The sequence below is a fragment of the Bradyrhizobium sp. IC4059 genome, assembly GCF_020193615.1.
GTDB lineage: Bacteria > Pseudomonadota > Alphaproteobacteria > Rhizobiales > Xanthobacteraceae > Bradyrhizobium > Bradyrhizobium yuanmingense.
Genome location: NZ_JADYVH010000006.1, coordinates 1 through 54,954 on the forward strand (window position 1 = coordinate 1; position 54,954 = coordinate 54,954).

A 54,954-nucleotide genomic window follows, 5' to 3' on the forward strand; every position below is an offset into this window, starting at 1 on the left:
CCGGCGCGAGCGGTGCGGTCGTCACCGACGGCGACGGCAATTCGACCGTCTATCTGCAGGCCGGCACGGTTGCCGACGTGCTGAACGCGATCGACCTTGCCACCGGCGTGCAGACCGCGACCATCGCAGCCAACGGCACCGCGACGTTTGCGGCCGCCTCGGGCCAGTCGAAATCGTCGATCAACTCGTCAGGCCAGCTCAAGATCGCCACCGGCATCAACGCCGACCTGTCGATCACCGGCACAGGCAACGCGCTGAACGTGTTCGGCCTCGCCGGCAACACCGGCAGCGCCACCGCATTCACCGCGGCCCGCACCTCCGGCATCGGCGGCATCGCCGGCAAGACCTTGACCTTCACCTCCTTCAACGGCGGCACGGCGGTCAACGTCACCTTCGGCGACGGCACCAACGGCACGGTCAAGACGCTCGATCAGCTCAACACCAAGCTGCAGGCCAACAACCTGTCCGCAACGATCGACGCCAACGGCCTGCTGACCATCACCGCCTCCAACGACTATGCGTCCTCCACGCTCGGTTCGACGGCGGCGGGCGGTGCGATCGGTGGCACGCTGACCTCGGCGCTGACCTTCTCGACGGCTTCCACGCCCGTCCAGGATGGCGTTGCCCAGACGGCGCGTGCCAATCTGGTGACTCAGTTCAACAATATCCTGAACCAGATCGACACCACCGCGCAGGACTCCTCGTTCAACGGCGTCAACCTCTTGAACGGCGACCAGCTCAAGCTGGTGTTCGACGAGACCGCCAAGTCGAGCCTGAACATCACGGGCGTGACCTACAATTCCAAGGGTCTCGGCCTCGCCTCGCTGACGGTCGGCGTCGACTTCATCGACAACGCCGCCGCCAACCGGGTGCTGACCAACCTCAACGCCGCATCGAGCACGCTGCGCTCGCAGGCCTCGAGCCTCGGCTCGAACCTCTCGGTGGTGCAGATCCGTCAGGACTTCAACAAGAACCTGATCAACGTGCTGCAGACCGGCTCGTCCAACCTGACGCTGGCCGACACCAATGTCGAGGCGGCCAACAGCCAGGCGCTGTCGACCCGCCAGTCGATCGCGGTCTCGGCGCTGTCGCTGGCCAACACGTCGCAGCAGAGCGTGCTGCAGCTGCTCCGCTAACAAGCGGCTGAAATCACTGACTAAAATCGAGCGGCGGGGCCTTGGTCCCGCCGCTTTTTCTTTGCGTCCGGGGGCGGGCAGGGGCGTTCATCGGCGGTTAACCCTATCCCTTAAACCGCCGTTAACCATACTTTAAAGGACACCTCGTAAAACTGGACAAAAGGCCGGCTTTCCAGCCCGCGCGGCCGATTCGTATCCGGTTCAAGAGGAAGACTCGCCAATGTCCAACATCGTTCTCTCGGCGTCAGTTCGCCAGAACCTGTTGTCGCTGCAGTCGACGGCCGACTTGCTGGCCACGACGCAGGAGCGGCTGTCGACCGGCAAGAAGGTCAACACGGCGCTCGACAATCCCACCAACTTCTTCACGGCGCAGGGGCTGGACAACCGGGCGAGCGACATCAGCAACCTGCTCGACGGCATCAATAACGGCGTCCAGGTGTTGCAGGCCGCCAACACAGGCATCACCTCGCTGCAGAAACTGATCGACAGCGCCAAGTCGATCGCCAACCAGGCGCTGCAGACCACGGTCGGCTATTCCACCAAGTCGAACGTCTCCACCACGATTCCCGGCGCGACCCCGGCCGACCTGCGCGGCACGACCTCCTATGCGAGTGCGACCGCGAAGAGCAACGTGCTCTATACCGGCGCGGCCGGCGGCGTGACCCCGGTCACGGGAACTGCCGCACTCGGCGCCTCGCTCGGTTCGAGCGCCGGCACCTTCACAGGTACGGCCGCGCTCGCGGCCGACGGCACCACCGCGCTGTCCGGCACGGCGACGCTGGTCGGCACCACGGCATCGACCACCTTCGGCACGCCGCCCGCGGACGGCGACACCATCACGGTGAACGGCAAGACCATCACCTTCCGCACCGGCGTTGCTCCGAGCGCCCAGCCGACCGGCTGGGGCCTCGACGCCAGCGGGCACATCGCCACCGATGGCAACGGCAATTCGATCATTTATCAGGGAACGGCGGCGGCGCCCCTAGCGACCGTCAACGACGTCCTCACCGCCATCGACCTCGCCAGCGGCGTCAAGACCGCAACCATCAGCGCAGGCGCGGCGACATTCGCGGTCAGCGGCTCGGCCGGCCCTGTCGGCACGCTTCAGGTAGCATCGTCCATCTCGGGTGGTGGCGCGGTGACGCTGAAGAGTTCGACCGGCGCCGATCTGAGCGTGACGGGCAAGGCCGACTTCCTCAAAGCACTCGGCCTGACGTCCGCGACCGGCGCGGGCAACGCGAACGTGACCGCGAACCGCTCGACGACCGCGGGTTCGCTCGGCACCCTGGTCCAGGACGGCTCGACGCTGAACATCGGCGGCAAGACCATCACCTTCAAGAACGCGCAGACGCCGCAATCGACAGCGAGCGTGGCCACCGGCTATGGCGTCAGCGGCAACGTCGTCACAGACGGCAACGGTAACTCGACGGTCTACATCCAGAGCGCGACGCTGACCGATCTGCTTAACGCGGTCGACCTCGCCACCGGCGTCAAGACCGCCAGCATCTTCAACGGCGCGGCAACCATCTCGACCACCGCGGGCCAGATCCCGTCGTCGGTCAACAGCAGCGGTCAGCTTGCGCTCTCGACCGGCATCAATGCCGACCTGTCGATCACCGGCACCGGCAATGCGCTCAGCGCCTTCGGCCTCAGCGGCAACACGGGAACGGCGACGGCCTTCACCGCGGCGCGCACTTCGGGCGTCGGCGGCATCAGCGGCAAGACCCTGACCTTCACCTCCTTCAACGGCGGCACGCCTGTCAACGTCACCTTCGGCGACGGCACCAACGGCACCGTCAAGACGCTTGACCAACTCAACGCGCAGCTTCAGGCCAATCACCTGACGGCCACGATCGATGCCAACGGCGTGCTCACGGTGACCACCGTCAATGAATACGCCTCTTCGACGCTCGGCTCGACGATCGCGGGCGGCGCGGTCGGCGGCACGATCACCGGCGTTCTCGCCTTCACCACCGCGCAGCCGCCGGTCCAGGATCCCGTGGCGCAGACCGCGCGCTCCAACCTGGTCAACCAGTTCAACAACATTCTGGCCCAGATCGACACGACCTCGCAGGACTCCTCCTTCAACGGCGTCAACCTGCTCAATGGCGACACGCTGAAGCTGGTCTTCAACGAGACCGGCAGCTCCACGCTGAGCATCAACGGCGTGGTGTTCAATGCGGCGGGCCTCGGTCTCAGCAATCTCGTCAACGGCGTCGATTTCATCGACAACGGTGCCACCAACAGGGTGCTGGCCAGCCTGAACGCGGCCTCGAGCACGTTGCGTTCGCAAGGCTCCACGCTCGGTTCGAACCTGTCGATCGTGCAGGTGCGTCAGGACTTCTCCAAGAACCTGATCAACGTGCTGCAGACCGGCTCAGCCAACCTGACGCTCGCCGACACCAACGAGGAAGCGGCGAACAGCCAGGCGCTGTCGACGCGCCAGTCGATCGCGGTCTCCGCGCTGTCGCTGGCCAACCAGTCGCAACAGAGCGTGCTGCAGCTGCTCCGCTAATTCCGCAGCGCAACTTCGCTATTCGAGATTACGCGGCGGAGCTGATGCTCCGCCGTTCTTTTGAGGAAGATCGCTAAGACGAGATTAGCCGAGATCGACGCGCATCACGCCAGGCGAGTTTACATCGTGCGTGCGTAGATCTAGCGTTGCGCTGACGAAGGACTCCGTGCCCCGTAATTCTGCGGAGTACTTCCAAGCACGATACGTAAGCAAATCTTAAGCGGTGCTGCCTAGGGTTGGGAAAGAAATCCTTAAGCGCGTACAACGCGCTAGGTAACCTCCAGGGTGTGATTGATGTCGAATTCCGCTGCCTCGGCTTATGCGCGTGTTGCAACCACCACCGCATCTCCTCGCGACATCGAGGCGCAGACTCTGCTCAAGGCCGCCAACAAGCTCCAGGACGCGGTGAACAACGCCGATCCGCTCAGCGAGCAGACCATGCAGGCCCTGATGTTCAACCGCAAGCTCTGGACCATCTTCCTGAGCGAGGCGATGCGCGACAGCAATCCGCAGCCGATCGACGTCCGGCAGAAGATCGCCAACATCAGCGTGTTCGTGTTGAGCCAGACCGCCGCGCTGCAGATGAGCCCGCAGTTCGATCACTTCCGTCCGCTGATCGAGATCAACCGCAATATCGCGGCAGGGCTGTCCGGACGGCCGTGACGGAATTCGTGATGGTCGCATCACGAGCACATCGGCGAAACTCGCAATTTAGGCAGGAGCTGATCGCGGCCAGTGGTCTTGCCTCGGCACGCGAACTCCGCGCTGACCGATGACGGCCAGACGCAGAGTAGAAACATCGGCATCGATCGCGTGATCGTTAGGCGCTGAGATCCGTGCTGAGCGGACGCGAGGGCTCGGACTTCATGTCCAGTGCGTGGAAATAGGCACGCCGGCGGAGCATCGCCTCGTCAGGGAACTGGTTCACCACCGTGTCGGTCTTGTCGTTGACGACCTGAAAGACGAAGGACGCGGCCGCCTGGTCGAAGACGACCTGGCGCGAGATGTTCTCGTGGTTCGGCAAATCATTGCGCACCGGCGCGCTCGTATCGCTCGCGGCGACCGTTTGCCTCACCGGAAGATCAGTTTGCACAGCCTCGTTCGCCGCCGAATTCGACGTCGGTACGATCTGCACGGGGGCCGGGATCCCCACCGGCCTGATGCTGAAATCTGTACTCATGGCAGCCTCCTGGTTGCCTTACGTGAGTCAAATCCCAACCCCTCTAATCACGCAAGCATGGAACACCAGGACTGAACACCCGGTAAGGAAACATGCCTAACCGCGCGACGCCATCGCCGCGCGGTTTTTCCTAAAATTGTCGGTTGTTCTCGTGCTGCTCAGAGCGAGCGGCTGACCGCAAGCGGCGTGATATGGCGCGGACCTGGCGCTGCGCTGCGCCCGGCGGCGGTATAGGTGTTCGGCACGTTGCGCTTCTGGATCTCGGCGTTGACGCCGCGCACGACGCTTTCGGAAACCGCGTGCGCGGTCGCGAGCACGGTGAGATTGACCTGGAGCATCGCGCGGAACGCATCGTGGTGGCGATGCAGCGTCGAGAGGAGCTCCGGCGCGGACTTCGCGAGCTGGTCCTGGTTTGCCTTCAGCTGGCCGACTGCGCTGACGTAGCTGCGCGACAATTCCTGCTTCTTGCCCTCGAGCGTCATCGCCTCGCGGACCTTGCCGGCGCGGACGAGCTCTGTCTCGCGGTCGATCAATCCGAGCAGGGCGCTCATCGCGTCCATTAGGCCTTCGGCGAGCTTGCGCGCCTCGCTGCTGACGGGCGCGCTGCCCGGGCGCTGGGCCTGCATCGGCTGACGTGAGGCGTTGAAATGGTTCATCTCGTTTGACCTTATGCCGTGCGGATCGTTTTCGCCTGCTGCAGGATGAGGGTACGGTAGACGTCGCTGGCGATGCCGACGCCGCCGGCCTGGGCGAAGTTCTTGGAATATTGCTCGGTCAGCATCGAGCGCCATACGCCGGTGCCGGGCGTGTCGCCGAACGGGCCTTCGCCTTTCAGGCCCGAGGTCATCTGCGCGAACATGCTGTTGAGGAACATTGCCTCGAAGTCGGTGGCGGTCTTCTGGGCCTTGGCCTGTTGCTGCGGCGAGACCTTTTGCAGCGCGGCGGCGAGCTCGAAGTCCGGCCGGCCGTTCCGGCTCTCGACCGAGAAGGCCGAACTGGTGGCGAGGCGCGGGGTGTTGATCGCGCTGGTCTGCATCACATCACCTCGATGTCGGCTTCGATGGCGCCGGCGGCCTTGATCGCCTGGAGGATGCTGATCATGTCGCGGGGGCCGATGCCGAGGCCGTTGAGGCCGTCGACGAGCTGCTGGAGCGAGACGCCGTCCTTGACGAGCGCCAGCTTCTTGCCGTCCTCGGTGACGGTGACGCTGCTGCGCGGCGCGACCACGGTGCGGCCGCGTGACAGCGGATTGGGCTGGCTCACTTGCGGGCTCTCGGAGATGGTGACCGTGAGGTTGCCCTGCGCCACCGCGACGGTGGCGACGCGGACGTCGCGGCCCATCACGATGATGCCGCTGCGTTCGTCGATGACGATCTTGGCGGCGAGATCAGGGTCGACCTGGAGCTGCTCGATCTCGGTGAGGAAAGCGACGACGTTGCCCTTGAACTCGGGCGGGATCGACAGCTGCACCGTCGAGGGATCGATCGGCTCGGCGGTCTTGACGCCGAGATAGTCGTTGATTGCGGCCGCGATGCGCTTGGCGGTGGTGAAGTCGGGGTTGCGCAGCGCCAGGCGGACGTTCGGCAGCCGGTTGAGCGCGAACTCGATCTCGCGCTCGATGATGGCGCCGTTGGCGATGCGTCCCACCGTCGGCACGCCGCGCACGATCTTGGCGGCCTCGCCCTCGGCCTGGAAGCCGGAGATCGCGAGCGAGCCCTGCGCCACCGCATAGACGTTGCCGTCGGCGCCGAGCAGGGGGGTGACCAGCAGGGTGCCGCCCTGGAGGTTCTTGGCGTCGCCGAGCGCGGACACCGTGACGTCCATGCGCGTGCCCTGAGTGGCGAAGGCCGGCAGGTTGCCCGTGACCATGACGGCGGCGACGTTGCCGGTGCGGATGGTGGCGCCGCGGATATTGACGCCCATGCGCTCGAGCATCGCCTGCAGCGACTGCTTGGTGAAGGGGATGTTGTTGAGCGTGTCGCCGGTGCCGTTGAGGCCGACGACGAGGCCATAACCGATGAGCTGGTTCTGCCGCACGCCCTCGATATTGGCGAGGTCCTTGATGCGCGAGGTCGCCGCCGCCGAGGTGACCGACAGCGCCAGCGCCGACAGCGCGGCGCAGGCCAACCCAACAATCCTCACCCAACGAACGCCTGGCATCTCTGCTCCCCAAGGCCCCTAGAAAAGGCTCCGCAAATCGGACAGGACTTGCACGACACTCCCATGACGAGCTGGTCCGGCGCTTTCCTTGCGAGCGCTGTGCCAACGCCTGGTGGCGAGCTAGGTGGCTGAATAGCTTGAATAAATCTGTTGCGTCCGCTATCAGCACTGGTTCGCCCTGAGGAGCGAAACTGCCGCCTGTCGGCAGATTTTGCCGGGCCGTTTACGCACCGTTAACCATAAGACAGCGAAGGTGAGGCATCGATCACCCGGATTCTTTCCGATGCGCATCTACGGACCCAACGGTACGACGCTTGGCACGCCGGCCAGCCAGGCCAAGCGGACGGGCTCCGGCAGTTTCGTGCTGCCCGACACCTCATCTGCGCAGGAGACGCGGAGCGCTGCCGCACCGAAGGCGGCCGCCAACATCGATGCGCTGCTAGCGTTGCAGGGTGTCGAGGAGGATCCGGTCGAGCGCCGCAAGCGCTCGGTCGCCCGCGGCAGGACTGCGCTCGACGTGCTCGACGATCTCAAGATGGGCCTGTTGTCCGGCAATCTCGACGCCTCGACCGTGATGCGGCTGCGTGATGCGGCGGCCCACCTGAAATCGTCCTCAGGCGATGCCGGTCTCGATGCGGTGCTCTCCGAGATCGAGCTGCGGGTCGAGGTCGAACTGGCGAAGGCCGGGCAGGCGTAGTCACGGAGGCTCTTACGCCGCTTCCTCCTTCAACTGCGCATCATAGCGGCGCTGGGCGGCGAGCACGTCTTTCAGATTTTGCTCGGCCCAATCGCGTAAGGGATCCACAGCCGCCGCCAGTGTCAGGCCGAGCTGGGTGATCGAATATTCCACCGTCACTGGCACGGTCGCGATGGCGCGGCGCCTGATCAGGCCGTCGCGTTCGAGCGACTTGAGCACCTGGCTCAGCATCTTCTGCGAGATGCCTTCAATCGTGCGGCGCAATTGATTGAAGCGCATCGGCTCCTCGCGCAGGAGCAAGAGGATCAGCACCGCCCATTTGTCGCCGACGCGATCGAGGATTTGGCGGGTGGGGCAGTTCGCTGCGTAGACGTCGGGTTTCATCGTCGGTTCTCGGAAATCCATACCGTTGCTTGGCATCCGCGTGCCGGTTGTACGCGATCAGTTACCTCAGCGTAATCAGGTAAGCACAAAGTGCTCTCTTAACACCAGCATTCTTTGCGATATCTAGTCTCTGTCAGTTACCATAGAAGCAAAGGAGCCTTCCATGAAAATCGCAGTCGCCGGCGCCTCGGGCCGGGCGGGGTCGGAGATCACCAGGGAACTGTCCCGCCGCGGCCACACGGTCACGGCCATCGCCCGGAACCCGGAAAAGATTGCGGCCCTGCCGAACGTCACGCCAACCAAGGGGGATGTGCTCGACCAGGCGGGCCTCGCCAAGCTGTGGGCCGGTCACGACGTCGCCGTGAGTTCCGTGCACTTCCTGGCCAGTGATCCGCTCAAGCTGATCGGTGCGGCGAAGGACTCCAAGGTCGGTCGCTACCTCGTGGTGGGCGGCGCCGGGAGCCTCGAGGTTGCCCCAGGCGTGAAGCTGGTCACGACTCCCAATTTTCCGGCCCACTACAAGGCCGAAGCGGAGGCGGGCTCGGCCTTCCTGGACCTGCTGCGGCAGGAAAAGGACCTGAACTGGACCTTCATCTCGCCCTCGGCGCTGTTCGAGGAGGGGGAGCGCACCGGCAAGTTCCGGCTCGGGACCGACCAGCTTCTCGCAGATGCGAACGGCAAGAGCTGGATCACCTTCGCCGACTACGCCATTGCGCTCGCCGACGAGATCGAAAAGCCGGCCCACCTGAAGCAGCGCTTCACGGTCGGCTATTAAGGGCGGCCAGCTGCCTCCAAGCCCTCAAGGATAAACCTTCCTGTGCAAGGGCTTGGGGGCGCGGATCGGGCGGTGAGGGAAATATTGTCTGTCACGGGAGGCCACTATATAAGGCCCGGCTCAACGGACCCCGGTCCGTCCGCGAGTCGTTGCTTAAGAAGATAGGCCTCCCTTGGAAAAGTTGAAAAACTACCGACCGACCGACAAAGAGCCTTTCATGAACGACCGGCAGAAGGAGTACTTCCGTTTGAAGCTCCTCGCCTGGAAGGATGAGATCCTCAAAGAATCCAAGCTCACCCTGCAGGCTCTGCAGGAGGAGAACGTGAACCACCCCGATCTCGCCGATCGGGCCTCGTCCGAAACCGACCGTGCCATCGAACTCCGCGCCCGCGACCGCCAGCGCAAATTGATCGCCAAGATCGATGCCGCGCTCCAGCGTATCGAGGACAACACCTACGGCTATTGCGAGGAAACCGGCGAGCCGATCTCGTTGAAGCGGCTCGAGGCCCGGCCCATCGCGACGCTCTCGGTGGAAGCGCAGGAGCGCCACGAGAAACGCGAGAAGGTCTATCGCGACGAATAAGGTCCGAGCCGCAGAGATGCGGCTCTTTGTTTTTGGACGCAGGGCGCCATTTCGCGCCATGCTCCGCATATTGCCCACAGCTTGCCGTCGCGCCCACCATGGCGACAGCGCGATCGCGAAAAGTGAATCGCGATCAACGGGCTAGACCGGATTGCTCCGAGCTCACGTGAGTTCGGATGAGAAACAGCCTTCACTTCAGGTGCGGGAGATTTTGCGAGTCGCATCAACGAGATCGACTCTGAAGTTGAGACGCTGATCCAGCTGCATCAAGCATCGCTGCAATCAGGCCTGCTGCGACGTCTCGAGACGGGCATTCCCATAAAGCCTGGACCAGCTCAATATTTCCTTAAACGCCAACAACAGGCCGTGGGCCGCATCGGTCAGCTCGTACTCCACCCTCAACGGCTTTTCCGCGAAGACAGTGCGCGACACGAGGCCGTCCTGCTCGAGCTCGCGCAGCTGCGTGGTCAGCATGTGCTGGGTGATGCCGCCGATCGACGCAAGGCGCCGAAACGACCGCGCCGTTCATCAGCGCAAACAGGATCTCCAGTTTGAGGGGAATGCGGGTCATGAGCACTGTTCTGGTCACCGGCGGGTCGGGCTTCGTCGGCATCCATGTCGTCCTGCAACTTCTGGCCGCCGGCCATGCCGTGCGGACGACGGTGCGACGGCCGGAGCGCCAAGCCGATGTGCTCGCCATGCTGCGCGAGGGCGGGGCGGCGACGCCCGAGAGCGTGGCCTTCGTCACCGCCGATCTGACCCGGGACGACGGTTGGGCGGCGGCGGTCGCGGGCTGCGACTACGTTCTCCACGTGGCGTCCCCGCTCTCGACCACCGTCCCCACGGACGAGAACGAGATGATCATCCCCGCCCGCGACGGAACGATCCGGGTGCTCCGGGCCGCGCGCGCGGCCGGTGTCAAGAGAGTCGTCATCACCTCGTCGCTGGGCGCGATCGGCTATGGCCATCCGCCGCGCGACAAGCCGTTCGATGAGACCGAATGGACCAATCTCGCCGGTGTCGACGGCCAACCCTACGTCAAGTCCAAGACGCTGGCCGAGCGGGCGGCTTGGGATTTCGTCGCGCGCGAGGGCGATGGGCTGGAGCTGTCGGTGATCAACCCCGCCGGCATTTTCGGGCCCGTGCTGGGGCCGGACTTTTCCGGCTCGATCGAGATCGTCAGATCGCTGCTCGACGGCGCCATGCCGGCCGTGCCGCGGGTCTATTTCGGCGTGGTCGACGTCCGCGACGTCGCCGAGCTGCACCTGCGGGCGATGACTGCGCCGGAGGCGAAAGGCGAGCGCTTCATCGCGGTCTCCGGCGAGACGATGTCGATCCTCGACATCGCCCGCGTGCTGCGGCGGGAACTCGGGCCGCGGGCGCGCCGGGTTCCGTGGCTCCAGGCGCCGGACTGGCTGGTGCGGCTGGCCGCGCGCCGGATTCCGCTGCTGCGTGCGGTCGTGCCGATGCTCGGAAAAGTCAGGCATTCCACCAGCGCCAAGGCCAAGTCGCTGCTCGGCTGGCAGGCGCGCTCCAATGAGGAGGCGATCCTTGCGACCGCCGAGAGCCTGATCCGGCTCGGCCTCGTCAAGGGGTGAGGGCACGCCACCCGCGCTTGTCAGGCCGGGGCGGGGATGCTGAAGTGCCGCCTTGGACTGCGTAGCGTGGGAGGCGGCGCCGATGGACAAGATTCTCGAAGCCGCAAAGGCGATCGCGCTGGCGCGTCGCAACCACGCCCCGCTCGCGGCGCTGGAGCGCCCCCCTGCGGACGAAGCCGAGGGCTATCAGGTCCAGCGCACCCTGCACGATCTGCTGCTGCCGCATGTCGGTCCGCTCGTCGGCTACAAGATCGGCTGCACCAGCCAGGTGATGCAGGACTATATCGGCATCCCGCACCCTTGCGGCGGCGGCGTGTTCCAGAAGGGCGTCCATGACAACGGCGCCAAGCTCGCCGCCTCCAATTATGTCCGGGTCGGGGTCGAATGCGAGATCGCGGTGCGGCTGAAGCGGGACCTTGCCGCCGGCGAAGCGCCGTTCACGGCCGAATGGGTCGGCGAGGCGGTCGAGTCCTATCATCCGGCGATCGAGATCGTCGACGACCGCTACGTGAAATGGGAGACGATGGGCGCGCCGACCTTGATCGCCGACGATTTCTTTGCCGCCGGCTGCGTGCTGGGCCCATCGGTCCCGCGCTCGTCGGTGCCGGACCTCAAGGCGGTCAAGGGCCGCGCCATCGTCAACGGCGAGGAGGTCAGCCACGGCACCGGTGCGGACGTGCTCGGCCATCCCCACAACGCGCTCGCCTGGCTGGCCAACCATCTCGCCGCCGAGGGCAAGGGGCTGCACGCGGGGCAGCTCGTGCTCACCGGCAGCCTGGTGAAGACGCTGTGGCTGAAGGCCGGCGACAAGGTGCGGATGGAGCTGGACGGGCTCGGCGTGGTGGAGGCGGAGTTTACGTGAGGGGCATTGGTCCTCTCCGCAGTCATTCCCCGCGAAGGCGGGGAATCCAGTACGCCGCGCAGAATCGATTTAACCACTGACGTCTCGGAATACTGGATCGTCCGCCTTCGCGGACGATGACGGGGCACACGCTTCTGCCTTCATTTTTCCGTCGTTGCGAGGAGCCCTCGCGACGAAGCAATCCAGTCTGTCTCCGTTGAGGGATTCTGGATTGCTTCCGCCTTCGCCAAGGCTTCGGTGGACAAGTCGCTGCGCTCGCAATGGCGGAGTGTGCTGTCGCGGCGTTGCAATAATGTCGCGGACCTGCCTCGCAGTACGCAGCTTCTGACACATCCCGACAAAGGCATCTTGCGCCCGCCGGCAATCGGGTCTATGAGCCCCGTCCCATTCAACCTGCGCGTTCAAAATTGAGGAGACCAGCCGTGAGTACTTTGTGGCGATCGACACATTCCGTGCCGACGCTCTCAGTGCGTCCGGCTGACAGTCATCCAATCATGTTGAACGACAATGGCACAGTCATTGATTCAGCGCCGGCGGGAGGCCGAGCGCGCGCGGGTTGAAGCCTACGAGCTGTCGCTGCGGCATGTGTCGCAGCGGACGCGTCCTCCACCGGATTTCGAGAACGCGATCAAAGAGGCCAGGCGTGGCTTCGAGGCGAACGTCCTTCGCGATGCTTCGGCATGGAAGCCGCAGCTGAAGACTCGCGACGCCGCGCGTCTTCGTCTTGGCGCCGCCCGCTATCTCTTTGCGCGCTATCCTGTCGCTGAGCATCTGGAGCAGATCTGGATCGACAGCGCGGGACTGAGCCGCGACGAGATCATGTTGCGCAAGCGATGGTATGTCGTGGCGGCCGGCGGCGGTTCGCTCTACGCCGCCGGTGCGGCCGAATGGCTGTCTCGCAAGGAGGTCCATGCCTTCCTCAATCCGTTGGGGAAGGTCGGCTTCGAGGCTGCGATCTGGCAGGCGATTGCGCGTTCCTATGCGACCGATCCCGCTGTTGCGATGCGGATCGCGCGCACCAGGATCACGCAGACGCAGCGCGCTCAGCATCGCTTCTGGCGCGAGGTGGTGCGCTTCTTCTGCGCGCAACCCACCACGGTCGAGGACATGGATGACTTCCATGACTACCTCGCCGATTGCCACCGGCGTGATCCAGAGTACACCCTCAAGGGGCGTTCACTGATCTCGCTTGGGCGGCAGATGCGCGAATGGCATCGCGATCTCGATGCCATTGCTCGTATCGAGGCCGCACGCCGTCGCGCCGAGGCGGCGCGAAACCGTGCGCGGGGGCTGGCAGCAGGCCCCGAGCAGAGCGAGGACCGTTGGCTCGGTGCAGCGATCGCGGACTGGTCATGGACAAAGTCGTCCAAGGACCGGGCCAAGCGCGAAGAATATGTTGTGATCCAGTTGAGGACGGCAGCCGATCTCGTGGCTGAGACGCGCAGCATGCGTCACTGCGTCGCCACTTACGCGACAAAGTGCATTGCCGGGCATGCCTCGATCTGGTCGCTCCGTCGCCGTACCTCGGGTGACGTCCAGCGGCTGCTGACCATCGAGCTTGATACCCGTTCCAGGGCGGTTCAGGTTCGCGGGTTTGCGAACCGTCCGCCGTTTGCCGAGGAGTGCAAGATCCTCCAGCGATGGGCGCAAGCACGCGGGATCATGCTGCTGTGAGAGAAGCCTGCGCCGCTTCGGCGGCGCAGGCAAAATACATGCGGCCCTCGCCAGGGGAGCTAGCGAGGGCCGCGTAGTACATCGTCGTTCGCGCCTTTAGTTCGCGAGCACGATGTGGGAGCTCTTGAAGGCGCTTAGAAGGGCAGCAGCACGTCCATGACCTGCTGGCCGTAGCGCGGCTGCTGCACGTCGGTGATCTGGCCGCGGCCGCCATAGGCGATGCGGGCCTGGGCGATCTTGGTTGAGTCGATGGTGTTGTCGCTCTGGATGTCTTCGGGGCGGACGATGCCGGCGACGATCAGCTCGCGAATTTCGAAGTTGACGCGGATCTCCTGCTTGCCTTCGACCACCAAATTGCCGTTCGGCAGCACCTGGGTCACCACCGCGGCGACGTTGGTCTGCAAAGCTTCCTTGCGGTCGACGCTGCCCTTGCCCTCGCTCGAGGAGGTCGAGTCGGCGGTCAGAATGCGGCCGGGGAGGATCTTGTTGGCCTGAGTGATCGTCTGGGAGCCGATGAAGTCCGTGATCCCGGAATCTTCCTTGTTGCTGCGGCTGCGCGAGGTGTCGTTCTCGATGTTGGCCTTGTCGGTGATGTTCACGGCCACCGTCAGGAGATCGCCGACCTGGCGGGCGCGCTGGTCCTTGAAGAAGGCGCGGCTGCCGTTGCGCCACAGCGAGTTCGGATTGTAGGAGGCGACCTCGGGCTTGGGCATCGGCATCTGCACCGGCTTGTAGCCGGGCTGCGTCGTCGGGTTGTCGATCGCCGACAGCTTCGGCTGCTCGCCGATCTGCGACAGGCGGTCGATCGAGGAGCAGCCGCTCGCCAATGCGCAAGTTGCCAGCAGCAGGGCAGAGATCGCGATGCGACGAAGGCGGGAGGCCGAACTGAACGTGGACATGAATCTACTCTGACTTGGCTGGAGCTTGCGAGAGGCGAACTTGCGGAATCTGGGCTTGGGCGATCTCGGCTGCGGACGCGGGTGCCTGGACCAGGCTCTGCGCCAAGGCAGCGGCCGCCGGCACGGGGTCGCGCTTGACCGACGAGGTCTGCTCGACCGCCGGTGCCATCGGTGCGGACTGGCTGGCGCCCTGCACCGTGATCTGGCCGCGGCCGGTCACGATGCCGGTCAGCGTGCGCTTGGAGTGCAGATTGAGCACGCTGACGGTGTCGCCCTCGGCGCCGCTCTCGATCGCCTTGCCGCGCGTGGTGAGATAAAGGCCGGGCACCTGGTAGATGATGGTGACCGCCTGGTCGCGCACCACGAAGTCGGGCCTGACGAGGTCGGCGGCGCGGATCGGCGTGCCCGCGCGCATTGCTCGGCGCAGCTGCATGCCGATGCTGCGGTCGCGCGAGGCAGGCTCGCCGGTGACCTCGGCCTTCGGCCGGCGCTCCAACGACAGGTCGGAAGATTTCAGAAGCTCGGCGCGGTCGATGTCGCGGGTCAGCACGGCCACCTCCACCGTCTCGATCGCGGTGCCGGTGAAGCGCAGCTTGGTCGGTGCGGCATTGCCGTCGTTGGCAATCTCGAAGGCGATGTCGAAACGGCCGCTGCGGGCATCATAGCGGGTTGCGACCGGCTGCAGCGCGCCGCTGTTGGAGGCGTCCAGCCGCATCTCGGCGACGCTGCGGTCGAACGTGATGGTGATGTTGGCGGCGTCTCCGAGGCCGAAGCGGCGCTCGAGCGCCGCGGCGACGGCGTTCTCGATATCCTTGCTCGCGAGCGTGCGGGCGAGGCGGGTGACCTGGACCTCCTTGATGTCCCCGGTCATGACGCCGATCACCTGTTTGGCCCGCAGCACCGACAGCACCTGGCCGACCGTCAGCGTGCCGGTGGTGCCGAGATCGGGCGAGCGGTAGACCGGGATCAGCGCGGCCGATCCGGCGTGGTCGATGAGATCGCCGATCCGCACCACGTCCGAGGTCACGGTGACGCTCGCGCGCAGCGTCGGCGCGGCGATGAAATCGTTGGCGGCCGCTGCCGGCAAGGCCAGCGCGAGAAGGATGGAGATGGCGGCGAGGGTGGCGCGGATCATCGTCATCACCTCAGCGGAACAGCGCCGTGGTCGATTGCATCATCTGGTCGGCGGCGCTGATCACCTTGGCGTTCATCTCGTAGGCGCGCTGGGCGGCGATCAGGTCGCTCATCTCCGAGACGACGTCGACATTGGCCTGCTCCAGGCTGCCTTGCGTGAGCTTGCCGTAGCCTTCGGTGTTCGCGGTGCCGTCCTGCGGCGCACCGGACGAGGGCGTCTCGGTGAACTGGTTGTTGCCGACCGGCTGCAGGCCCGCCTTGTTGATGAAGCGCGTGACGCCGATCTGGCCGACGATCGAGGAGGTGGTTGAGCCCGGCAACGTCACCGAGACCTGGCCCTGCTCGCTCACGGAGATGCCCGAGGCGTTGTTGGGAATGGTGATAGTGGGCTGCACCGGATTGCCCTGCGCGGTGACGACGCGGCCCTGATTGTCCATCTGGAAGGTGCCGTCGCGGGTGTACTGGAAGGTGCCGTCGGGCATCAGGATCTTGAAGAAGCCCTCGCCCGAGATGGCGAGATCGAGGTCGTTGCCGGTCTGCGACAGCGTGCCTTGCGTCATGCTGCGCGGCGTGCCGACGGTCTTGACGCCGCCGCCGATGTCGACGCCGACCGGTAGGATGGTGCCCTGGTCCGACGATTGGGCGCCGACGCGGCGGACGTGCTCGTAGATAAGATCCTGGAACGCCGCCGTCTGCTTCTTGAATCCGGTGGTGCGGAGGTTGGCGATGTTGTTGGAGATCACCTGAACGTTGAGTTCCTGTGCCGCCATTCCGGTCGCTGCGGTGTGAAGCGCCTGCATCTCAGTTCTCCTTCAATCAGGCCGGAACGTCGGCGAGCTTCTCGATCGCCGATTTATGGAGGTCGCTCTGCTGCTGCAGCAGGTTGGCGACCGCGGCGTAGCTGCGCATCACCTCGACCATGCGGGTCATCTCGCCGACCGCATTCACGTTCGACTTCTCGACATAGCCCTGCTGCAGGGTGGACTTGGTGTCGGGCTGCTGGTTCGCCGAGCCGGCGGCATAGAGATTGGCGCCGAGCTTGGTCAGCTTGGCCGGATCGTCGAACGAGACCATGCGGATCTTGCCGCGGATCGAGTCGGTCCGCGCCGTGCCCTCGAGCACCGTGACGGTGCCGTCGGGCGCGACGTTGATGTCGTGGTCGGTCGGCTGAAAGGTGATCGGGCCGGCATTGCCAAGCACGAGATTGCCGTCGGCGGTGACGAGCTGGCCGGTGCTGTTGAGCGAGAACTTGCCGTCGCGGGTATAAAACTCGCCGCCGTTGGCCTGCACTGCGAAATAGGCGCCGCCGTTGATCGCCATGTCGAGCGGATTGTTGGTCGGCTCCAGCGGCCCCTGGCTGATGTTGCGGAAGGTGCCGCGGTCCTGGACATAGGAGACCCGGCGGTCGCGGCCGATGAAATTGTCCTCACGCGCGTTCGAGTTCAGATATTCCTCGAACAGCGAATGGTCGGACTTGAAGCCGTTGGTGTTGGCATTGGCGACGTTGTTGGCGATGACATCCATCTGCCGTTCCAACGTCATCTGCCGTGACAAGCCGATCAGACGCGCGTTCTGCATCGGAAATCTCCCCTGAGCGGATCTGCCATTTCGCTCTCCCAAGCGCCTTGGCGGACCCCGTGACCGAGACCGTCGGGCTCTCCCAAGCCGTGCGGTCTCGGGCCTGTCTCAGCGAAAGCCGTGCCAATCAGGAAAATCACGTAACTTCAATGTGTTGGCGACTTTCGAGGGGCGCGAGCAGGCGGCAGAAAGGTTCTGTTAGCCATGTTTGCCCGGCAGATTTTTCCTAGCGGCGGCCCAATCGAAAGATTCCGTTAACCATTATTACCGTAGCGTTTGCGCATCAGAGGAGCGCATTGCGCTGGGGCATTCGTATCGCGTCATTGTCTGCCAGGAGGCTTCGCTCTTTCGACCCCTTTGAGAGATGAACGGGCGCGGCAACCATGGCAGAGAACGAGGAAGGCGGCGCAGCCGCTGATGGCGCGGAAGCCGCTCCGCCGAAGAACAAGCTCAAGCTCATCATCATGGTCGTCGGCGCGCTCGCCGTGCTCGGCGGCGGTGCTGCGACCTGGTTCTTCTTCTTCCGTCATAGCGGCGATGAGCATCATGCCGAGGCCGCGCCGCCGCCGAAGCCGCCGGCCTTCGTCGACGTTCCCGACCTGATGGTCAACCTCGCCGGTTCGCCCGGCGAGCGCGTGCAATATCTGCGGTTGAAGATCGTGCTGGAGCTGAAGGAAGAGAAGCAGATCGAGGCGATCAAGCCGACGATGCCGCGCGTCACCGACATCTTCCAGACCTATGTGCGCGAGCTGCGCCCGTCCGACCTCAACGGTTCGGCCGGCATCTTCCGCCTCAAGGAGGAGCTGACCAAGCGCGTCAACGCGGCGGTCGCCCCGATCCAGGTCAGCGCCGTGCTGTTCAAGGAAGTCGTGGTCCAGTGAGCATGACGGACTAAGGATCATGGCGGGCAACGACCAAGTCGACCAGGATGCAATTGCCGCCCAGTGGGAGGCCTCGCTCGATAGCGAGGATCCCGCCGAGGCGGCAAAGGCTGCCGCCGAGAACGAGCTATCGGAGACGATGGCCCTGCAATGGGCCGCCATGGTCGAGGACGGCAGCCGCGATCTCGGCACCGGCAAGAATTCCGGCGAGCGGGTGTTGTCCCAGGAGGAGATCGACAATCTCCTCGGCTTCACCGTCGGTGACGTCACGCTCGACGACCATTCCGGGATTCGCGCGATCATCGATTCGGCGATGGTCTCCTACGAGCGCCTGCCGATGCTCGAAATCGTCTTCGACCGCCTGGTCCGGTTGATGACGACCTCCTTGCGCAATTTCACCTCCGACAACGTCGAAGTCTCGCTCGACCGCATCACCTCGGTGCGCTTCGGCGACTACATGAACTCGATCCCGCTGCCCGCCGTCCTCACCGTCTTCAAGGCCGAGGAGTGGGAGAACTTCGGCATGGCGACGGTCGATTCCAACCTGATCTATTCGATGATCGACGTGCTGCTCGGCGGCCGCCGCGGCACCAGCCAGCTGCGCATCGAGGGCCGGCCCTACACCACGATCGAGACCGAGCTGGTCAAGCGGCTGGTCGAGGTGGTGCTGGCCGACGCCGAGCAGGCGTTCCGGCCGCTGTCGCCGGTGACCTTCTCGATCGACCGGCTCGAGACCAATCCGCGTTTCGCCGCGATCAGCCGTCCCGCCAACGCCGCAATCCTGGTGCGCCTGCGCATCGACATGGAAGACCGCGGCGGCAATATCGAGCTGCTGCTGCCTTACGCGACCATCGAGCCGATCCGGGGCGTCCTGCTCCAGATGTTCATGGGCGAAAAGTTCGGCCGCGACCCGGTCTGGGAGGGCCACTTCGCCACCGAGATTGTGCAGGCCGAGATCGCCGTCGACGCCGTGCTCTACGAGGCCGACATTCCGCTCAAGCAGCTGATGCGGCTCAAGGTGGGCGACACGCTGCCGCTCGACATGCGCGCCGACGCCAACGTCACCGTGCGTTGCGGCGACGTCACGCTGACCGAGGGGCGGATGGGCCGGGTCGGCGACCGCGTCGCGATCCGTGTGACGAAACCCTTGCGCAAGCCAAGTACGACACTTGCGATGTTCGAGAAGGTGGACGAGCAGAACAAGATGATGGAGGCCCCATGAACCACTCCCTGGGAATGGCGATCGAGACGCTGGTGGCTATCCTGCTGATGCTGACGATCGTCTACTGCGTCACGCTCAACAAGCGCTTGAGGCGGCTGAAGGCGGACGAGCATTCGCTGAAGGCCGTCATCGCCGAGCTGATCACCGCGACCGAGATTGCCGAGCGCGCGATCGGTGGGCTGAAGCTCGCCGTGCGCGACGTCAACGAGAACCTCGGCAGCCAGCTCGCCGCCGCGACGCAGATGTCGGATCAGCTCTACAAGCAGCTCGGCGAGGCCGACAACGTGGTGCGGCGCCTGTCCAAGATCGCGATCGCCGCGCGTCCCGTCACCAATCCGGAGACGGTCGCCGCGCCCGCGGCCAAGCCGTCGTCCGCGAAGGCGGTGGCGGCGGCCGCCGAAGCCTTCTCCGAGCGCCGACGATCCAACGGCCTTGCCGCATGAAGCCTGGGTATGAAGTCATTTCGTAACATCCGCGTCATTCCCGTCGTCCTGGTCGCCGTCGCCGGCCTCGCCACGCTGAAGGTGGCGGGCCTTGCGATCAACGGCGGCTATGTCTTCGACTACAAGCCGAACCAGGGCAAGAAATCCTGGGCGGAAGAGAACCTGAATTTCCCGACCGGCCGCGAGGATCCCGACATCACCGGCTCGACCCCTGCGCCGAAGGAAGCACCTAAGCCGGCAGCGCCCGAGACCAAGATGGAGGGTGGCACCGTCGTCAAGATCGACGAGGGGCAGCCGCAGGTCTCGGCCGCGGAGCGCGCGATCCTGGAACGGTTGCAGGCGCGGCGTCAGGAGATCGAGGCGCGCCAGCGCGAGATCGACATCCGCGAAAGCCTGCTCAAGTCGGCCGAGAAGCGCATCGAGACCAAGGTCGAGGAGATGAAGGCGGTGGAAACCCGCATCTCCGCGACCCAGGCCGAGCAGAAGGCCGCCGAAGCCCAGCGCATGAAGGGCCTCGTGACCATGTACGAGGGCATGAAGCCCAAGGATGCCGCGCGGGTGTTCGACCGGCTCGAAATGGGCGTGCTGATCGAGATCGCCTCGGCGATCGCGCCGCGCAAGATGTCGGACATCCTGGGCCTGATGTCATCGGAAGCCGCCGAGCGGCTGACCGTCGAGATGGCCCGCCGCGCCAATGGCGGCGGCGATCAGTCCGCCTCGGCCGGCGAATTGCCCAAGATCGACGGCAAGCCGACGCAAAAGCCGAATTGAGGCTCGAGGAGAAGCGCGCTTTCAATCCGCGCGCTGTCGACTGAAGCCCAGAGAAATGCCTCGTGCGCCTAATTCGCGAAGGCCTGTTGCACCCTGCGAACAGGCGGGCGCAACTGCTGCTCCATCTGGGCGAGGATATTGACCTGCTGCTTGATCAGCGCCGCCTTCGAGACGCGGGTCACGAGGTGCAGGGTGCTGTGGCAACAGGCACATTCATATGTCTTCAGGGCATATCCTCTTGCAATCGGGACGATCGCGACGACCGCTCTTGCTCTGCTACACACAATGCAACCGGCTTCTCCGCTCATTGATTACCCCCAGAGCTAACCAATGCGATTTGCATCGCCGAGATTCACATCTGATTCAGAGTCGCGCGCGAACCGCAACGAGCCGAAGGTTGTGAGTGCGCGCGCTCAGCAACCCGTCAAGGTGGAAATCAGAATCCCGTAGCGGATGCAGCCGGGGCAGGCGGCATCCTCCGGGACTGCGATGACTTGACGCGCGCAGGTGTGAAGTGGCGTACAGTGGTGCTCAAGGCGCCGTCCTACGCTTCGGTCATTCGCAGTCGGCAGCGCAGGAGGAGGCCATGAACTACTCGTCCGCAGCAGAACGCGTCATCGAGGCCGTCAACCGGATGCTCATAGCGGCGATGACATCCGCATGGACATCCGCGCTAAGCCATCAGCATGCCGCGCCGCCGGATGGCGAGGCCGGCAACGATGATCAATCTTCTCTTGGCGAAGAGAGCTCCTCGGCGCCCGATGGCGCCGGGACGCAACACTGAAGAGCCCATTGGCTCGGGGCGTCACAAGATCAGATCGTGCAAGCCGTGGCCGTGAGCCGGACTTGGGCCATGAGGCGGATCAACATCGGGCGGAGATGGTTCAGGCGTGAACGCCAGCTCGAGCCCGTGGAATCCTCCAGCGTGGCCGGGATGACCGGCGAGGTCTAGATGATCCGGCACCACGCTGTGCTGTGAGCCCTGCGAAGCGTTATCCTTGAACTTGAACGACTCGCCGAGCTGCTGCGTCTCGCTTGCAAGCGAATGGTTGGCGCCTCCGCTCGACGACTTCAGAAGGCTCGGATTGAGCGTCGCCTCTGCCATTCCATCGTTGGCACGACCGTGGCCATGCGCCGCCTCGTCGGCGTTTCCTTGAGGCGAGGCGCCGTGATTCCCGGCATTGTTCCCCGGTGCAAGCCCGCGCCCGGCGTGCTGTTCGGCGGCATGCTGGTCAAAATTCAGCGCGGCGATGGCAATGTCAGGCATGTGGCCGCTTCCAGCAATCGCGCCACTTTTGGCCAGCAATGCTGTGTCGGGACCGGCCAGGTGGTCGAAGACAAAACTGGCCTCCGTCGGTGCGGCGACGTATTGCGACATCGTAGACGGTCCGCTGCCCGAAGGAGCTACTGCAACAACAGCGAGTGTTTCGGTCGAGGGCGTTTGCATCGGGTCCGAACTGGAGATGCTCGAATATTCAGTTTGTTCGATCTGGTCCGAAGACGTATCCAGGTTGTGGAGCGGCTCGCTTGACTGGATGTCCGGACTCTCTGCGAGGAGCGTGCCGTCGCCGCTTCCGGAGTCGGACGAGATTTCGGAAGTGATCGTCATTAGCCCGGCCGCATCACTCTGCAGGGTTGCGGTGAGGTCGGTCAGCTCGCTGGCGACCGCCACTACAGGCGCCGCTGGCGCCAGGATGAAGTCCGAGGCATCGACGGTTGCAATCCCCTGCAAATGGATTTCGAGCAGACTGGAATCGCCGATGTGCAGGGTCTGGTCCGTTGAGTTGACGTACACGATGGTTTCGTTCGACGCGCTGTCATAGATCCAGGCGATCGTATGTGGCGGCACCGTCGTGTTGGTTGAGCTCAACGCCAGGATGGCAAACCCGAGCGCGCCAAAGGCGGTCAGGTCGATCCTGTCCGCTCCCGATGCGAAGTCGGTGATGGTGTCGAACTGACCGGCACGGGAATCGGCAACGAACAAATATGCGAAACGATCGTTGCCATTGCTGCCGGTGAGTTGGTCCGCACCAAATCCGCCGGTTATGGTATCGGCGCCGTTGTTGCCGTTTACCGTATCGTTTCCCGAGCCGCCGTAGATGGCATCATTGCCATCGTTGCCCTTGATCGTGTCATTGCCTGAGCCGCCATAGAGAACGTCCGTCTTGCCGGTCCCATTGACCGTATCACTGCCGGCTCCCGCATAGATGACCTGACCTGTGTCGCCGCCGCCGGCGATGGTTTCGCTCCCCGGCGTTCCGTACACGTTCGGAGGATCGGAGATCACGACGGATCCGGTGGCCAGGTTGTCAAAATCGTTGGGGTCGGCATCACTGGCGCCATGAATGGCGACGGTCACCGTCTGCGTGGTACCGTCGATCGCGGTCACCGTGAATGTGTCGGTCAGGGTGTCGCCGGAATCGAGAGCCTCAACCACGCTGTTGTTGTTGTCGAGGGTGTACGTCCATGCGCCGGCTGCGGTCATCGTGAAGGTGCCGTATCCGTCGTCGCTCGCGGTCGGTGAAGAGATCGCGGTGAACGTATTCGGCGCGTTGTCGACGTCGGTATCGGTCAGCGTGCCAGTCGCGATGGGAGCGCCGGGCGAGAAGGTTCCTGCCTCGGTCACTGAGCCGGTCGTGGTGCCGGAAATGAGGGCCGCGTCGTTGCTGCCGTGAATGGTGATCGTCACCACTTGTAGCGTGCCGTCGAGGGTCGTGACAGTAAAACTGTCGGTGAGTGTGTCCCCGACATTCAGCGCCTGCACCGCGCCGCTCGCATTGTCGAGCATGTAAGTCCACGCGCCGGCGGCGGTTAGCGTAAAGGTGCCATAACCATTCGTGCTTGCCTTGGGCGAACTCACCGCAGTGAAGGTATTGGACGCATTGTCGACGTCGGCGGCAAACAGCGTGCCGGTTGCGCTCGGGCTGCCCGGTGTCGCATTGGCAACGCCGCCGGCCTCGGTCACCGCACCGGTCGTGGTGCCGGAAACGATGGCGGCATCGTTGGTGCCATGGATGGTGACCGTCACCACTTGGGCGGTTCCATCCAGAGTGGTCACCGTGAACGTGTCGGTCAGCGTTTCGCCGGTATTGAGCGCCTGCACCGCAGCGTTGGCGTTGTCGAGCGTGTAGGTCCACACGCCGGCAGCCGTCATGGTGAAGGTGCCGTAGCCGGCGGCGCTCTGCGTCGGCGAGCCGACGGCCGTGAATGCATTTGCGATCGTGTCCACGTCGGTATCGGTGAGGGTGCCGGTCGCGATGGGCGTGCCGGGGTTAGCACTGGCGACGCCGCCAGCCTCGATGACGGCGCCGGTCGTGTCGCCGGAGATGACCGCTGCATCACTGGCTCCCTGGATGGTGATCGTCACCACCTGGGGCGTGCCTCCGATCGTGGTCACCGTGAAGCTGTCGGTTAGCGTTTGGCCGGCATTGAGCCTCTGCACTGCGAGGTTCGAATTGTCCACGGTGTAGGTCCACACGCCGGCAGCCGTCATCGTGAAGGTGCCATAGCCGCCGGTGCTCGTCGTTGGCGAACTCACGGCCGTGAACGTATTTGGTGGGTCGTCGACGTCGGTATCGGAAAGCGTGCCGGTCGCAATCGGCGTGCCGGGCGTTCCATTGGCAATGCCGCCAGCCTCGACGATCGAGCCGGTCGTGGTGCCGGAGATGATTGCAGCGTCGTCGACACCGTTGATGGTGACTGTGAACGTCTGACTCGCAGAACTGAGGCCGTCGGAAACCGTGATGACGAAACTATCGGTCGTGGGCGCCTTCAGCGCGTTGATCGCGATGCTGTCAGGCACGAACGTGTAGGCGCCGCTCGTACTGTTGACGTAGAGCGTTCCGTACGGACCGGGCTTTGACAGGTCGTATGTCACTCCGCCGAGGACCGTCTCGCCGGCGGTTGCCCCTATGACGCCAAAGGTCAGCTTGGCGCTGCCGCTGGTGCTGCTGGCAGCGAAGATTCCGCTCGTCGCAGTGAATGTATCAAACACCACCGTATCGAGCTCGGTCGGCCCCGCTCCGGTGCTGAGTGTCGGCGGTATGGGGTCGAAAACGGGAATGGCGAATGGCGACACAGGCGCCAGCAAATTCTGCAGCGAGGGCGCGTCGGGCTGAATGAAATTGATCGGCTGCAGCGATTGGGTTTTGACGAAGGGAGGCGTGCTCGAGCCATGCGGCCCCTGTCCGTCCAGATTGGCGAGCACGTCCTGCTGTGCGGCGCGCAACTCGTCCATGCGAGCGGCCGAGTTCGCGACCTGATTGACACTGATGGTGGATCCCACTTTCTTGACGATGATCGTTTCGCCGGGATCATCGACGATGATGTGCCGTGGGATCGGCTCCTTGGTCACGAGCTCAAAGGCGCCGTGCGCAAGGTCCTTGTAAGTGATGGAGTCGTCATCCAGGAATGTGACGTCCGGGTCCGCGGCCTCGGCATTTTCCGCGACCGAGAAAGTCAATGCTGCAAGCGTCAGCATTCCGAAACCGCCCGCGTGACTCCGGGCGCGAATACCTGCAATTGGCGTATTCAGCTGGATAGACCCGGTTTCTCCCAGCCGACCTGGTACGAAACTGAAGCTGCCTCGGGTCACGTCGAACAGGACTGTAGGTGACGTGCCTTCGACGTCGAAGACGAATTCGCTCAGCGCCAGGCGCGTGTCGCAGGAGATGTTGAAGAGAGTACCGTCGATGAAGCGAATCGTGATCTGTCCGTCGGCGTCGGTCTCTATCACGTCGGCCCGGTAGACAGGCGCGCCGGCTACGGCCTGTGTGGCGACGCCACTGGCTCGCGCGAGCGTGCCGCAGCCGATCGCTGTATGAATATGGCCAATGATTTGGACGGGCAGGGCCGCGGCGGCCCTATTGCCAACCCGGACATCGGATGCAACCAACATGGCTCGACCTCGCCTGGGTGATCGATTCAGGCTCGGCGTGCTGCCATGGTCTTTCGGGGCGGCCCTCGCCAAGGGACAAATATCCTGGGCGCTGGCAGCCGAAGGCTTGCCCGCCGAAATCATCAAGTCTGGTCCAGAGAGACGCATGGCGCGGGGACGGCGGCGCGTAATGCCATTCCCGGCGCATATCCCTCCCGCTAAAGTGATTAAATTGACAAACGAGAGCTTATTTAATTTGTGGCCGCTTCCGTAGGGCCGCGGTAAATTAGAACGATTAAAATTATTAAACAAGAAATTTATTTATTGCGGCGGCGCTTCGCGGTTCAAGAAGTGAGCCGCCGCTAGCGGTAGGATCTTCTCGGAAAGGGCGGATCATGTGCAGACCTACGACAGCCGCTTTGGCGACCGGCTTGGTCTTGGCGCTTGCCAATTTCTTGCCGAGTGCGGCTCAAGCGCAAATCGATTCCGCCGGGCCCGCCGTCACCAGCTCGTCTTCCAAACCGATTGGCAAGGTGGTGGCGGCCACAGGCTCCGTCACGATCGAACATGCGGGCGCAGTGATCGTTCAAGCGAATGTCTCAAGTGAGCCCGGCCAGGCCAAGAGGGGTGATCCCGTATATCTTGGTGACGTGGTGCTGACCGGAGACGACGGCCGGGTCGGAATAAATCTTAGCGACGGCAGCTCGTTCAATTTATCGAGCAACGCCCGTATGGTGCTGGATCACTATGTGTATGAGCCGGCCGGCAAGTCCAACGCGACCCTGTTCAGTCTTGCCAAGGGAACGTTCACTTTTGTTGCGGGCAATGTTGCGAAGACCGGCGATATGAAGGTCGATACGCCCGTTGCCACGTTGGGGATCCGAGGTACGACGCCGCACATCGAGATTTCTGATGACGGGTCAGCCAAATTTTCGACGCTGATCGAAGAGGGCAAAAGCAAGGTCCTGAAGAAGCCGCCGGCCGGCGCGGCGCCGGAGCCCGATCGAAGCGCCAATCGCAGGCTCATTATCTGTCGGGGATGCTGAGAAGTTTGCTCGGCCGAAGCCGCCGTGATGCCGGCGCAGCGTCCGGCCCGGCAGAGAGACGCAACATGAGTGCTTCGTTTCGCTCGCGGAGTTCGGCGCTTGGTGTGAAAATCGCACGGGCCAGTGTCATCAGGGCAGGGATGCTCATTCTGATCGTTGGACTCTCCGGTTCGTCAGGCTTGGCGCAGACGTCGAAGAAGAGCAGCTCACTCAAGAATATCGAGCTATGTAACGGGTCAGATCGGGTCTCGCCCGAAGCTCGCATCGAGGCCTGCACGGCCTTTATCGATGCGGGCGAGGGGAGCACAAATGGCTTTGCCGTCGCCCACAACAACAGGGGCAATGCCCATAGCGCCAAAGCCGACTACGAAGGCGCGATCAAGGATTTCGTCGCAGCGACCCGGCATAACCCGAATTATGCGAAGGCCTTCAACAACCTCGGAGTGGCCTATCTGAGGACGGGCTCGCACGACCTTGCCCTTGGCGCTTTTCAGGAGGCGCTGAAGCTCAACCCCAACTATGCCACTGCCTTTGCCAACCGTGCGGCAGCGTTCTTGAAGAGGAATGCGTACGACCGTGCAGCGCAGGACTATGACGAAGCAATTCGCCTTGACCCGAAGCTGGAGGCGGCCTGGAGCGGACGCTGTTGGGCCCGGGCCATCCTCGGCGCCTTGCAGGCTGCGATGGAGGATTGCGAGATGGTGCTTCGATCGGGAGCGGGTAACGCCGCGACATACGATTCGCGAGCCCTGATAAATCTGAAAATGGGACAACTCTCCGCGGCTATCGACGACTACAACGCGGCGCTGCGGTACGCCCCCAAGCTGGCGAGCGCGCTGTACGGTCGCGGGGTCGCCAGATTCAAGCTCGGCGACACAGACGGCGGCAATAGCGATATCTCGGCGGCCAGAAGGATCGAGGCGCGAATCGCCGAAGATTTTGTCCGCTATGGGGTGCCGCAAAGGGACTGACAGGCCGCGACATCGTGCAGCCGTTAACAACTGCTTAACCGCCTGCGTCTCAAATTCAAACTCGCGGAACGGCCCCCGCTCCATCCGGCACGGCATGCTGTTCCCGCAAATCAAGACATAGCATTAACAAGTCCTTAATTGGCGAGACCTACAGTCGACGGCACGGGCCGGCGCCAGTGCCGGCATGCCCGCCGAACCGGAAGAAATGCCGCCAATGGCGCGAGAGGCTGCCGCTGGATTTGTGTCGCGAGCCCGCGCATCGGCGCGGGGCTTGTCGCGTCACGCCCGCGCCGCGGCCTTGCTGGCGGCCTGTCTCCTGCTTGGCCTTGCGGCGCCCGGCCGGGCGGCCGATCCGATCAGGGGCGAGGCGACGTTTTCAGCCGGTGGCGGCTTTGCCCGTCTCGTCATCAAGCTCGGCGAGGACGTTCCCTCCGAGGTGACGACCGCGGGCTCGATCCTCGTCATCCGCTTCGACCGGCCCGTCGATGTTCCCGTCGAGCGCATTCCAGAAGGCGCGCCCGATTACGTCAATTCCGCCCGCCGCGACCCTGACGGCGGCGCCATCCGCCTGTCGCTGGCGCGGCGCGTCACCGTGAACACCATGAACGCCGGCGAGCGCACCTTCATCGACCTGCTGCCCGAGGGTTGGAAGGGGCCGCCGCCGAGCCTGCCCATGGACGTGGTCAAGGAGCTTGCCGAGCGGGCACGCGCGGCCGAGCGTGCGCTGCGCGCCCAGCGTGCCGCCGCGGAGTCCAGGAAGCGTCCGCCGATCCGCGTGCGCGCCTCGGTGCAGCCGACCTTCGTGCGCTTCGTGTTCGAGATGCCCGACGGGGTCGGCGTCTCCTCCGTGCTCAACGAGCAGAAGCTGACGCTCGTCTTCAACGCCAATCTCAATTTCGACCTGGCGGACGCGGTTCTCGCCGCGCCGCCGAACGTCGCCTCGATCAAGCAGAAGTCCGATATCGACCAGACCAATGTCGAGATCGCGCTGATCGGCGATGCCGACGTGCATTCGTTCCGCGACGAGAAGAACTACGTCGTCGACGTCTCCTTCCAGCCCGACAAGGGGAAGTTGGCGGCAACGCCCGAGGCGACGATCGCGCAGATGAAGCCGGTCGGTCGCGGGCCGGCGGCTGCCGCTGCACCTGCACCTGCACCGGAAAAGCCCGCCGCCGAGAAGAAGGACGCCCATCGCGAGATCCCACCGCCGACCTCCGAGACGATCGCGCGCGAGGCCAGGATCGACATCAAGCCCGAGGTGAAGGTGGAAGCGCCCGCCGCGCTGCCGCCCGCCGAAGCGCCGAAACCGGCAGCCTCTCCCGCGGCCGAAGCGGCCCAACCGCCCAAGGAAGCTGCGAAGCCGGCGGCTGCGCCTGCGCCCGTCGAAGCGCCCAGGGAGGTCGCGAAGGAACCGGTCAAGGATGCCGCCAAGGATGCTGGCAAGGATGCTGCCAAGGCTGTGCCGGCGGAGGTGCCGGTCGCGCCCGCGATTGCGAGCGTCGATGCGCGCCGCGACAGTGACGGCTTGCGCGTGACGTTCCCGTTTCAGGTCGCAACGCCGGCGGCGGCGTTCCGCCGCGGCGACACGGTGTGGCTGGTGTTCGATACGCCGAAGCCCGTCGATATCGAGGTGATCCGCACCAAGGGCGGCGCGATGATCGGCGAGGTCGGCCGCGTCCCGCTCGACAAGGGTCAGGCGGTGCGCATCCGTCTCACCCGTCCGCTGGTCTATTCGCTGACGAGCGAGGAGGTCGGCAAGGAGACCAACTGGATGTTGACGCTCGCCGACAAGATCCAGGCGACGCCGCTGCCGCTGATGATGTCGCGCAACATCACCGATCCCGCGCTCGCCAATATCGCGATACCCTTCGCCAATCCAGGCCAGCTGCACAAGCTCACCGATCCCGATGCCGGCGACACGCTCTATGTCGTCACTGCGCTGCGGCCGGTGCGCGGCTTCATCAAGCGGCAGGACCTCGTCGATCTCTCGCTGCTGGAATCCGCGCACGGCATCGCGATCCGGCCGAACTCCGACGAGATCGGCGTCGAGGTCGGCTCCGACAAGGTCATTCTGGGCAAGAAGGGCGGCTTGACCCTGTCGCCGGTCGACATCTCGGCCGAGCGGGCGCCGACCGCCGTGCGCCCGATCTTCAGTCCCGAAGGCTGGCGCAAGGGCCAGTCGGAAAACTTCATGGCGCGCCAGGCCGAACTGATGACGGCGATCTCGGCGGTCGAGCCGGCGCTGCGTTCGCTGCCGCGGCTCGATCTTGCGCAATTCTACATGTCGCGCGCCATGTATCACGAGGCCAAGGCCGTGACCGAGGTGATGCTGAGCGATCCGCTCAACAAGGAGGAGAGCGGCGCGCTGATCATGCATGCGATCGCCAACATCCTGATCGGCCGGCCGGCGCAGGGCCTGAAGGATCTCGCCAATCCTGCGATCGGCAATAGCCACGATTCCCAGCTTTGGAAGGCGCTCGCCTATGCGCGCCAGGGCAAATGGGCCGATGCGCGCGAAAAGTTCAAGAACGTCGAATTCGCCATCGCCTCGCTGCCGCTCGACATCCAGCGCATCGTGACGATGGACGCGATGCGCGCATCCCTCGAGGTGAAGGACTATGCCGGCGCCTCCAAGCGCCGCAACGAGCTCGAGGTGGTCGGTGTCCCGCCCGAGGCCGCGCCAGGCTTCGCCGTGCTGCGCGGCCGGCTCGCCGAGGCGCTCGGCCACGACAAGGATGCGCTCGACGATTACAAGCTCGCGGTCGCCTCGAATGACCGTCCGGCTGCGGCCGAGGCCAAGCAGCTCGAGATCGCGCTGCGTCAGAAGCGCGACGAGATCGGCAAGGAAGAGGCGCTGCGCGAGCTCGAGACGCTGTCGATGACCTGGCGCGGCGATGCGATCGAGGTCAAGACGCTGCAGATGCTGTCGCGCCTCTATGCCGAGAACGGGCGCTACCGCGATGCGCTCACCGCCGCGCGCACCGCGACGCGGCTGCAGCCGAACGCCGAAGCCTCGCGTCAGGCGCAGGATCTCGCCTCCGAGCTGTTCACGCAGCTCTTCCTCGGGCCGAAGGGCGACGAGCTGCCGCCGGTCGAGGCGCTCGGGATGTTCTACGAGTTCCGCGAGCTGACGCCGATCGGCCGCCGCGGCGACGAGCTGATCCGCCGTCTCGCCGACCGTCTCGCCTCGATCGATCTGCTCGACCAGGCCGCCGAGCTCCTGCAATACCAGATCGATCATCGCCTCGAAGGCGCCGCGCGCGCCCAGGTCGCCGCGCGCCTCGCCATGATCTATCTCGCCAACCGCAAGCCCGACTTGGCCATCACCGCGCTGCGTGCGAGCCGCATCAGCGATCTTTCCGGGGAGCTCCGGCAGCAGCGCCTGCTGCTGGAGGCGCGTGCGCAGAGCGACGTCGGCCGTCACGATCTTGCGCTCGACATCGTCTCCAACGTCGCCGGGCGGGAAGTGCTCCGCCTGCGTTCCGACATCTTCTGGGCGGCGCGGCGCTGGCGCGAATCCGCCGAGCAGATCGAGCTCTATTACGGAGACCGCTTCCGCGACTTCAAGCCGCTCAATACGGTCGAGAAGAGCGACATCATCCGCGCCGCCGTCGGCTACGCCCTCGCCGACGACTCGATCGGCCTGTCGCGCTTCCGCGAGAAATACGCCCCGCTGATGAGCGAGAGCGCCGACCGTCTCGCCTTCGACATTGCGAGCAAGCCGGCCGCAGCCTCCAGCGCCGAATTCGCCGAGATCGCCAAGCTCGCTGCCAGCGTCGACACGCTCGACGGCTTCCTGCGCGAGATGAAGCAGCGCTTCCCCGACGCCACCGCCCGCGCGCCCGGCGCGCCGCAGGCCAAAGATACGAGCGACCACACCGGCTCGCTGCCCACGATCCCGGTCGTGCGGCAGATCAAGATGACGCGGTAGGACTGTCTCCGCGCGAAGCGCGGCCCGCGACCGCGCCACAAGCTCGTCATTGCGAGCGCAGCGAAGCAATCCAGACTCTTTCCGCGGCGGCAGTCTGGATTGCTTCGTCGCAAGGGCTCCTCGCAATGACGAGGAGGGAGCGGGGGCTGTCGCTGAGAGCGGAAAGGACGCAGCAGCGAACGAAGCCTTACCCCCCGTAACTCTGCACCAGGCTCCCCGCCACCAGCGACCAGCCGTCGACCAGCACGAAGAAGATCAGCTTGAACGGCAGCGAGATCGTCGCCGGTGGCAGCATCATCATGCCCATCGACATCAGCACGGAGGCGACGACGAGGTCTATGATCAGGAACGGCAGGAACAACAGGAAGCCGATCTCGAAGGCGCGCTTCAGCTCGGAGATCATGAAGGCGGGGACGAGGATGCGTAAGGCGAGATCGTCGGGCGTGGCCGGCGGCGCCTCGCCGGAGAGATCCAGGAACAGCTTCAGGTCCTTTTCGCGCACGTTCTTCTGCATGAAGCCGCGCAGCGGCACGGAGGCGCGCTGGAACGCGTCCTCGACGCCGATCTGGTTGGCGACGAGCGGGCGGATGCCCTCGTCGTAGGATTTCTGCAGCACCGGGCCCATCACGAAGAAGGTGAGGAACATCGCGAGCGCGATGATCACCGAGTTCGGCGGGGCGGTCGCAGTGCCCATCGCGGTGCGCAGCAGCGACAGCACCACCACGATGCGGGTGAACGACGTCATCATGATCAGGATCGAAGGGGCGATCGAGAGCACCGTGAGCAGCGCGATCAGCTGGATCGCGCGCTCGGTGACGCCGCCGCCACCGGCGCCGCCGCCGAGATTGATGCTGATGTCCTGGGCATGCGACGGCATTGCGAGCGAAGCCGCGCCGACCAGGACAGAAAGGAAAAGAACTCTACGCGGGAGGGCGGGCAACCTCACGAAGACGGCTTCGGACGGCCGAGCAGGGAGGCCATCTCGTCTTCGAGATTTTCAAAGCTGGTCTTTTCCGCAGCCGGCTTCGCCGGCGCAGCGGGCGGTGCCGGCGGCTCGCTGCGGGCGGCGCGCGCCGGAGCGGGCGGCGGCTCCGGCGCAACCGGAGGCGCGACCGTCTCCCCGGCCGGGCGGCGCAGGGCAGCCTCGAGCCGCTGCGCCATTTCGGCGAGATTCTGCTCGGCGCTCGAGGGCGCGGCAGCCGCTGCCGGCGGCGGAACGGGCGCAGCCTGCGGCACGGGCGGAGGAGGAGGTGGTGCAGCGGCGCGCTCGGCCCGCACCGGCGGCATCTTCATCGGCTCACTGCCGCGCGGCGGACGCGGCATCAGCGGCGGCTCGCCGCGGGCGATGCGCGGCGGCAGCGGCTCGGGCCGCGGTTCGCGCTCGGGACGTGGCGCGATCGGCTCCGGCGTAAAGCCGCCCAGAGCCGGCTCGCTGCGGCGTTCGGCCAGTGCAGGCGCAGGCCGGCGCACCTCGTCGGCGAAGGATGGCCGCGCGGGCCGCGGCGGCGGCTCGGGCATTTGCGGTTCGGGATGATCGAGCAGCTCGGGCCGCGGCGCTTCGTCGGCCCAGCCGCCGGCATCGGGCATGGGGGCAAGGCGCGGCGGTTCGGCGGCACTCGGACGTTGCGGGATCTGGTCGCGGCTGGGCGCGGCGCGAACGATGTTGGGCTCGACAACGATGTCGGTTGGGCCGCCGATCATCAGCAGATGCTCGACATTGTCGCGCCGGACCAGCACCAGGCGGCGCCGGCCGTCGACCGCGGCGGCGTCGATCACGGCGAGCCGGGGCATCCGGCCGCGCTGGGTGTTGGCGCCGATGCGGCTACCGGCGAATCGGCGAACCAGCCATGCAGCGACGCCGATCAACGCCAGAACGACGATGAACGCGACGATGAAGGTGATAGGGCTGCCTTGCATACTTGTCCCCGACAAATGGCGCTTTTTTCGTGCCCATGGTCAGTCGAATCGACCACCGGCGGACGATGCCCCAAACTGCGATTTCTTAACGTTCCACGGCAAGTTTTGCCGTCCCCAACTCTTAATAACCCATGAATCGCCCGATCCAAAACGACTTCTTGCCCTGTGCACGTCTCGCCAAACGGCTGGGTTAATGCCACTTTTCGCGGCGTCGAATGGCGGGGCGCAAGAATCAGTTTCGGCTGGGGACATGCATCACGACCGGTCCTTAACCAGCTGTTAACCATACAGGCGGCAAATTCTGCCTAGCGGCGGTCCCTAGGGTCCGTCGGGGCGGAGGGAGCCGCGACGATGTCCATCAACGATATTCCGGAACTGTCGGTGCTTCGCACCAAGATGCAGTGGCATCAGGAGCGCCAGCGCGTCCTGTCCGAGAACGTCTCCAATTCCGACACGCCGAAATTCCGGCCGCGCGACCTGGTCGAGCCGAAGTTCGACAAGGCCGGCGCCGTCACGGGGTCCATGGGGCCCTTGGTCCTGACCCGGACCAGCGCCTCGCATTTGGCGCCGTCGGGGGCCCCTTCCGCCTTCGACCAGAACAAGAACGCGGGTTTCGAGACCCGCCCCGCCGGCAATGCCGTCAATCTCGAGGAGGAGATGATGAAGGCCGCCAGCAACCAGATGGACTACGCCGCGGTGACCTCGCTCTATTCGAAGAGCCTGCGCCTGCTCAAGACCGCGATCGGCAAAGGTTAGGCCCTAAAGGAGGCGGATCATGGCAAATGACAGCAGCGACTTCGCCCGCTCCATGGCAATCGCGACCTCGGGCCTGCGCGCGCAGGCCGGCCGCATGCGGGTGATCTCGGAGAACATCGCGAATGCGGACTCGACGGCGCAGACTGCCGGCGGCGATCCCTACCGGCGCAAGGTGCCGACCTTCTCATCCGCGCTCGACCGCACGCTCGACGCGCAGGTCGTCACCCTCGGCAGGATCAAGCCCGACCAGTCCGCCTTCCGCGTCCGATACGAGCCGAACAATCCGGCTGCGGATGCCAGCGGCAACGTCAAATATCCCAACGTGAACTCGGTGGTCGAGATGACCGACATGCGCGACGCGCAGCGGTCCTACGAGGCCAACCTCAACATCATCAGTGCGACGCGCCGGATGATCCAGCGCACGCTCGACATCCTCAAGAGCTGAACAGGACATTTGAGCCATGGCATCACCGACAATTGCCGCCAATGCTTACGCCAGCCTCGCCCGCGTGCTGGAGAACACCGGCGCCGGCAAGGGCAGCGAACCGAACGGGCAATCCTTCGCCGCGCTGCTGAAGGACGCCGTCGGAAGCGTCGTGGAATCCGGCCGCAAGTCCGACGCGCAGACGGTCGCAATGGCCGCCGGCAAGGCCAACGTGATGGACGTGGTTACGGCGGTCGCAGACACCGATGTCGCGGTGTCCACGCTGGTCTCGGTCCGCGACCGCGTCATCGCGGCCTATGAAGACATCATGAAGATGCCGATCTGATGCGCGCCGTCATTCCGGGGCGCGACGAAGTCGCGAGCCCGGAATCCATGGTGCGACCAACGCTGCGGCTAAATGGATTCCGGGTTCTCGCTTCGCGAGCCCCGAATCACAAACAATTTCAGAGTGAGAACTCCCAAATGACCGGACCCGAGACCCTCGACGTCGCGCGCGATGCGATCTGGACCATCGTGATCGTGTCGTCGCCGCTGATGGTGGTCGGCCTCGTGGTCGGCGTCATCGTGTCGCTGTTCCAGGCGCTGACGCAGATCCAGGAGCAGACGCTGATCTATGTGCCGAAGATCCTCGCCATCTTTGCCACGATGCTGTTGGCGCTGCCGTTCATGGCCGATTCGATGCACGCCCACATGCTGCGGATATCGTCGCGAATCATAGGCGGCTGAGGCACTATGCGTGAATTATGCGCATCGACGTCTCGCTGCTGCCGGCGCTCGCCGCTTCCTTCATGCTCGCCTTCGCCCGGGTCGGCGCGATGGTGATGCTGCTGCCCGGCCTCGGCGAGACCAACATCCCGACGCGGATCAAGCTGTCGATCGCGCTGTTGCTCACGCTGATCATCCTGCCGCTGCATCGCAACGCCTATCAGGTCGACATGGGCTCGCTGGCGCCGCTGCTGGTGCTGATGCTGCATGAGATCGCGATCGGCATCGTGCTCGGCGCGACCGCGCGCGTGACGTTGTCGGCGCTCCAGGTTGCGGGATCCGTGATCGCGCAGCAGATGGGGCTCGGCTTCGTCACCTCGGTCGATCCGACGCAGGGCCAGCAGGGCGTGCTGGTCGGCAACTTCCTGACCATGCTGGGCGTGACGCTGCTGTTTGCCACCGACAGCCATCATCTGGTGATCGCGGCGCTGAACGACAGCTACAGGATCTTCTCGCCGGGTGAGACCGTATCGAGCGGCGACGTCGCCTCGCTGGCAACGCGCGCCTTCTCCGCCGCGTTCCGCCTCGGCTTGCAGCTCTCCGGGCCGTTCCTCGTGTTCGGCCTCGTCTTCAATATCGGACTGGGCGTGCTGGCGCGGCTGATGCCGCAGATGCAGGTCTATTTCGTCGGCGTGCCGCTGTCGATCTTCGCGGGCTTCCTGGTGCTTGCCGTGGTGCTCACCGCGATGATGGGCACCTTTCTCGACTACTTCATCGGTGTCATGCACCAGATGATGCCGCTCAAGTGAGGGGGATCGATCGGTGGCGGAAGACAACGATCCCGAAAGTCAAACAGAAGACCCGACGCAAAAGCGCCTCGACGATGCGCTCGAACGCGGCGACGTCGCCAAGAGCCAGGAGATCAACACCTGGTTCATGATGGCGGGCGGCACGCTCGTCGTCTCCACCTTCTCGGGCTCGGTCGGCAGCGGGCTGCTGACGCCGATGCGCAACCTGCTTGCCAATTCCTGGATGATCAAGACCGACGGCAAGGCCCTGCTGGCGCTGATGCAGCAGATCGAACTCGCCGTGCTTGCCGCGGTCGGCGTGCCCCTGTTGATGCTGGTGCTGGCGGCCATCGCCGGCAACATGCTGCAGCACCGGCTGGTCTGGTCTGCCGAGTCCCTCAAGCCCAAATTCAACAAGATTTCGCCCGGCGCCGGCTTCAAACGCATCTTCGGCAAGCAGGCGGCCGCCAATTTTCTCAAAGGCATCGGCAAGCTCGTCGCCTTGGCCGTGGTCATGACCATGATCCTGTGGCCGGAGCGGCACCGCATGGAGGCGATGGTCAGGCTCGATCCGGCCGCCATGCTCGGCGCCAGCACCAGCATGACCATCCAACTGCTCGGCGCGGTGGTCGCCGCGCTCGCGATCGTCGCCATCGCCGACTATTTCTTCCAGTACCGAAGTTGGTTCCAGCGGCAGAAGATGTCGCTCCAGGAGATCAAGGAAGAGTACAAGCAGTCCGAAGGCGACCCCCACATCAAAGGCAAGATCAGGCAACTCCGGCAGCAGCGCGCCAAGAAGCGCATGATGGCGGCGGTTCCCAAGGCCTCCGTGATCATCACCAACCCAACCCACTATTCGGTAGCGCTGTCTTACGAGCGCGGCATGACCGCGCCGATCTGCGTCGCCAAGGGCGTCGACAATCTCGCCTTCAAGATCCGGGAGATCGCGCGCGAGCACGACATCCCGATCGTGGAGAACGTGCCGCTGGCCCGCGCGCTCTACGCCACCGTGGACATCGACCAGGAGATCCCGACCGAGCACTACCATGCCGTTGCCGAAGTCATCGGCTACGTCATGCGCCTGAAGCGCGGATTCAGCGCCGGACGGGGATAAGATGCCCGAAAAGTACCGGAAATGGCCGTAATCTGGGAATCAGCGTACCTTTTGCCGTTGCTGCCCTTGCACCTCAGGGTCCGATTCAGGCAGGGAGGACCCCACGCGCCCGGTGGCGCGTTGATTCTCTGCCGACAGGCTGCGCCAGCTCGAGAATGACCGCCGAGACCGACCACGACCTCACACGCGAGCCCGTTGCGGCGCACGAGCCGTCGCCGCGCTCGGGCAGCATTGCGCTGGTGCTGTTGGTGGCCGCCGGCCTCGTCGCCGTGGCCGTCGGGCTGATGACGCTCGGGCGCGCGCAGGCGCAGCCCTATATCCTCGGTATCCTCGCCGTGCTGGCGATGGTCGGCCTGTTCAACCTGTTCGCCTTCGCCGCCGGCATCATCCGCTTCGCCGACCGCAATCTCGACGATCCCGTCATCGGCCGCATCTCCGATCACGCCTTCGACGGCCTCGCGGTCACCGACGCGCGCGGACACGTGGTCTATTCCAATGCCGCCTATCTGACGCTGACCGGCGCTACCGGCCCGCAGGACGTGCGCCCGGTGGAGCGAGTCTTCATCGGCAACCCCGACGTCTCGGAAGCCGTGTTCCGGCTGCTCAAGGCCGCGCGCGAGGGCAAGCGGCAGCAGGAAGAGGTGCGCATCTCCGGCCATGACGGCAATCAGGGCCGCTGGCTGCGCATGCGCGTGCGCCCGCTCGGCACCGGCAAGCGCGAGGCGAAATACGCGGTGTGGTCGATCGCCGACATCACGCGCGACCGCGAACGCCAGGAGGACGTGTTCCAGGAGCTCCAGCACGCGATCGAATATCTCGATCACGCCCCGTGCGGCTTCTTCTCGGTCAATCCGGCCGGCGAGCTCGCCTATGTCAACGCGACGCTGGCGAACTGGCTCGACTACGACCTCGCCGAGATCGGCTCAGGCGGCCTGAAGCTCACCGACATCGTCTCCGGCGACGGCGCTTCGCTCTTGACCTCGATCGTGGCGGTGCCGGGCGAGGTGAAGACCGAGGTGTTCGACATCGACCTGCGCATGCGCACCGGCAAGACCATGCCGGTGCGGCTCTATCACAAGCTCGCCTTCGGCGCCGACGGCGCGCCGGGGCCCTCGCGCACGCTCGTGATCAGCCGCGCCCGCGACGAGCGAAGCGACCCTGATCGTGCCGCCGAAGTGCGCTTCATGCGCTTCTTCGACCATACGCCGATGGCGATCGCGACCGTCGATCGCGCCGGCAACGTGGTGCGCGCCAATGCGCGCTACGCCAAGCTCAGTCAGGCGCTGGGGCTCGACACCTCTTCCAAGTCGATCTTCCGCGCGGTCAATTCGCGCGACCGGCATCTCCTGATCGCGGCCATCAACCAGGCCGCCGAAGGCAAGGCCGATATCGCGCCGGTCGAGGTGGCGCTGGAAGGGACCAAGGAACGCTGGGGCCAGTTCTTCGTGACGCCGGTCGATTCGGCCGAGACCGAGGCGGAAGCCGCCATCGTGCACATGCTCGAGACCACCGAGCGGCGCGCGCTGGAAAACCAGATCAACCAGTCGCAGAAGATGGAGACGGTCGGCCAGCTCGCCGGCGGCATCGCCCACGACTTCAACAACGTGCTGTCCGCCATCATGATGGCGAACGACTTCCTGCTGAACGCGCACAAGCCGACCGACCCGTCGTTCCAGGACATCATGCAGATCAAGCAGAACGCAACGCGCGCCGCCACCCTGGTGCGGCAGTTGCTGGCGTTCTCGCGGCGGCAGACGCTGCGGCCGCAGGTGCTCGATCTCGGCGACGCGCTGTCCGATCTCACCATGCTGCTGCGCCGGCTGATCGGCGAGAAGGTCAAGCTCGACCTCGTCCACGGCCGCGACCTCTGGCCGGTGAAGGTCGACGTCTCCCAGTTCGAGCAGGTGATCGTCAACCTCGCGGTGAACGCGCGCGACGCCATGCCTGACGGCGGCAAGCTGATCATCCGCACCGCCAACGTCACCAGCGACGATTCGGGCAAGCTCGCCTACAAGGGCATGCCCGCCGCGGATTATGTCCGCATCGAGGTCGCCGACACCGGCACCGGCATCCCCGCCGACATCCGCGACAAGATCTTCGAGCCGTTCTTCTCGACGAAAGAGGTCGGCAAGGGCACGGGCCTCGGGCTCTCCACCGTCTACGGCATCGTCAAGCAGACCGGCGGCTTCATCTACGTCGATTCCGAGCCGGGGCAGGGCACCTCGTTCCACATCTTCCTGCCGCGCCACATCGCCGAACCGGAGGTGCAGGTCGAGCAGCCCGCAGCCGCAATCGGCGCGACCAGCGACGCCGCGAAGGAAGCCGCGCCCCCCGCGGCGGCAGAGGCGAAGCCGCGTACCGACCTCACCGGGCAGGGCACCATCCTGCTGGTCGAGGACGAGGAGGGCCTGCGCGCGCTCAATGCCCGCGGCCTGCGCTCGCGTGGCTACACCGTGGTCGAGGCCGAGAATGGCGTCGAGGCCATGGAGGTGCTGGACGAGCAAAGTGGCGCGATCGATCTCGTCGTCTCCGACGTCGTCATGCCGGAGATGGACGGCCCGACGCTGTTGAAGGCAATGCGCGAGAAGAACCCCGACATCAAGTTCATCTTCGTCTCCGGCTATGCCGAGGATGCCTTCGAGAAGAGCCTGCCCGAAGGCCAGCAGTTCGACTTCCTGCCAAAGCCCTTCACGCTCAGCCAGCTGGTCGCGGCGGTGAAGGAGACGATGACGAAGCAGGGGTGAGACCTGCCGCTCTCCTCGCAATGACGGCTGGTGGGCCAGCTCGGCTCGCGGACCCGGGGAAAAGCGGAAATCGGGTCGTAAACCCGGCGGTAAGCATCCTCCAATGGTTCACGTAAAACCCCTGTCATATATGGGCTTTTGCCACATCCCCGCGACTGAGGGCCGCAGCCGCAAGTTCCGAAACCGGCTTCACTTTTCGGGAAGTCTGACCATCTTAGGGGCACGTCCCCATGCCGGGGATTTGGGAAACGCACATGACTTTCTCGCTTCGCTCCCGGAAATTCTTCAACACGATCGCCGTCGTGCTGGCGCTTGCGCTGCCGACCGCGCTGACGATCTCGTCGGCCGACGCCCGCGCGGGTGGCGGCATGTCGTCCGGTTCGCGCGGTACGCGCTCCTATTCGGCGCCGCCGTCGACCACGACCGCACCCGGCTCGGCCTCGCAGTTCAACCGCACCTACACCCAGCCGGGCGCAGGCATGAACTCGGCCGCGACCGCGCCGGCGCGCGGCGGCCTGTTTGGCCGCGCCGGCGGCTTCATGGGCGGCCTTGCGGCCGGCTTCCTCGGCGCCGGCCTGCTCGGCATGCTGTTCGGTGGCGGCCTGTTCGGCGGCCTCGGCGGCCTGTCCTCGATCATCGGCCTGATCATCCAGATCGCGCTGGTGGTGCTCGTGGTCCGGCTGGCAATGTCCTGGTGGCAGCGCCGTCACACTCCGCGGGCGGCTTACGCCAATGCTGAGGCCGGCGCAGCGCCCGGACCGCAGACGAACTATCGCAGCGGTCTCGGTGGCGGCCTCGGTGGCTTCGGCTTCGGCGCCAACAACGCGCCGCTCGAGATCAAGCCGGACGACTATGAGGCGTTCGAGCGCCTGCTCGGCGACGTCCAGGCCGCCTGGTCGAACGAGGACGTGGCCAAGCTGCACACGCTCGCGACGCCGGAAATGGTCTCCTATTTCGAGCAGGACCTCGCCCAGAACCGCGCCCGCAACGTGGTCAACAAGGTCACGGAAGTGAAGCTGTTGCAGGGCGACCTCGCGGAAGCCTGGCGCGAAGGCGAGACCGACTATGCCACGGTGGCGCTGCGCTTCGCGCTCACCGACAAGACGGTGGATCGCAACACCGGCGCAATCGTCGCCGGCAGCGAGCAGCCGGGCGAGGCGACCGAGATCTGGACCTTCGCCCGCCGGCCGGGCACAGGCTGGGAATTGTCAGCGATTCAGCAGACCAACTGATCGCGGACGAGATGAGGAACCAGGGCGTCGTGCTTCGGCACGGCGCCCTTTTCTTTTGGGCCTCTCGCAGCACGGCATCGGAATAAGCGGGGGCGCCTCGGGTTGAAGTCAGGCGGCGAACAAAAACAACGTTGGGAGGACAGGATGATCCGTATCGAGAAATCCATGACGATTTCCGGTGTTGCGCTGGCCATGGTCTTGCTTGCTGCCCCATCGGCGCAAGCGCAGTCGGCCGACATGACCTTCTTCGTGACCTCCAACGGCCCCGGCAAGGGCGCCGATCTCGGCGGCCTCGAAGGAGCCGACGCGCAATGCCAGAAGCTTGCACAAGCTGCCGGGGCCGGCACCAAGACCTGGCGCGCCTATCTCTCGACGCAGGCCGCCGACGGCAAGCCGGCCGTCAACGCCAAGGATCGCATCGGCAAGGGGCCGTGGCAGAACGCCAAGGGCACGGTGATCGCCAAGGACGTCGCCGAGCTGCACGGCGCAACGAACAATCTCACCAAGCAGACCGCGCTCAGCGAAAAGGGTGAGGTCATCAATGGTGCCGGCGACCAGCCGAACCGGCACGACATCCTCACGGGATCGCAACCGGACGGCACCGCGTTTGCCGGGCCGGACGATCGCACCTGCAAGAACTGGACGTCGAGCACGCAAGGCGCTGCGATGGTCGGCCATTTCGATCGCCGGGGTCTGCGCGACGACGAGCCCTCGAAATCCTGGAATAGCTCTCACCCCTCGCGCGGGCCCGACGGCGGCTGCTCGCAGGCCGATTTGAAGACCACCGGCGGCGACGGGCTGCTGTACTGCTTCGCGGCGAATTGAGACGCTGAGTTCTCTCCACCGTCGGAGCTCTCTCCATTCGTCATCGCGAGGAGCTCTTGCTACGAAGCAATCCAGAGTGTCTCCGCGGAGGCATTTCTGGATTGCTTCCGCCTTCGCCAAGCCTTCGGCGGACAAGTCGCTTGCGCTCGCAATGACGGCGTATGTTGAACCGCCGTTCCGCCTCACGCTGACGGAACCTTCAGCCACGTGCTACATTGGTCCGATCGCCTCCACGCTCACGGACCTCCCCCATGAAATACGAGCTCTACTACTGGCCCGAGATCCAGGGCCGCGGCGAATATGTGCGGCTGGCGCTGGAGGAGGCGGGCGCCGCTTACGTCGATGTCGCGCGCGGTCCGCGCGGATCGGCTGTGATGATGAAGATGATGGACGCGCAGAAGGGCACGCCGCCCTTTGCGCCGCCGTTCCTGAAAGCGGGCAAGCTCGTCATCGGCCAGACCGCCAACATCCTGCTCTATCTCGGCTCCCGCCATGGGCTTGCGCCGAAGACGGAAGCCGGCAGGCTCTGGGTGCACCAGCTTCAGCTCACGATCACCGACTTCGTCGTCGAGATCCACGACACCCATCATCCGCTCGGGCCCTCGCTCTATTATGAGGATCAGAAGGCGCCGGCGAAGAAGCGCACGGCCGACTTCTGGGACGAGCGCGTGCCGAAATATCTCGGCTATTTCGAGCGGCTCCTCGCCGGGAGCGGCGGCATTTACGTGACGGGCCGGCGCCTGACCTATGTCGACCTCTCGCTGTTCCAGCTCGTCGATGGGCTGCGGTATGCTTTCCCCAAGCGCATGAAGGCGTTCGAGAAGGATGTCCCGGGCCTCGTCGGCCTGCACGACCGCATCGCCGCACGGCCCAACATCCAGGCCTATCTCGCAAGCGAGCGCCGCATTCCCTTCAACGAGCAGGGCATCTTCCGCCGCTATCGCGAGCTGGACCGATAGCGGCTTCGTGCAGTTGGCGCGTTCACCAGACGCCGGGGATGAGGCGATGGCGCACCCGCGCCGTGTAATCGGTGTAGCCGGGCAGACCCTCGCGCAGCGTGCGCTCCTCGATCGGAATGCGGACCGCGAGCAAGGCGAGGAGGAGCGGCATCATCGCAAGTCCCCACCACGATCCCAGCAGCAACGGCACGCCGGTGAAGAACAGGATCATGCCGCTGTACATGGGATGGCGGACATAGGCATAGGGTCCGGTCGAGATCACGTGCTGCGCGCGCTCGGCTTGCAGCTTCACCACGGGCGCGGCGAACGAGTTCTCGCGGAACACCCACATGGTGAACAGTGTCGAGCCCAGGAACAGCCCGAGTCCGAGCACCTGAAACGCCGTCGACATGTCAGAGGATCGAACACGCCGGTCGAGCCCCATCAGGACAAGCCAGGCCAGGATGGCGACGATGAACAGCGCCATGAACATCTTGTCGGCGGCGGGCTGATCCTTTTGCAGCACCGGCCGCAGGCGTTCGGCGAGCAGCGCCGGATCGGTCCGGTAGAGCCACCAGCCGCAGAGTGGGCCGAGCAGGGCGGAGGTTGCGAGGAAGGCCCAGGCCGACGGCCAATGCAGCGTCCCCGCGCACGCGAACAGCAGCGCGCCCATGCCGACGACGAACACGGTGTTCCGCAATAGCAGCCGTGCGAACATGCGCAGGTCCCGAGTGAACGGCGCATGATCCTGGTGCAGCTATCCGGCAAAGATGCGGCCGGACACGCCAAAAGCCCGATCGACCGGATCGGGCGCTTCGGTCTCGGGACGCCTGATCAGGCGAGCTGATCGATCCGCGTGCCCTGACCCGGCGGCAGCGGCGCCGGCGGCTGCGGCTTGAAGGTCGGATTCTCGTCCTTGACCTTTGTCTGATCGTCCTGCGGCTTGGTCGTGTCGTAGTTCGGAACCACGATCGCGATCGGCGGGGGCGCAACGGTAGAAACCTTCATCCGCAAATCCTCACACATGGAAACAATCAAGCCTGCCCTGCGAGGAGCGAAATTTCCTTCAAGCCAATCGTTAAAATGTGAGGGAATTGGCGCGGTGAAGGCTGTGCACGCGTGGCATCCGCAAACCGAGACGACGAGGCCTCTCCCCGTCATTGCGAGGAGCCCTTGCGACGAAGCAATCCAGACCTGCTTCCGCGGATACAGACTGGATTGCTTCGCTGCGCTCGCAATGACGGAGTATGCGGCGGACGCCATCGCGCGATACGCACCCCGCAAGGGTGCGGAAAGAGCTGGCGCGTGCCCTATTCGTCCTTGCCGCGCGTGATGGCGATGGACGCCTCTGTCTTGGTGCGGGTGCATTCCATGTTGAGCCGGCGGTAGCGCATGGTGACCTTGTCGCCGCGCAATAGACCCATCCGCTTCAGGCAGCGCGTCGCTCCCGTCGTGGTGTCGTCCTTGGTCACGGTGAAGACGATCGCCGCCATCGAGCCGACCAGCGCGTAGAATTCCGGCTTCGGCTTGCGATCACCCTTGGCGTAGAGCTCGATGGAATATTTGTCGCCGCGGCAACCCACGGACAGCTCCTTGGCCGCCGGGTGCGTCAGGTAAACGACATTGGCGGCGCGAAAATTCACCTTGAGGCGATCGACCTGGCTCGCCAGCTCCTTGGCGCTGTCGTCGCAGCGATCGGCGCGGGCAGGCGAAGCGAGAGCCACAAGGCCGGTGAAGGCGGCGGCGACCAGGATCGCGCCGCGGACGTTCAGTTTCAATGTCATGATGAAAAGCCCCTTAGGGAACGCATTCAAGCGTCGGCGGACGCGAATCGCAAGGGTGGGCAGAGGCATTTCCACGAGCTGTGCCAATGCCTTCCCGTGCCGAACCTACCCCTCCCATGCGCACCGCTCCCTTTCTTTTCTGGCTAGAATGCGCTTAGAACGCTTCTATGCTGAGAGGCCCGCCACGGCCCCAAAACCCCGAGATTTGCCCCATGAACGCTCCCACCGCCTTCCCCGACCAGTCCAAGCCCGTTCCGCCCTACAAGCACACCCCGCTGTTCCCGCTGGGCAAGGACGAGACGCCCTACAAGAAGATTTCGTCCGAGGGCGTCAGGGTCGAGAAGGTGCTCGGCAAGGACATGCTGGTGGTGTCGCGCGAGGCGCTGCGGGCGCTGTCGGAGGCGGCCTTTGGCGACATCAACCACTATCTGCGCCCCGGCCATCTGAAGCAGCTCCGCGCGATCCTGGAGGACGGCGAGGCGAGCCCGAACGACAAGTTCGTCGCGCTGGACTTCCTCAAGAACGCCAATATCGCGGCCGGCGGCGTGCTGCCGATGTGCCAGGACACCGGCACCGCCATCATCATGGGCAAGAAGGGCTGCAACGTCATCACCGACGGTGACGACGAGGCGGCGCTGTCCGAAGGCGCGCGTGACGCCTACCTGCGCCGCAATTTGCGCTACTCGCAGGTCGCGCCGCTCTCGATGTACGAGGAGAAGAACACCGCCAACAACATGCCGGCGCAGTGCGAGATCTACGCCGAGGGTGACGACGCCTACAAGTTCATGTTCATGGCCAAGGGCGGCGGCTCCGCCAACAAGAGCTTCCTGTTCCAGGCCACGCCCTCGGTGCTGACCAAGGACCGGCTGCTGGCGTTCCTGAAGGAAAAGATCCTCACCCTCGGCACCGCCGCGTGCCCGCCTTATCACCTCGCCATCGTGATCGGCGGCACCTCGGCCGAGCTGTGCATGAAGACGGTGAAGCTCGCTTCGGCGCGCTATCTCGATGCGTTGCCGACGCACGGCTCGCCCGACGGCAACGCCTTCCGCGACGTCGAGATGGAGAAGGAAATCCACAAGATGACGCAGTCGCTCGGCGTCGGGGCGCAGTTCGGCGGCAAGTATTTCTGCCACGACGTGCGCGTGATCCGCATGCCGCGCCACGGCGCATCGCTGCCGATCGGGCTTGGCGTGTCCTGCTCGGCTGACCGCCAGGTGCTCGGCAAGATCACCAGGGACGGCGTCTATCTCGAGGAGCTCGAGCACAATCCCGCGCAATACCTGCCGCAGGTCGAAGAGTCGCTCGGCGGCGAGGTCGTCAAGATCGACCTCAACCAGCCGATGAAGGACATTCTGGCGACGTTCTCGAAATATCCGATCAAGACGCGGGTCTCGATGACGGGCACCATGATCGTCGCGCGCGATAGCGCCCACGCCAAGCTGCGCGAACGGCTGGAGAAGGGCGAGCCGCTGCCGGACTATTTCAAGAACCATCCGGTCTATTATGCCGGTCCCGCCAAGACGCCCGAGGGCTACGCCTCCGGCGCGTTCGGTCCGACCACCGCGGGCCGCATGGATTCCTTCGTCGACCAGTTCCAGGCTGCCGGCGGCTCGATGGTGATGGTCGCCAAGGGCAACCGCGCCCCTAGCGTGCGGGAGGCCTGCAAGAAATACGGCGGCTTCTATCTCGGCTCGATCGGCGGCGCCGCGGCGAACCTCGCCGAGCACTGCATCAAGAAGGTCGAGGTGCTCGAATATCCCGAGCTCGGCATGGAAGCGATCTGGCGCATCGAGGTCGTCGATTTTCCGGCGTTCATCATCATCGACGACAAGGGCAACGACTTCTTCAAGGAGTTGAATTTGGGCTAGTTGCTTCACCCGCACGCGCGCGGGGGAAGATGCTCGTGCCGTAACAATGATCGTCATGCCCGGGCTTGTCCCGGGCATCCACGTTCTTAGTGCCGCAAAGAAGCCGTGGATGGCTGAACAACAAGCCCGGCCATGACGAAGCCAATGCTTCAGCGCCTCAACTGCAATTCGTGACCTGGTTGGAGCACAGCGCGCGCCACCAGCCGCGGACGCCGTCGTGGCTCTCGACCAGACCCCAGAGCCCACTGCAGGCGAAGATGCGCTTCGGGCCGCCGTCGGTGTCGAGCGGCCCGCCGAGCTCGCGCTGGGCCGGCATCCATTTGGCATCGATGAAGGGCGCCTGAAACAGCCCGCCCATGCGCGTGGTGCCATTGGCATAGTTCGCGCCGACCTTGTTCGAGGCGACCCAGCCGCGCCCGGCATAGGGCCTCGGCGCGCTGCGCGGATATCGCGTCTCGTCCTCATAGTCCTTGCCCGGCGGCCTCGCGTCTTCGATCAGGAACCAGCCGTCCCTGAAGCCGATGATGCCGAATTCGGTCAGCCAGCCGCCCTCGGGCGTGTTCTCGGCGCCGCCGAGCCTCAGCCGGTAGGGCGGCGGCAATGTGCCAAGCACGCGCGCCTTGATCGACGGCTCGGCGCGCACGTTGAGGCCGCTGGAATCCTTGTCGATGGACCAGGCGCCGAGATCGCAGGGCTCGGTGCCAGCAGGCAGCTTTGCGCGCTTGGCGGCGAGCTCGGCGTGCATCCCGGCGAAATCATTGTCGTCGTTATCAGGGGCCGGCCCGGTGCGCGGCTTCAGCTCGGCTGACATCGCCCGCGTCGCGTCCGCAGTCAGCGTGACGACCAGAACCTGGCGCGCCGCAAAGACGCTCCCCGGTGTCTTCGGATCGTTCGATGTCGCGGGATAGACCGCGAGATAACCGGTCGACCTCTCGGTTCGATAAGCGGTGCCGGCAACATAGCCTGCCGGCACCAGAGCGAGCGCGCTCGCGCGCCACGCCGGTTCGCTGTCACCTGCGCGCGCGGCCTGTGCTACGGCAGACAGGACTGCCGCCGCGATGAGGAGGAGCGCACGCATCGGTGCAGCGCGCGGTTTACGCCCGCGCGCCCGTGAAGGGGAAGCTGCCCATCGGGCCGATGCCCATCTCGCCGCTGATGCTGTCGCCGGAGACCGTGCCGGTGAATTCGAGCGTGAGCGGCATCGGCTTGTCGATCGAGACCTTCCAGGAGACGTTGTCGCCGGAGACGGTGCCGTCGAAGATCTCGGTGGTATTGCCTTCCGCGCCCTGCGTGCCCGTGAGCGTGCCGCCAGCAGCCTTCAGGCTCAGCGTCGCCTGGCGCTCGCCCATCGGCGTCGTCATGGTCAGATTCCAGTTGCCGTCTACGGCCATTTCCGTCTCCCGAACAGATTGCGGCGGTCCGCGACGATCCGCGGCCGTCCCTGGCCGAGCCTATAGCCCAACTCGCAACTCCTGCCTAACGCTCCGGTAGGGCATTTAGGCGCGGGCAGCGGCGCGTCGGCGGTTGGTTACGATCAGCCGCAGAACGAAGTACTGCACGGCAAAAGCCAGGATCTTGGCGCCGCCTGCGACCACCATAAGATAGAAAGCCCAGAGCTTCAGATCGCCGGTGGCGGCGACTGCCATCATGCCGGCGCCGATCACGAACATCAGCGCCGCCCAGGCATAGCCCGCGATGGTGACATATTCCGGGACGGTCTCGACGATGACGGGCGGCATGTAGCGCAGCATCCAGCCGCGCTTGAGCATGATCGCGCCGATCGCGAAATGTGCGATCGAGGGTTTTGCCAGCATGAAGCGCGGATCATTGGTCAGCAGCGTGATACCGCCGAGCACGATGACCAGAGCGAGGCTCGCATAGGTCATGTAGTGGAGCGGCTGTCCCTTGAGGCGCGCATAGAGCACCTGCGCGAACGCGCCGGCAATCGCCACCGCCGTTGCGAGGATCACGTTGTCGGTGAGGAGATAGACGGCCAGGAAGATGATAACGGAGAGGAGGTCGGAGGCGAGGCGGGCGAATACGTCCTTCATCGTCATTCCTGTTTAGCGGTCGTGGGCAGGGCGCAGACTGCCGCACCCTACTTGATCCGGCGATGCCCGGCATATCACTTTGTGAAGACAACCGCGCCGCTGCGACATGGCGCATGGCACCCCTCAAACCGACCAGAATGCCAGGCTAGGACCAGCAGCGCAGGATTCGGAACCGCAATAGGCAGACCGCGATGGTCGAGACAGGGAGCCGCGCCGGCTCAACCACATCACAACGTCAAGACGACGTAAACGACCTCCAGAAAATGAAATGCTGCAACGAGCTGGCCGGTCATCTCGTCGACCAGCCCCGTCCAGGGCAGGCGCGACACCATGGGGAGTGCGGCGGCGAGCAGAAGGCCGGCCGCGAGCAGGGCGCCGCCTTCGAAGAACGTGAGGCTGCGCCGGCGCAATCGCATCGCCAGGAATGCAAGTGCGGCGCCGGCCGGGGCGAGGACAGCGATGGAGTCCGCGGTGATCGAGAGCATGTGCATCGGCCTTCTTTGACCACGCAATATCCACGTGGATTCCGGGATCGCGATCTCCTCGCGCCCGTTGACGAGGGCTACGCCGCGCCGACCCAATTGCCGTGGAAGCCGTCGGGGACGCGATGTCCGAGCTGCACCAGGGCGGCAGGACCCGCCTCGATATCGGTGGCGTTGAACACGGCGAGATCGCTGCGGTTCTCCCGCGCACGCCAGACCACCGCGAGCAGCCAGCCGTCGCCTTCGGCGGCATCCCTGGATCGCTCGACGAAAACAGGCTCGGAGATGGTGTCGCCGGCCGGCAGCAGATATTGGCCGAGCCGCCTGCCGTTGCCGTCGACATGGACGATGCCCGACAGCGCGCCGAACATCGGCAATTTCGGATTGGCACAGGCGTACCAGCCGTGACGGCTCTTCAGCCCGGCGCGGCGATCGTCGATGCGCGGGAATTCCCCGGTGAGATCGTCGAGATACGTCTGCTGGAAGCGGTCGGTATTGCCTGCGAGATCGAAGGTCCAGCGGCATTGGCGGGCGCGCGATTTCTCGGGATCGGTGGGGCGGCCGTCCGGATGCGGAAACAGCGGCGCTTCCTCGAACTGCATGACGTCGGCGACGATGCGGTTTTCGTCCTCCCACGCATTCATGACATGGAAGACGTAGCAGGCTTCGGCACGAAACCAGACAATGTCCTTGGCCGTGCCGCTGCGCTTCATCACCCCGACATAGGCGCCCTTGTCCGGCTCCCAGGCATAAGGCGGCCGTCCGCTCATCGCGCGCTCCATGCTGCCCGTGATCGGCAGGATCGGAAACAGCACATGGTTCGCGGTGACGATGAAGTCGTGCACCATGCTGGCATAGGGCGCCTCAAACCGCTCGAAGCGCGTCGCCTTGCCTGTTGCGTCGATCGATCCGTAGGAGAGGGCAGGCGTCAGCGGGCCCGCCGCGTTGTAGCCGAAGAACACCAGCTCGCCGGTGACGGGATCGATCTTGGGATGCGCGGTGAAACTGCCGGCGACGCGGCCCTGGTAGTTGTGATAGCCGCGCGTCGCCAGCGTGCCCGGCTCGATCTCCGTCGGCAGGTGCGCTTCTTCCAGCGCCAGCAGCTTGCCGGCGTGGAAGATGATGTTGGTGTTGGCGACGCCGCCATCGGTCAGGTTTGCCGGCGCATCCGGCAGCTTGCGGCCGAAGCCGCCGAACAGCGCGCGGCCGGCGTCGTGCTCGGCGAGCCATTTCGGCGTGCGGACCCAGCGGTTGCGGTAGCTGGCGCGCCCGTTCTCGAGATGGAAGGCGTGCAGCATCCCATCGCCGACGAACCAGTGCGCGCCGGGCGAGTCGAACTGCGGATTGGGGCCGTTGCGATAGAGCGTGCCGTTCAGCTCGCGCGGCAATTCGCCGACGATCCTCAGGAAGGGCGCGTCGGCCTCGAACGGGATCGGCGCGATATTGTTGCTGCGCTCGGCCATGGCGTCGTGCTGCACGGCGAATCCTCCCTATCTTTACATCGTAAAGATTGGATAGACCCGATCGCAGCTTTCGTCAAGCGAAATCTTTACACTGTCAATATTGCGTCATATAGCTTGCAAATGGCCAAGACAGACACCAAGGGCGACGCGGCGCGCAGCCCGCGTGCCTTAAGAAAAACCACCTCGACCGCGGCATCGCGCACCTCGCGGCGGGCGAGAAGCGCCAAGACCGAGACGCCGTATCATCACGGCGCGCTCCGCGAAGCGCTGCTCCAGGCCGCCGAACGGGTGCTGGAGCGCGACGGGCTCGCTGGCCTGACGTTGCGCGCGGTGGCGCGCGAGGCCGGCGTCTCGCATGCCGCTCCCACCCATCATTTCGGCGACCTGACGGGCCTGCTCAGCGAGCTCGCGGCCGTCGGCTTCCGCCAGTTCAACGCGGTCATGAACGCTTCGTGCGATGCCGCCACCACGCCGCTCGAAGCCGCGCTGGCGCGGCCGAAAGCCTACATCGCCTATGCGCAGGCCCATCCTGGCATGTACGGCATCATGTTCCGCACCGAGCGGCTGGATTATTCGAGGCCGTCGCTGCACGAGGCGGCCGAGGCATCCTTCGCGGGCCTTACCAATGCGATCGGCATGATGCGGCAGGAGCAGATCAGCGGCGACGCGCTGACGCTGAACCAGGGCGCCGCGATCGCGCGAGCCTGGTCGCTGGTTCACGGCTTCACCATGCTGCTGCTCGACGGACGGCTGAAGGACATTCTCGCGCGGCTGCCGGAGGGAACGACGGCCGAGCGGCTGCTCGAGACGATGCTGACCGCTCCAGTGACCGATAAGCTGCCCGGCTCCTGATCACCAGGTGTGACGCAACTCTTGCTTTATTCAAGCGTTGATGCGCCATGGCAAAGGCATCGCGCTCTCCCTGGAAACGTGCCAAACCCCGTAAGCGCGCGGGTAAGGCATCCAAGCATCTCAGTCCTGCACAGAAATCGGCGGCGAAGGCACGCGCCCGCCGCGCCGGGCGACGCTATCCCAACCTCGTGGACAACATGCGCGTGGCAGCGAAGAAGACCTCCAAGAGGAAGACGCCTTCCAAGTCGAAATCCTCCAAGGCAAAGTCTGCGAAGAAATCTGTCAGGAAAACCGGCAAGCGTAACGCAAAGAAGACCTCAAAGTCCTCGCGCAAGCGCGTCGCCTCCGCGCGCGAAAAGGATCCGCGGGGCGGGCTGACAGCAGCTGGCAGAAAGGCTTTCGCCCGCAAGCAGGGTTCCCATCTGCGACCAGGCGTCACCAAGAAACAATCCGAGATGACCCCGCAGGAAATGCGCCGGAAGGGAAGCTGGGCGGTTCGCTTCTACGGCCGCGCCAAAGTGCCACCGCTGGTCGATGCCAAGGGTCAGCCGACCCGGCACGCATTGTCGGCACATGCCTGGGGCGAGCCTGTTCCGAGGACGGTGGCAGCGGCCAGGCGCATTGCCGCGAAGGGCGAGCGCCTGCTGGCGCGCTACCGCCGCATCAAGGACAATGCCTAGCGCATTGTCGCGAGCTCGACGGCGCGGCCGCGTGTGCCGATGATCTTGACCTCGTCCTTGCCGCAAGCGAAGCCGCGGGCGAGATCGTCGGCGGCCTTGCGCGCGAGCTCGTTGGCGTTCGGGTTGGCGATCGCGTCGACATAGGCGACGTGGCAGACCGGGCCCGGCGGCAGCCGGGTCACCACCAGCATGGCCTTGGTGTTCGGCCGCCCCTGCTTGTCGGGATCGGAATTGTCGGCGATGTGCCAGCGCTGGATGATCGCAAACGGCTTTGCGCCGGCCGCGCGCCATTCGATAGTCGTCTCGGATGAATTGAACGGGGCGAACCAGAGGTTGGCCGCGGGTTCCTCGCTTGCTGCCTTGCGGTTGCGCCCGACCGAGACGATCTCGCGAAGATCGTCCTCGGCGATCAGCACGATCAGCCCGTCCTTGCCCGGACAAACCCGCGTGCTGCTGCCGTCGAGCGCGCTGGGCTTGCCGATCTGCCGGCAATCTTTTGGTGCCGCCGAGGTGTAGCTGCTGGCCACGGATTGAGCCTCGGCGCCGCTCAGGCCAATGCAAGTCATCAGGACGGCGAAGCCAATAGTAGTGATACGGTTCATGTGAGGCTTTGGTGGAGTGGGAACTCTTCATCCCATCAGACGTCTTGATTGTGGGCAAGGTTCAAACAGAGTTGGGATATACCTGACAGCAGCACGGAATCGTTCTACAAGAGCGGCTTCGCTTGGGCTCCTCCTGCCTGGTTCGCGTTCTCATTTTCTCGATCATGCCAGCCATCTCGAACAAACCTTATCGCGTCGGCCGCTCCAAGACCGGACTCGGCCTTTTCGCCACCAAGCCGATCAAGAAGGGTACCCGGATCATCCGCTATTTCGGACCGATCCTGGATTCCAGGATTCCCGAGCAGGACGAGATCGAGAACAAATATCTGTTCGAGCTCAACGGGCGCTGGACTATCGACGGATCCGTGCGCAAGAATCTCGCGCGCTACATCAATCATTCCTGCCGGCCCAACGCGGAATCGGACGTTCGTCCGCGCGAGCGCAAGGTCTATATCCGCGCCATCAAGAACATCGAGCCGGGCGACGAGATCAACTACGATTACGGCACCGACTATTTCAAAGCCTATCTGAAGCCGATCGGCTGCAAGTGCGATTCCTGCGAGAAGAAGCGCAAGAAGCTGCGCGCCGAGGCGAGGGCCGAAGCCGCCAAGGTGAAGGCGCGGGCCGAGCGCAAGGCGCAGAAGGCGGGCGCGAAAAGCACGGCTACGAAAAAGAAGAAGCTGAACGGCAAGCACTTCCCCGGCAAGGTCGGTCGCGCCAAGGCGTAGCCTCGCGCAGCACCCACCGGCTTTCACGAGTCCCCCTGATTGATCCTCAGGCTGCCGGCTGAAATGCAGCGGAGTCTCCACCACTCCATCATTGCGAGCGAAAGCGACTTGTCCGCCGAAGGCTTGGCGAAGGCGGAAGCAATCCAGAATCCCACCGCGGAAAGACTCTGGATTGCTTCGCTGCGCTCGCAATGACGCTGTTGATACAGCGCGTTCAGATGTCGCACCGTCGCCCTGAGGCGGCCGCCTCTTCGACGGTTCTCGAAGGGCGACGGCCCGCGTGCATCGGGATCGTTCATCCTTCGAGGCTCGCTGCGCGTGCGCCTCAGGCCCCGTAGATGAATTGAGTCTTGCGAAACCCATCGCTGTTCCGCGCCACTCGCCGTACTCGCTGCCTACCGGCGAGGCGTCGGGCAAAACACCCAAAATCTGTCGATCTCGGCGCGCAAAAATATATCGCTTTTCCGAATTTCGGATTTGTGGCATGTGTTGCCTATTCCGGCCCCTGCCAGAGGGGCGCTTCGCGATCGTCACGAGATGCGGGCCGGGGTGCGGTGGACGCGGTAGCGCCGGCGCGATTTGCGTGAGGACAGGGCGGGCAACCGTGAGTCTCAGGCGATGCGCATACGACACGGCGCGGTCAACGCGACTTGGTTGATGGTCTGGGATGCGCACACTAAGCCCCGGGCGCCGAGGCCAAATCGTCCGCGGACGGAGAAGTCGTGTGGTCCTGACGCCCGGGGTCTGTGCGTCAAGCCTTGCGGTGATGCGGCGGCCCGACTGGGTGCGCGCATCAGAAGCCGCAAGGCGACGGGGGCAATAGTGCAACGCTCCCCGAGGAGAGCACGAAGGACACCGTTAAAACCATCCGCGCAGGGAAGGCCGGGCGACCGGCATCACCTGTAGTCCACCCCGTGTGCATTTCCTTGTACACGGACTCGGGTGCCGCCGGCGCCCGGCCTTCCCTGCGCCCTCCGGCAACCGAAGGGCGCAAGCAACGAAGCAAAGCTCGGGCGAAATCCGCCGCGAGAACGCGAGGTCATGCATGCATCCGGGGACGATCCCATATGACGAAGCCTTCGCGTTCCCCGGTTTGCGCCGCGGAGCTGGCACGCAAGGATCACGCCGCCACGGCGCGCCCGCTCTTCTTCAAGCCCACATATTGCAGCTCGGCGAACACGCCGGTGGCTATGGCTTGCGCGACGACCATGAGCTCGCCGGCGAGGTTCGGCGACACCGCGCCCGAAAGCAGCAGCGCGATGCTGCCAACGGTCCAGGCGGCATTGCCGATCACGACCAGTAGCACCAGCGATTTCGCGACCGTGGCCCGCGAGGCGAGCCAGCCGACCAGGGCGGTGTAGGCAATCAGGAACAGGCCGCTCTCGCGCAGCAGCGCTTCGGGCAGGTTGAACAGCGCAGCGAAAGCGCTCGCGCCGAAGGTGAAGCCGAGCGCGGCGACGCCGCTGAAGACGGCGTCGGCGAAGAGGGCGCGGCGCAGGAAGGTGGATGCATCGATCATCTCAGGTCTCCTTGGTTGGGCTGGGGTGGAACTTTAGTGCCGACCGCGCCACCAGGCGCGGAGCAGACGGGCGAGCCGGAACGGGCAGAGGCTCCTGCCGACGCCGTGCTCGAAGGCGATGACCTGCGCGACCACATAGTCGCCG

56 protein-coding genes and 1 pseudogene (1 of these 57 only partly in view) are annotated in these 54,954 nt (G+C 64.9%); 31 read left to right on the forward strand and 26 right to left on the reverse strand.

Annotated features, from left to right (window positions below; translation table 11 throughout):
- From I6F12_RS19155 to flaF, 3 genes are all read left to right on the forward strand, one after another.
- Positions 1-1,136 (forward strand): DUF1522 domain-containing protein (locus tag I6F12_RS19155; RefSeq protein ID WP_225157018.1); only part of this gene is annotated, 1,136 nt, incomplete at its 5' end.
- Between the two features lie 220 nt (positions 1,137-1,356).
- Positions 1,357-3,651, forward strand: coding sequence for a DUF1522 domain-containing protein (locus I6F12_RS19160; RefSeq protein ID WP_036043756.1), 2,295 nt, complete (start codon positions 1,357-1,359; stop codon positions 3,649-3,651).
- 294 nt (positions 3,652-3,945) lie between these two features.
- The gene (gene flaF / locus I6F12_RS19165) at positions 3,946-4,314 is read left to right on the forward strand and encodes a flagellar biosynthesis regulator FlaF (protein ID WP_018642830.1); all 369 of its coding nucleotides are present in this window, start codon (positions 3,946-3,948) and stop codon (positions 4,312-4,314) included.
- A gap of 157 nt (positions 4,315-4,471) precedes the next feature.
- On the opposite strand, the gene I6F12_RS19170 is transcribed toward flaF, so the two are convergent.
- The 4 genes from I6F12_RS19170 to I6F12_RS19185 all read right to left on the reverse strand — a co-directional run bounded on the left by I6F12_RS19170 (position 4,472) and on the right by I6F12_RS19185 (position 6,991).
- A complete protein-coding gene (locus I6F12_RS19170; protein WP_036027927.1) occupies positions 4,472-4,831 on the reverse strand; it encodes a hypothetical protein in 360 nt (119 codons plus the stop codon).
- Positions 4,832-4,989: 158 nt separating this feature from the next.
- Positions 4,990-5,487, reverse strand: a complete 498-nt coding sequence (locus I6F12_RS19175) for a hypothetical protein (protein ID WP_225157019.1) — start codon at positions 5,485-5,487, stop codon at positions 4,990-4,992.
- A gap of 11 nt (positions 5,488-5,498) precedes the next feature.
- Positions 5,499-5,867, reverse strand: coding sequence for a flagellar assembly peptidoglycan hydrolase FlgJ (gene flgJ / locus I6F12_RS19180; RefSeq protein WP_036013115.1), 369 nt, complete (start codon positions 5,865-5,867; stop codon positions 5,499-5,501).
- A complete protein-coding gene (locus tag I6F12_RS19185) occupies positions 5,867-6,991 on the reverse strand; it encodes a flagellar basal body P-ring protein FlgI (RefSeq protein ID WP_036027924.1) in 1,125 nt (374 codons plus the stop codon). The genes flgJ and I6F12_RS19185 overlap by 1 nt, the downstream gene beginning before the upstream one ends.
- Positions 6,992-7,274: 283 nt before the next feature.
- Between I6F12_RS19185 and I6F12_RS19190 the strand changes: the two genes are divergently transcribed.
- Complete coding sequence (locus I6F12_RS19190) at positions 7,275-7,688, forward strand: flagellar assembly protein FliX (protein ID WP_036027923.1); 414 nt, start codon at positions 7,275-7,277, stop codon at positions 7,686-7,688.
- 12 nt (positions 7,689-7,700) lie between these two features.
- Here I6F12_RS19190 and I6F12_RS19195 read toward each other — a convergent pair whose 3' ends face one another.
- Entirely contained in the window at positions 7,701-8,072 is a 372-nt protein-coding gene (locus I6F12_RS19195) for a helix-turn-helix domain-containing protein (RefSeq protein ID WP_025037390.1), read from the reverse strand.
- Positions 8,073-8,235: 163 nt separating this feature from the next.
- On the opposite strand from I6F12_RS19195, the gene I6F12_RS19200 reads away from it, so the two are divergent.
- Both I6F12_RS19200 and dksA read left to right on the forward strand, forming a co-directional pair.
- Positions 8,236-8,847, forward strand: coding sequence for an NAD(P)-dependent oxidoreductase (locus tag I6F12_RS19200; protein ID WP_225157020.1), 612 nt, complete (start codon positions 8,236-8,238; stop codon positions 8,845-8,847).
- 217 nt (positions 8,848-9,064) lie between these two features.
- Positions 9,065-9,430 carry an RNA polymerase-binding protein DksA gene (gene dksA, locus I6F12_RS19205; RefSeq protein WP_085966600.1) on the forward strand — a complete coding sequence of 122 codons (366 nt, stop codon included), beginning with the start codon at positions 9,065-9,067 and terminating at the stop codon, positions 9,428-9,430.
- Between the two features lie 282 nt (positions 9,431-9,712).
- Here dksA and I6F12_RS37335 read toward each other — a convergent pair.
- Positions 9,713-10,043: pseudogene (locus tag I6F12_RS37335) on the reverse strand (helix-turn-helix domain-containing protein).
- Between I6F12_RS37335 and I6F12_RS19215 the strand changes: the two are divergent.
- The 3 genes from I6F12_RS19215 to I6F12_RS19225 all read left to right on the forward strand — a co-directional run bounded on the left by I6F12_RS19215 (position 10,000) and on the right by I6F12_RS19225 (position 13,564).
- A complete protein-coding gene (locus I6F12_RS19215) occupies positions 10,000-11,028 on the forward strand; it encodes an aldehyde reductase (protein WP_225157021.1) in 1,029 nt (342 codons plus the stop codon). The pseudogene I6F12_RS37335 and the gene I6F12_RS19215 overlap by 44 nt on opposite strands.
- Before the next feature lie 82 nt (positions 11,029-11,110).
- Positions 11,111-11,890, forward strand: a complete 780-nt coding sequence (locus I6F12_RS19220) for a fumarylacetoacetate hydrolase family protein (RefSeq protein WP_036027921.1) — start codon at positions 11,111-11,113, stop codon at positions 11,888-11,890.
- Positions 11,891-12,397: 507 nt separating this feature from the next.
- A complete protein-coding gene (locus tag I6F12_RS19225; RefSeq protein ID WP_225157022.1) occupies positions 12,398-13,564 on the forward strand; it encodes a PcfJ domain-containing protein in 1,167 nt (388 codons plus the stop codon).
- 134 nt (positions 13,565-13,698) lie between these two features.
- On the opposite strand, the gene flgH is transcribed toward I6F12_RS19225, so the two are convergent.
- The 4 genes from flgH to flgF are packed head-to-tail and all read right to left on the reverse strand — an operon-like array spanning position 13,699 to position 17,175.
- Positions 13,699-14,463 carry a flagellar basal body L-ring protein FlgH gene (flgH, locus tag I6F12_RS19230; RefSeq protein WP_025037386.1) on the reverse strand — a complete coding sequence of 255 codons (765 nt, stop codon included), beginning with the start codon at positions 14,461-14,463 and terminating at the stop codon, positions 13,699-13,701.
- A 4-nt stretch (positions 14,464-14,467) separates the two neighbouring features.
- The gene (flgA, locus tag I6F12_RS19235) at positions 14,468-15,598 is read right to left on the reverse strand and encodes a flagellar basal body P-ring formation chaperone FlgA (protein WP_225157023.1); all 1,131 of its coding nucleotides are present in this window, start codon (positions 15,596-15,598) and stop codon (positions 14,468-14,470) included.
- Positions 15,599-15,608: 10 nt separating this feature from the next.
- Positions 15,609-16,397 (reverse strand): flagellar basal-body rod protein FlgG, encoded by a 789-nt coding sequence (flgG, locus tag I6F12_RS19240; RefSeq protein ID WP_036013098.1) that lies wholly within the window; start codon positions 16,395-16,397, stop codon positions 15,609-15,611.
- Between the two features lie 16 nt (positions 16,398-16,413).
- Positions 16,414-17,175, reverse strand: coding sequence for a flagellar basal-body rod protein FlgF (gene flgF / locus I6F12_RS19245; protein ID WP_128264476.1), 762 nt, complete (start codon positions 17,173-17,175; stop codon positions 16,414-16,416).
- A 383-nt stretch (positions 17,176-17,558) separates the two neighbouring features.
- Here flgF and fliL point away from each other — a divergent pair, with 383 nt between their 5' ends.
- From fliL to I6F12_RS19270, 5 genes are all read left to right on the forward strand, one after another.
- Positions 17,559-18,056: a flagellar basal body-associated protein FliL gene (fliL, locus tag I6F12_RS19250; RefSeq protein ID WP_036027917.1), complete on the forward strand. Its 498-nt coding sequence runs from the start codon at positions 17,559-17,561 to the stop codon at positions 18,054-18,056.
- Between the two features lie 19 nt (positions 18,057-18,075).
- A complete protein-coding gene (fliM, locus tag I6F12_RS19255) occupies positions 18,076-19,278 on the forward strand; it encodes a flagellar motor switch protein FliM (protein WP_036027916.1) in 1,203 nt (400 codons plus the stop codon).
- Positions 19,275-19,721 carry a DUF6468 domain-containing protein gene (locus I6F12_RS19260; RefSeq protein WP_057030304.1) on the forward strand — a complete coding sequence of 149 codons (447 nt, stop codon included), beginning with the start codon at positions 19,275-19,277 and terminating at the stop codon, positions 19,719-19,721. The genes fliM and I6F12_RS19260 overlap by 4 nt, the downstream gene beginning before the upstream one ends.
- 9 nt (positions 19,722-19,730) lie before the next feature.
- A complete protein-coding gene (locus I6F12_RS19265; protein WP_036013086.1) occupies positions 19,731-20,492 on the forward strand; it encodes a flagellar protein FlbB in 762 nt (253 codons plus the stop codon).
- Positions 20,493-21,078: 586 nt separating this feature from the next.
- Positions 21,079-21,276 (forward strand): hypothetical protein, encoded by a 198-nt coding sequence (locus I6F12_RS19270; protein WP_074448248.1) that lies wholly within the window; start codon positions 21,079-21,081, stop codon positions 21,274-21,276.
- A gap of 21 nt (positions 21,277-21,297) precedes the next feature.
- Here I6F12_RS19270 and I6F12_RS19275 read toward each other — a convergent pair whose 3' ends face one another.
- Entirely contained in the window at positions 21,298-25,389 is a 4,092-nt protein-coding gene (locus I6F12_RS19275; protein ID WP_225157024.1) for a VCBS domain-containing protein, read from the reverse strand.
- A gap of 410 nt (positions 25,390-25,799) precedes the next feature.
- Here I6F12_RS19275 and I6F12_RS19280 point away from each other — a divergent pair, with 410 nt between their 5' ends.
- The 3 genes from I6F12_RS19280 (at position 25,800) to I6F12_RS19290 (ending at position 31,316) form a co-directional block, all read left to right on the forward strand.
- Positions 25,800-26,414, forward strand: coding sequence for a FecR family protein (locus I6F12_RS19280; RefSeq protein ID WP_225114654.1), 615 nt, complete (start codon positions 25,800-25,802; stop codon positions 26,412-26,414).
- A gap of 65 nt (positions 26,415-26,479) precedes the next feature.
- Positions 26,480-27,385, forward strand: a complete 906-nt coding sequence (locus I6F12_RS19285; protein ID WP_192893148.1) for a tetratricopeptide repeat protein — start codon at positions 26,480-26,482, stop codon at positions 27,383-27,385.
- Between the two features lie 214 nt (positions 27,386-27,599).
- Positions 27,600-31,316, forward strand: coding sequence for a tetratricopeptide repeat protein (locus I6F12_RS19290; RefSeq protein WP_225157025.1), 3,717 nt, complete (start codon positions 27,600-27,602; stop codon positions 31,314-31,316).
- 187 nt (positions 31,317-31,503) lie between these two features.
- Here I6F12_RS19290 and fliP read toward each other — a convergent pair whose 3' ends face one another.
- Together fliP and I6F12_RS19300 are read right to left on the reverse strand one after the other, a co-directional pair.
- Positions 31,504-32,262 carry a flagellar type III secretion system pore protein FliP gene (fliP, locus tag I6F12_RS19295; protein WP_036027911.1) on the reverse strand — a complete coding sequence of 253 codons (759 nt, stop codon included), beginning with the start codon at positions 32,260-32,262 and terminating at the stop codon, positions 31,504-31,506.
- Positions 32,259-33,233 (reverse strand): flagellar biosynthetic protein FliO, encoded by a 975-nt coding sequence (locus I6F12_RS19300; RefSeq protein ID WP_074448247.1) that lies wholly within the window; start codon positions 33,231-33,233, stop codon positions 32,259-32,261. The genes fliP and I6F12_RS19300 overlap by 4 nt, the downstream gene beginning before the upstream one ends.
- Before the next feature lie 351 nt (positions 33,234-33,584).
- Here I6F12_RS19300 and flgB point away from each other — a divergent pair, with 351 nt between their 5' ends.
- From flgB to I6F12_RS19350, 10 genes are all read left to right on the forward strand, one after another.
- Positions 33,585-33,989, forward strand: a complete 405-nt coding sequence (gene flgB, locus I6F12_RS19305; RefSeq protein WP_036013075.1) for a flagellar basal body rod protein FlgB — start codon at positions 33,585-33,587, stop codon at positions 33,987-33,989.
- 19 nt (positions 33,990-34,008) lie between these two features.
- Positions 34,009-34,434, forward strand: coding sequence for a flagellar basal body rod protein FlgC (flgC, locus tag I6F12_RS19310; protein ID WP_036013073.1), 426 nt, complete (start codon positions 34,009-34,011; stop codon positions 34,432-34,434).
- Positions 34,435-34,450: 16 nt separating this feature from the next.
- Positions 34,451-34,759, forward strand: coding sequence for a flagellar hook-basal body complex protein FliE (gene fliE, locus I6F12_RS19315; RefSeq protein ID WP_036013071.1), 309 nt, complete (start codon positions 34,451-34,453; stop codon positions 34,757-34,759).
- Positions 34,760-34,896: 137 nt separating this feature from the next.
- Positions 34,897-35,160: a flagellar biosynthesis protein FliQ gene (gene fliQ / locus I6F12_RS19320; RefSeq protein ID WP_025037372.1), complete on the forward strand. Its 264-nt coding sequence runs from the start codon at positions 34,897-34,899 to the stop codon at positions 35,158-35,160.
- A 17-nt stretch (positions 35,161-35,177) separates the two neighbouring features.
- Positions 35,178-35,948 (forward strand): flagellar biosynthetic protein FliR, encoded by a 771-nt coding sequence (fliR, locus tag I6F12_RS19325; protein ID WP_157280795.1) that lies wholly within the window; start codon positions 35,178-35,180, stop codon positions 35,946-35,948.
- Between the two features lie 13 nt (positions 35,949-35,961).
- A complete protein-coding gene (gene flhB, locus I6F12_RS19330) occupies positions 35,962-37,041 on the forward strand; it encodes a flagellar biosynthesis protein FlhB (protein ID WP_036013070.1) in 1,080 nt (359 codons plus the stop codon).
- Between the two features lie 155 nt (positions 37,042-37,196).
- Positions 37,197-39,785: a PAS domain-containing protein gene (locus tag I6F12_RS19335; RefSeq protein ID WP_225157026.1), complete on the forward strand. Its 2,589-nt coding sequence runs from the start codon at positions 37,197-37,199 to the stop codon at positions 39,783-39,785.
- 230 nt (positions 39,786-40,015) lie between these two features.
- The gene (locus tag I6F12_RS19340) at positions 40,016-41,017 is read left to right on the forward strand and encodes a TIM44-like domain-containing protein (protein WP_225139738.1); all 1,002 of its coding nucleotides are present in this window, start codon (positions 40,016-40,018) and stop codon (positions 41,015-41,017) included.
- A 144-nt stretch (positions 41,018-41,161) separates the two neighbouring features.
- Positions 41,162-41,842, forward strand: coding sequence for a lectin (locus I6F12_RS19345; RefSeq protein WP_225139739.1), 681 nt, complete (start codon positions 41,162-41,164; stop codon positions 41,840-41,842).
- Positions 41,843-42,093: 251 nt separating this feature from the next.
- Entirely contained in the window at positions 42,094-42,801 is a 708-nt protein-coding gene (locus tag I6F12_RS19350; RefSeq protein ID WP_225139740.1) for a glutathione S-transferase, read from the forward strand.
- Between the two features lie 22 nt (positions 42,802-42,823).
- On the opposite strand, the gene I6F12_RS19355 is transcribed toward I6F12_RS19350, so the two are convergent.
- From I6F12_RS19355 to I6F12_RS19365, 3 genes are all read right to left on the reverse strand, one after another.
- Positions 42,824-43,498: an isoprenylcysteine carboxylmethyltransferase family protein gene (locus I6F12_RS19355; protein ID WP_225157027.1), complete on the reverse strand. Its 675-nt coding sequence runs from the start codon at positions 43,496-43,498 to the stop codon at positions 42,824-42,826.
- Positions 43,499-43,614: 116 nt separating this feature from the next.
- Complete coding sequence (locus I6F12_RS19360) at positions 43,615-43,788, reverse strand: hypothetical protein (RefSeq protein ID WP_167361693.1); 174 nt, start codon at positions 43,786-43,788, stop codon at positions 43,615-43,617.
- Between the two features lie 302 nt (positions 43,789-44,090).
- A complete protein-coding gene (locus I6F12_RS19365) occupies positions 44,091-44,564 on the reverse strand; it encodes a hypothetical protein (protein ID WP_036013057.1) in 474 nt (157 codons plus the stop codon).
- A gap of 212 nt (positions 44,565-44,776) precedes the next feature.
- Here I6F12_RS19365 and I6F12_RS19370 point away from each other — a divergent pair, with 212 nt between their 5' ends.
- A complete protein-coding gene (locus tag I6F12_RS19370) occupies positions 44,777-46,432 on the forward strand; it encodes a fumarate hydratase (RefSeq protein ID WP_036027899.1) in 1,656 nt (551 codons plus the stop codon).
- Between the two features lie 157 nt (positions 46,433-46,589).
- On the opposite strand, the gene I6F12_RS19375 is transcribed toward I6F12_RS19370, so the two are convergent.
- The 5 genes from I6F12_RS19375 to I6F12_RS19395 form a co-directional block, all read right to left on the reverse strand.
- Complete coding sequence (locus I6F12_RS19375) at positions 46,590-47,510, reverse strand: SH3 domain-containing protein (RefSeq protein WP_225157028.1); 921 nt, start codon at positions 47,508-47,510, stop codon at positions 46,590-46,592.
- Between the two features lie 16 nt (positions 47,511-47,526).
- A complete protein-coding gene (locus tag I6F12_RS19380; protein WP_036013050.1) occupies positions 47,527-47,823 on the reverse strand; it encodes a hypothetical protein in 297 nt (98 codons plus the stop codon).
- A gap of 105 nt (positions 47,824-47,928) precedes the next feature.
- Positions 47,929-48,483 (reverse strand): septation protein IspZ, encoded by a 555-nt coding sequence (locus I6F12_RS19385; RefSeq protein ID WP_036013049.1) that lies wholly within the window; start codon positions 48,481-48,483, stop codon positions 47,929-47,931.
- Positions 48,484-48,710: 227 nt separating this feature from the next.
- A complete protein-coding gene (locus I6F12_RS19390; RefSeq protein ID WP_345944173.1) occupies positions 48,711-48,968 on the reverse strand; it encodes a hypothetical protein in 258 nt (85 codons plus the stop codon).
- Between the two features lie 77 nt (positions 48,969-49,045).
- Complete coding sequence (locus I6F12_RS19395) at positions 49,046-50,443, reverse strand: carotenoid oxygenase family protein (RefSeq protein ID WP_225157030.1); 1,398 nt, start codon at positions 50,441-50,443, stop codon at positions 49,046-49,048.
- 105 nt (positions 50,444-50,548) lie between these two features.
- Here I6F12_RS19395 and I6F12_RS19400 point away from each other — a divergent pair, with 105 nt between their 5' ends.
- Entirely contained in the window at positions 50,549-51,280 is a 732-nt protein-coding gene (locus tag I6F12_RS19400; RefSeq protein WP_225157031.1) for a TetR-like C-terminal domain-containing protein, read from the forward strand.
- Between the two features lie 175 nt (positions 51,281-51,455).
- Here the strand turns inward: I6F12_RS19400 and I6F12_RS19405 are convergent, their stop codons facing one another.
- Entirely contained in the window at positions 51,456-51,689 is a 234-nt protein-coding gene (locus I6F12_RS19405; RefSeq protein WP_225114263.1) for a hypothetical protein, read from the reverse strand.
- Here I6F12_RS19405 and I6F12_RS19410 point away from each other — a divergent pair.
- A complete protein-coding gene (locus I6F12_RS19410) occupies positions 51,655-51,960 on the forward strand; it encodes a DUF6321 domain-containing protein (RefSeq protein WP_225125314.1) in 306 nt (101 codons plus the stop codon). The two genes, I6F12_RS19405 and I6F12_RS19410, sit on opposite strands and share 35 nt — an antisense overlap.
- On the opposite strand, the gene I6F12_RS19415 is transcribed toward I6F12_RS19410, so the two are convergent.
- Positions 51,957-52,562 carry a hypothetical protein gene (locus tag I6F12_RS19415; RefSeq protein ID WP_036027893.1) on the reverse strand — a complete coding sequence of 202 codons (606 nt, stop codon included), beginning with the start codon at positions 52,560-52,562 and terminating at the stop codon, positions 51,957-51,959. The two genes, I6F12_RS19410 and I6F12_RS19415, sit on opposite strands and share 4 nt — an antisense overlap.
- 164 nt (positions 52,563-52,726) lie before the next feature.
- Here I6F12_RS19415 and I6F12_RS19420 point away from each other — a divergent pair, with 164 nt between their 5' ends.
- A complete protein-coding gene (locus tag I6F12_RS19420) occupies positions 52,727-53,290 on the forward strand; it encodes an SET domain-containing protein (protein WP_036027910.1) in 564 nt (187 codons plus the stop codon).
- A gap of 23 nt (positions 53,291-53,313) precedes the next feature.
- Here the strand turns inward: I6F12_RS19420 and I6F12_RS19425 are convergent, their stop codons facing one another.
- From I6F12_RS19425 to I6F12_RS19435, 3 genes are all read right to left on the reverse strand, one after another.
- Entirely contained in the window at positions 53,314-53,589 is a 276-nt protein-coding gene (locus tag I6F12_RS19425; protein ID WP_225157032.1) for a hypothetical protein, read from the reverse strand.
- An 821-nt stretch (positions 53,590-54,410) separates the two neighbouring features.
- Positions 54,411-54,809 (reverse strand): hypothetical protein, encoded by a 399-nt coding sequence (locus tag I6F12_RS19430; RefSeq protein WP_225157033.1) that lies wholly within the window; start codon positions 54,807-54,809, stop codon positions 54,411-54,413.
- A gap of 33 nt (positions 54,810-54,842) precedes the next feature.
- Positions 54,843-54,954 carry the final stretch of a hypothetical protein gene (locus tag I6F12_RS19435; RefSeq protein ID WP_225157034.1) on the reverse strand. Its footprint extends 119 nt past the window's final position, so the window shows 112 of its 231 coding nt (coding positions 120-231); the start codon falls outside the window, past its right edge; it ends in the stop codon at positions 54,843-54,845.

Coding starts and splice junctions, on each gene's coding strand:
- dksA (WP_085966600.1), top strand. CDS start 9,065: ATGAACGACCGGCAGAAGGAGTACTTCCGTTTGAAGCTCCTCGCCTGG.
- I6F12_RS19265 (WP_036013086.1), top strand. CDS start 19,731: ATGAAGTCATTTCGTAACATCCGCGTCATTCCCGTCGTCCTGGTCGCC.
- flgA (WP_225157023.1), bottom strand. CDS start 15,598: ATGATCCGCGCCACCCTCGCCGCCATCTCCATCCTTCTCGCGCTGGCC.
- fliM (WP_036027916.1), top strand. CDS start 18,076: ATGGCGGGCAACGACCAAGTCGACCAGGATGCAATTGCCGCCCAGTGG.
- I6F12_RS19390 (WP_345944173.1), bottom strand. CDS start 48,968: ATGCTCTCGATCACCGCGGACTCCATCGCTGTCCTCGCCCCGGCCGGC.
- flgB (WP_036013075.1), top strand. CDS start 33,585: ATGTCCATCAACGATATTCCGGAACTGTCGGTGCTTCGCACCAAGATG.
- I6F12_RS19355 (WP_225157027.1), bottom strand. CDS start 43,498: ATGTTCGCACGGCTGCTATTGCGGAACACCGTGTTCGTCGTCGGCATG.
- I6F12_RS19365 (WP_036013057.1), bottom strand. CDS start 44,564: ATGACATTGAAACTGAACGTCCGCGGCGCGATCCTGGTCGCCGCCGCC.
- flgF (WP_128264476.1), bottom strand. CDS start 17,175: ATGCAGAACGCGCGTCTGATCGGCTTGTCACGGCAGATGACGTTGGAA.
- I6F12_RS19385 (WP_036013049.1), bottom strand. CDS start 48,483: ATGAAGGACGTATTCGCCCGCCTCGCCTCCGACCTCCTCTCCGTTATC.
- I6F12_RS19360 (WP_167361693.1), bottom strand. CDS start 43,788: ATGAAGGTTTCTACCGTTGCGCCCCCGCCGATCGCGATCGTGGTTCCG.
- I6F12_RS19270 (WP_074448248.1), top strand. CDS start 21,079: ATGAACTACTCGTCCGCAGCAGAACGCGTCATCGAGGCCGTCAACCGG.
- fliQ (WP_025037372.1), top strand. CDS start 34,897: ATGACCGGACCCGAGACCCTCGACGTCGCGCGCGATGCGATCTGGACC.
- flgH (WP_025037386.1), bottom strand. CDS start 14,463: ATGTCCACGTTCAGTTCGGCCTCCCGCCTTCGTCGCATCGCGATCTCT.
- I6F12_RS19185 (WP_036027924.1), bottom strand. CDS start 6,991: ATGCCAGGCGTTCGTTGGGTGAGGATTGTTGGGTTGGCCTGCGCCGCG.
- flgC (WP_036013073.1), top strand. CDS start 34,009: ATGGCAAATGACAGCAGCGACTTCGCCCGCTCCATGGCAATCGCGACC.
- flaF (WP_018642830.1), top strand. CDS start 3,946: ATGTCGAATTCCGCTGCCTCGGCTTATGCGCGTGTTGCAACCACCACC.
- I6F12_RS19260 (WP_057030304.1), top strand. CDS start 19,275: ATGAACCACTCCCTGGGAATGGCGATCGAGACGCTGGTGGCTATCCTG.
- I6F12_RS19335 (WP_225157026.1), top strand. CDS start 37,197: ATGACCGCCGAGACCGACCACGACCTCACACGCGAGCCCGTTGCGGCG.
- I6F12_RS19300 (WP_074448247.1), bottom strand. CDS start 33,233: ATGCAAGGCAGCCCTATCACCTTCATCGTCGCGTTCATCGTCGTTCTG.
- fliE (WP_036013071.1), top strand. CDS start 34,451: ATGGCATCACCGACAATTGCCGCCAATGCTTACGCCAGCCTCGCCCGC.
- I6F12_RS19285 (WP_192893148.1), top strand. CDS start 26,480: ATGAGTGCTTCGTTTCGCTCGCGGAGTTCGGCGCTTGGTGTGAAAATC.
- I6F12_RS19290 (WP_225157025.1), top strand. CDS start 27,600: ATGGCGCGAGAGGCTGCCGCTGGATTTGTGTCGCGAGCCCGCGCATCG.
- I6F12_RS19220 (WP_036027921.1), top strand. CDS start 11,111: ATGGACAAGATTCTCGAAGCCGCAAAGGCGATCGCGCTGGCGCGTCGC.
- I6F12_RS19200 (WP_225157020.1), top strand. CDS start 8,236: ATGAAAATCGCAGTCGCCGGCGCCTCGGGCCGGGCGGGGTCGGAGATC.
- I6F12_RS19160 (WP_036043756.1), top strand. CDS start 1,357: ATGTCCAACATCGTTCTCTCGGCGTCAGTTCGCCAGAACCTGTTGTCG.
- I6F12_RS19195 (WP_025037390.1), bottom strand. CDS start 8,072: ATGAAACCCGACGTCTACGCAGCGAACTGCCCCACCCGCCAAATCCTC.
- I6F12_RS19415 (WP_036027893.1), bottom strand. CDS start 52,562: ATGAACCGTATCACTACTATTGGCTTCGCCGTCCTGATGACTTGCATT.
- I6F12_RS19375 (WP_225157028.1), bottom strand. CDS start 47,510: ATGCGTGCGCTCCTCCTCATCGCGGCGGCAGTCCTGTCTGCCGTAGCA.
- I6F12_RS19170 (WP_036027927.1), bottom strand. CDS start 4,831: ATGAGTACAGATTTCAGCATCAGGCCGGTGGGGATCCCGGCCCCCGTG.
- I6F12_RS19340 (WP_225139738.1), top strand. CDS start 40,016: ATGCCGGGGATTTGGGAAACGCACATGACTTTCTCGCTTCGCTCCCGG.
- flgG (WP_036013098.1), bottom strand. CDS start 16,397: ATGCAGGCGCTTCACACCGCAGCGACCGGAATGGCGGCACAGGAACTC.
- I6F12_RS19215 (WP_225157021.1), top strand. CDS start 10,000: ATGAGCACTGTTCTGGTCACCGGCGGGTCGGGCTTCGTCGGCATCCAT.
- flgJ (WP_036013115.1), bottom strand. CDS start 5,867: ATGCAGACCAGCGCGATCAACACCCCGCGCCTCGCCACCAGTTCGGCC.
- fliL (WP_036027917.1), top strand. CDS start 17,559: ATGGCAGAGAACGAGGAAGGCGGCGCAGCCGCTGATGGCGCGGAAGCC.
- I6F12_RS19420 (WP_036027910.1), top strand. CDS start 52,727: ATGCCAGCCATCTCGAACAAACCTTATCGCGTCGGCCGCTCCAAGACC.
- I6F12_RS19400 (WP_225157031.1), top strand. CDS start 50,549: ATGGCCAAGACAGACACCAAGGGCGACGCGGCGCGCAGCCCGCGTGCC.
- I6F12_RS19350 (WP_225139740.1), top strand. CDS start 42,094: ATGAAATACGAGCTCTACTACTGGCCCGAGATCCAGGGCCGCGGCGAA.
- I6F12_RS19425 (WP_225157032.1), bottom strand. CDS start 53,589: ATGAACGATCCCGATGCACGCGGGCCGTCGCCCTTCGAGAACCGTCGA.
- fliR (WP_157280795.1), top strand. CDS start 35,178: ATGCGCATCGACGTCTCGCTGCTGCCGGCGCTCGCCGCTTCCTTCATG.
- I6F12_RS19370 (WP_036027899.1), top strand. CDS start 44,777: ATGAACGCTCCCACCGCCTTCCCCGACCAGTCCAAGCCCGTTCCGCCC.
- I6F12_RS19225 (WP_225157022.1), top strand. CDS start 12,398: ATGGCACAGTCATTGATTCAGCGCCGGCGGGAGGCCGAGCGCGCGCGG.
- I6F12_RS19430 (WP_225157033.1), bottom strand. CDS start 54,809: ATGATCGATGCATCCACCTTCCTGCGCCGCGCCCTCTTCGCCGACGCC.
- I6F12_RS19175 (WP_225157019.1), bottom strand. CDS start 5,487: ATGAACCATTTCAACGCCTCACGTCAGCCGATGCAGGCCCAGCGCCCG.
- I6F12_RS19345 (WP_225139739.1), top strand. CDS start 41,162: ATGATCCGTATCGAGAAATCCATGACGATTTCCGGTGTTGCGCTGGCC.
- I6F12_RS19190 (WP_036027923.1), top strand. CDS start 7,275: ATGCGCATCTACGGACCCAACGGTACGACGCTTGGCACGCCGGCCAGC.
- I6F12_RS19380 (WP_036013050.1), bottom strand. CDS start 47,823: ATGGCCGTAGACGGCAACTGGAATCTGACCATGACGACGCCGATGGGC.
- I6F12_RS19275 (WP_225157024.1), bottom strand. CDS start 25,389: ATGTTGGTTGCATCCGATGTCCGGGTTGGCAATAGGGCCGCCGCGGCC.